The organism is Micromonospora sp. WMMD956, from assembly GCF_029626125.1.
GTDB classification, from domain to species: Bacteria; Actinomycetota; Actinomycetes; order Mycobacteriales; family Micromonosporaceae; genus Micromonospora; species Micromonospora carbonacea.
The window spans coordinates 77,501-132,361 of sequence record NZ_JARUBI010000005.1 but is presented as its reverse complement, the minus strand read 5'-3'; the positions used below and the strand labels follow the sequence as shown (position 1 = coordinate 132,361).

At 74.5% G+C, this 54,861-nt stretch carries 59 protein-coding genes and 1 rRNA gene (2 of these 60 only partly in view); 36 read left to right on the top strand and 24 right to left on the bottom strand.

The window, feature by feature from the left end:
* The 5 genes in view from ribD to ribH are tightly spaced (at most 4 nt apart) and all read left to right on the top strand, a layout consistent with a single transcriptional unit that may run on beyond the window.
* Positions 1-382: the 3' portion of a bifunctional diaminohydroxyphosphoribosylaminopyrimidine deaminase/5-amino-6-(5-phosphoribosylamino)uracil reductase RibD gene (gene ribD / locus O7628_RS00905; protein ID WP_178065555.1), read on the top strand. It extends 680 nt beyond the left edge of the window; 382 of the gene's 1,062 nt are visible here — the last part of the coding sequence; its start codon lies off the left edge, out of view; it ends in the stop codon at positions 380-382.
* A gap of 1 nt (position 383) precedes the next feature.
* A complete protein-coding gene (locus tag O7628_RS00900) occupies positions 384-1,061 on the top strand; it encodes a riboflavin synthase (protein ID WP_278127611.1) in 678 nt (225 codons plus the stop codon).
* The gene (pnuC, locus tag O7628_RS00895) at positions 1,058-1,759 is read left to right on the top strand and encodes a nicotinamide riboside transporter PnuC (protein ID WP_278127610.1); all 702 of its coding nucleotides are present in this window, start codon (positions 1,058-1,060) and stop codon (positions 1,757-1,759) included. Before O7628_RS00900 ends, pnuC begins: the two co-directional genes overlap by 4 nt.
* A complete protein-coding gene (locus tag O7628_RS00890; RefSeq protein ID WP_278127608.1) occupies positions 1,756-3,021 on the top strand; it encodes a bifunctional 3,4-dihydroxy-2-butanone-4-phosphate synthase/GTP cyclohydrolase II in 1,266 nt (421 codons plus the stop codon). Before pnuC ends, O7628_RS00890 begins: the two co-directional genes overlap by 4 nt.
* A gap of 4 nt (positions 3,022-3,025) precedes the next feature.
* Complete coding sequence (gene ribH, locus O7628_RS00885) at positions 3,026-3,526, top strand: 6,7-dimethyl-8-ribityllumazine synthase (protein ID WP_229406723.1); 501 nt, start codon at positions 3,026-3,028, stop codon at positions 3,524-3,526.
* 270 nt (positions 3,527-3,796) lie between these two features.
* Here the strand turns inward: ribH and O7628_RS00880 are convergent, their stop codons facing one another.
* Positions 3,797-4,036 (bottom strand): hypothetical protein, encoded by a 240-nt coding sequence (locus O7628_RS00880; RefSeq protein ID WP_278127606.1) that lies wholly within the window; start codon positions 4,034-4,036, stop codon positions 3,797-3,799.
* Positions 4,036-5,127, bottom strand: coding sequence for an XRE family transcriptional regulator (locus O7628_RS00875; RefSeq protein WP_278127605.1), 1,092 nt, complete (start codon positions 5,125-5,127; stop codon positions 4,036-4,038). The genes O7628_RS00880 and O7628_RS00875 overlap by 1 nt, the downstream gene beginning before the upstream one ends.
* Before the next feature lie 401 nt (positions 5,128-5,528).
* Here O7628_RS00875 and O7628_RS00870 point away from each other — a divergent pair, with 401 nt between their 5' ends.
* Positions 5,529-6,287: an XRE family transcriptional regulator gene (locus O7628_RS00870; RefSeq protein ID WP_278127604.1), complete on the top strand. Its 759-nt coding sequence runs from the start codon at positions 5,529-5,531 to the stop codon at positions 6,285-6,287.
* A 155-nt stretch (positions 6,288-6,442) separates the two neighbouring features.
* Here O7628_RS00870 and O7628_RS00865 read toward each other — a convergent pair whose 3' ends face one another.
* Positions 6,443-7,126, bottom strand: coding sequence for an alpha/beta hydrolase (locus O7628_RS00865; RefSeq protein WP_278127603.1), 684 nt, complete (start codon positions 7,124-7,126; stop codon positions 6,443-6,445).
* A 53-nt stretch (positions 7,127-7,179) separates the two neighbouring features.
* On the opposite strand from O7628_RS00865, the gene O7628_RS00860 reads away from it, so the two are divergent.
* Positions 7,180-8,190: a WYL domain-containing protein gene (locus tag O7628_RS00860; protein ID WP_278127602.1), complete on the top strand. Its 1,011-nt coding sequence runs from the start codon at positions 7,180-7,182 to the stop codon at positions 8,188-8,190.
* On the opposite strand, the gene O7628_RS00855 is transcribed toward O7628_RS00860, so the two are convergent.
* Genes O7628_RS00855 through O7628_RS00845 form a run of 3 tightly spaced genes read right to left on the bottom strand, consistent with a single transcriptional unit; the run spans position 8,168 to position 10,633 of the window.
* Entirely contained in the window at positions 8,168-8,911 is a 744-nt protein-coding gene (locus O7628_RS00855) for an amino acid ABC transporter ATP-binding protein (RefSeq protein WP_278127601.1), read from the bottom strand. The two genes, O7628_RS00860 and O7628_RS00855, sit on opposite strands and share 23 nt — an antisense overlap.
* A gap of 4 nt (positions 8,912-8,915) precedes the next feature.
* On the bottom strand, positions 8,916-9,761 hold the full coding sequence (locus O7628_RS00850) for an amino acid ABC transporter permease (protein WP_278127600.1): 846 nt from the start codon (positions 9,759-9,761) through the stop codon (positions 8,916-8,918).
* Positions 9,758-10,633, bottom strand: a complete 876-nt coding sequence (locus O7628_RS00845) for an ABC transporter substrate-binding protein (protein ID WP_278127599.1) — start codon at positions 10,631-10,633, stop codon at positions 9,758-9,760. Before O7628_RS00845 ends, O7628_RS00850 begins: the two co-directional genes overlap by 4 nt.
* Positions 10,634-10,764: 131 nt before the next feature.
* On the opposite strand from O7628_RS00845, the gene O7628_RS00840 reads away from it, so the two are divergent.
* The 10 genes from O7628_RS00840 (at position 10,765) to pheT (ending at position 19,808) form a co-directional block, all read left to right on the top strand.
* Entirely contained in the window at positions 10,765-11,028 is a 264-nt protein-coding gene (locus O7628_RS00840) for a phosphoribosyl-ATP diphosphatase (RefSeq protein WP_036375234.1), read from the top strand.
* Positions 11,029-11,075: 47 nt separating this feature from the next.
* Positions 11,076-11,921, top strand: a complete 846-nt coding sequence (gene hisG / locus O7628_RS00835; RefSeq protein WP_074478626.1) for an ATP phosphoribosyltransferase — start codon at positions 11,076-11,078, stop codon at positions 11,919-11,921.
* On the top strand, positions 11,918-12,895 hold the full coding sequence (locus tag O7628_RS00830; RefSeq protein WP_178065545.1) for a DMT family transporter: 978 nt from the start codon (positions 11,918-11,920) through the stop codon (positions 12,893-12,895). The genes hisG and O7628_RS00830 overlap by 4 nt, the downstream gene beginning before the upstream one ends.
* Positions 12,892-13,365 carry a PH domain-containing protein gene (locus O7628_RS00825; RefSeq protein ID WP_074478623.1) on the top strand — a complete coding sequence of 158 codons (474 nt, stop codon included), beginning with the start codon at positions 12,892-12,894 and terminating at the stop codon, positions 13,363-13,365. Before O7628_RS00830 ends, O7628_RS00825 begins: the two co-directional genes overlap by 4 nt.
* A 382-nt stretch (positions 13,366-13,747) precedes the next feature.
* Positions 13,748-14,398, top strand: a complete 651-nt coding sequence (infC, locus tag O7628_RS00820) for a translation initiation factor IF-3 (RefSeq protein WP_178065543.1) — start codon at positions 13,748-13,750, stop codon at positions 14,396-14,398.
* A 19-nt stretch (positions 14,399-14,417) separates the two neighbouring features.
* A complete protein-coding gene (gene rpmI, locus O7628_RS00815) occupies positions 14,418-14,612 on the top strand; it encodes a 50S ribosomal protein L35 (protein WP_074478619.1) in 195 nt (64 codons plus the stop codon).
* Between the two features lie 32 nt (positions 14,613-14,644).
* Complete coding sequence (gene rplT, locus O7628_RS00810; protein ID WP_007075852.1) at positions 14,645-15,037, top strand: 50S ribosomal protein L20; 393 nt, start codon at positions 14,645-14,647, stop codon at positions 15,035-15,037.
* Between the two features lie 83 nt (positions 15,038-15,120).
* Positions 15,121-15,927: an RNA methyltransferase gene (locus O7628_RS00805; protein WP_278127598.1), complete on the top strand. Its 807-nt coding sequence runs from the start codon at positions 15,121-15,123 to the stop codon at positions 15,925-15,927.
* A 213-nt stretch (positions 15,928-16,140) separates the two neighbouring features.
* A complete protein-coding gene (gene pheS / locus O7628_RS00800) occupies positions 16,141-17,220 on the top strand; it encodes a phenylalanine--tRNA ligase subunit alpha (RefSeq protein WP_178065541.1) in 1,080 nt (359 codons plus the stop codon).
* A gap of 41 nt (positions 17,221-17,261) precedes the next feature.
* Positions 17,262-19,808, top strand: a complete 2,547-nt coding sequence (pheT, locus tag O7628_RS00795; protein ID WP_278127597.1) for a phenylalanine--tRNA ligase subunit beta — start codon at positions 17,262-17,264, stop codon at positions 19,806-19,808.
* 116 nt (positions 19,809-19,924) lie between these two features.
* Here the strand turns inward: pheT and O7628_RS00790 are convergent, their stop codons facing one another.
* Complete coding sequence (locus O7628_RS00790; protein WP_278127596.1) at positions 19,925-20,344, bottom strand: hypothetical protein; 420 nt, start codon at positions 20,342-20,344, stop codon at positions 19,925-19,927.
* Between the two features lie 8 nt (positions 20,345-20,352).
* Positions 20,353-21,096, bottom strand: a complete 744-nt coding sequence (locus O7628_RS00785) for a hypothetical protein (RefSeq protein WP_278127595.1) — start codon at positions 21,094-21,096, stop codon at positions 20,353-20,355.
* A gap of 170 nt (positions 21,097-21,266) precedes the next feature.
* Here O7628_RS00785 and argC point away from each other — a divergent pair, with 170 nt between their 5' ends.
* The 7 genes from argC to argH are packed head-to-tail and all read left to right on the top strand — an operon-like array spanning position 21,267 to position 28,444.
* Positions 21,267-22,268: an N-acetyl-gamma-glutamyl-phosphate reductase gene (argC, locus tag O7628_RS00780; protein ID WP_278127594.1), complete on the top strand. Its 1,002-nt coding sequence runs from the start codon at positions 21,267-21,269 to the stop codon at positions 22,266-22,268.
* Positions 22,265-23,437 (top strand): bifunctional glutamate N-acetyltransferase/amino-acid acetyltransferase ArgJ, encoded by a 1,173-nt coding sequence (argJ, locus tag O7628_RS00775; RefSeq protein WP_278127593.1) that lies wholly within the window; start codon positions 22,265-22,267, stop codon positions 23,435-23,437. The genes argC and argJ overlap by 4 nt, the downstream gene beginning before the upstream one ends.
* Positions 23,434-24,321 carry an acetylglutamate kinase gene (argB, locus tag O7628_RS00770; RefSeq protein WP_278127592.1) on the top strand — a complete coding sequence of 296 codons (888 nt, stop codon included), beginning with the start codon at positions 23,434-23,436 and terminating at the stop codon, positions 24,319-24,321. Before argJ ends, argB begins: the two co-directional genes overlap by 4 nt.
* Positions 24,318-25,499, top strand: a complete 1,182-nt coding sequence (locus O7628_RS00765) for an acetylornithine transaminase (RefSeq protein ID WP_278127591.1) — start codon at positions 24,318-24,320, stop codon at positions 25,497-25,499. Before argB ends, O7628_RS00765 begins: the two co-directional genes overlap by 4 nt.
* Positions 25,496-26,422, top strand: a complete 927-nt coding sequence (argF, locus tag O7628_RS00760) for an ornithine carbamoyltransferase (protein WP_278127590.1) — start codon at positions 25,496-25,498, stop codon at positions 26,420-26,422. The genes O7628_RS00765 and argF overlap by 4 nt, the downstream gene beginning before the upstream one ends.
* Entirely contained in the window at positions 26,419-26,934 is a 516-nt protein-coding gene (locus O7628_RS00755) for an arginine repressor (RefSeq protein WP_178065532.1), read from the top strand. Before argF ends, O7628_RS00755 begins: the two co-directional genes overlap by 4 nt.
* 46 nt (positions 26,935-26,980) lie before the next feature.
* The gene (argH, locus tag O7628_RS00750) at positions 26,981-28,444 is read left to right on the top strand and encodes an argininosuccinate lyase (protein ID WP_074478597.1); all 1,464 of its coding nucleotides are present in this window, start codon (positions 26,981-26,983) and stop codon (positions 28,442-28,444) included.
* A gap of 420 nt (positions 28,445-28,864) precedes the next feature.
* Here the strand turns inward: argH and O7628_RS00745 are convergent, their stop codons facing one another.
* The 4 genes from O7628_RS00745 to O7628_RS00730 form a co-directional block, all read right to left on the bottom strand.
* Positions 28,865-29,224, bottom strand: a complete 360-nt coding sequence (locus tag O7628_RS00745) for an MmcQ/YjbR family DNA-binding protein (RefSeq protein ID WP_278127589.1) — start codon at positions 29,222-29,224, stop codon at positions 28,865-28,867.
* Complete coding sequence (locus O7628_RS00740; protein ID WP_278127588.1) at positions 29,224-29,682, bottom strand: DNA-binding protein; 459 nt, start codon at positions 29,680-29,682, stop codon at positions 29,224-29,226. The genes O7628_RS00745 and O7628_RS00740 overlap by 1 nt, the downstream gene beginning before the upstream one ends.
* A gap of 211 nt (positions 29,683-29,893) precedes the next feature.
* On the bottom strand, positions 29,894-30,523 hold the full coding sequence (locus tag O7628_RS00735; RefSeq protein WP_278127587.1) for a DNA-3-methyladenine glycosylase: 630 nt from the start codon (positions 30,521-30,523) through the stop codon (positions 29,894-29,896).
* Positions 30,524-30,666: 143 nt separating this feature from the next.
* Positions 30,667-31,323, bottom strand: coding sequence for a TetR/AcrR family transcriptional regulator (locus O7628_RS00730; RefSeq protein ID WP_278127586.1), 657 nt, complete (start codon positions 31,321-31,323; stop codon positions 30,667-30,669).
* A 58-nt stretch (positions 31,324-31,381) separates the two neighbouring features.
* Here O7628_RS00730 and O7628_RS00725 point away from each other — a divergent pair, with 58 nt between their 5' ends.
* The 6 genes from O7628_RS00725 (at position 31,382) to O7628_RS00700 (ending at position 36,300) form a co-directional block, all read left to right on the top strand.
* Positions 31,382-32,212, top strand: a complete 831-nt coding sequence (locus O7628_RS00725; RefSeq protein WP_278127585.1) for an oxidoreductase — start codon at positions 31,382-31,384, stop codon at positions 32,210-32,212.
* Between the two features lie 117 nt (positions 32,213-32,329).
* Positions 32,330-32,653, top strand: coding sequence for a nuclear transport factor 2 family protein (locus O7628_RS00720; RefSeq protein ID WP_278127584.1), 324 nt, complete (start codon positions 32,330-32,332; stop codon positions 32,651-32,653).
* A gap of 188 nt (positions 32,654-32,841) precedes the next feature.
* Entirely contained in the window at positions 32,842-33,927 is a 1,086-nt protein-coding gene (locus tag O7628_RS00715; RefSeq protein WP_278127583.1) for an exo-alpha-sialidase, read from the top strand.
* The gene (locus O7628_RS00710; protein WP_178065525.1) at positions 33,928-34,203 is read left to right on the top strand and encodes a ubiquitin-like small modifier protein 1; all 276 of its coding nucleotides are present in this window, start codon (positions 33,928-33,930) and stop codon (positions 34,201-34,203) included.
* A 307-nt stretch (positions 34,204-34,510) separates the two neighbouring features.
* The gene (locus tag O7628_RS00705) at positions 34,511-35,680 is read left to right on the top strand and encodes an LLM class flavin-dependent oxidoreductase (RefSeq protein WP_178065524.1); all 1,170 of its coding nucleotides are present in this window, start codon (positions 34,511-34,513) and stop codon (positions 35,678-35,680) included.
* Complete coding sequence (locus O7628_RS00700; RefSeq protein ID WP_178065523.1) at positions 35,677-36,300, top strand: CE1759 family FMN reductase; 624 nt, start codon at positions 35,677-35,679, stop codon at positions 36,298-36,300. Before O7628_RS00705 ends, O7628_RS00700 begins: the two co-directional genes overlap by 4 nt.
* Before the next feature lie 55 nt (positions 36,301-36,355).
* On the opposite strand, the gene O7628_RS00695 is transcribed toward O7628_RS00700, so the two are convergent.
* From O7628_RS00695 to O7628_RS00685, 3 genes are all read right to left on the bottom strand, one after another.
* Positions 36,356-37,240: a universal stress protein gene (locus tag O7628_RS00695; protein ID WP_278127582.1), complete on the bottom strand. Its 885-nt coding sequence runs from the start codon at positions 37,238-37,240 to the stop codon at positions 36,356-36,358.
* Positions 37,241-37,436: 196 nt separating this feature from the next.
* Complete coding sequence (locus O7628_RS00690; RefSeq protein ID WP_278127581.1) at positions 37,437-38,318, bottom strand: universal stress protein; 882 nt, start codon at positions 38,316-38,318, stop codon at positions 37,437-37,439.
* Positions 38,319-38,367: 49 nt separating this feature from the next.
* The gene (locus O7628_RS00685) at positions 38,368-41,031 is read right to left on the bottom strand and encodes a cation-transporting P-type ATPase (RefSeq protein WP_278127580.1); all 2,664 of its coding nucleotides are present in this window, start codon (positions 41,029-41,031) and stop codon (positions 38,368-38,370) included.
* A 240-nt stretch (positions 41,032-41,271) separates the two neighbouring features.
* Between O7628_RS00685 and O7628_RS00680 the strand changes: the two genes are divergently transcribed.
* Entirely contained in the window at positions 41,272-41,748 is a 477-nt protein-coding gene (locus tag O7628_RS00680) for a cyclic nucleotide-binding domain-containing protein (RefSeq protein WP_074478570.1), read from the top strand.
* A 269-nt stretch (positions 41,749-42,017) separates the two neighbouring features.
* On the opposite strand, the gene O7628_RS00675 is transcribed toward O7628_RS00680, so the two are convergent.
* From O7628_RS00675 to O7628_RS00655, 5 genes are all read right to left on the bottom strand, one after another.
* The gene (locus O7628_RS00675; protein ID WP_278127579.1) at positions 42,018-42,323 is read right to left on the bottom strand and encodes a hypothetical protein; all 306 of its coding nucleotides are present in this window, start codon (positions 42,321-42,323) and stop codon (positions 42,018-42,020) included.
* Positions 42,324-42,385: 62 nt separating this feature from the next.
* Positions 42,386-43,159, bottom strand: coding sequence for a pyruvate formate-lyase-activating protein (gene pflA, locus O7628_RS00670; protein WP_278136169.1), 774 nt, complete (start codon positions 43,157-43,159; stop codon positions 42,386-42,388).
* A gap of 62 nt (positions 43,160-43,221) precedes the next feature.
* The gene (gene pflB / locus O7628_RS00665; protein WP_278127578.1) at positions 43,222-45,471 is read right to left on the bottom strand and encodes a formate C-acetyltransferase; all 2,250 of its coding nucleotides are present in this window, start codon (positions 45,469-45,471) and stop codon (positions 43,222-43,224) included.
* 32 nt (positions 45,472-45,503) lie between these two features.
* Entirely contained in the window at positions 45,504-46,514 is a 1,011-nt protein-coding gene (locus O7628_RS00660; RefSeq protein WP_278127577.1) for a zinc-dependent alcohol dehydrogenase, read from the bottom strand.
* Between the two features lie 197 nt (positions 46,515-46,711).
* Entirely contained in the window at positions 46,712-47,164 is a 453-nt protein-coding gene (locus O7628_RS00655) for a hypothetical protein (protein ID WP_278127576.1), read from the bottom strand.
* A gap of 197 nt (positions 47,165-47,361) precedes the next feature.
* Here O7628_RS00655 and O7628_RS00650 point away from each other — a divergent pair, with 197 nt between their 5' ends.
* The 3 genes from O7628_RS00650 (at position 47,362) to O7628_RS00640 (ending at position 50,086) form a co-directional block, all read left to right on the top strand.
* Positions 47,362-47,874, top strand: a complete 513-nt coding sequence (locus O7628_RS00650; protein ID WP_074478562.1) for a GNAT family N-acetyltransferase — start codon at positions 47,362-47,364, stop codon at positions 47,872-47,874.
* 64 nt (positions 47,875-47,938) lie between these two features.
* Entirely contained in the window at positions 47,939-48,571 is a 633-nt protein-coding gene (locus tag O7628_RS00645) for a hypothetical protein (protein WP_278127575.1), read from the top strand.
* A 177-nt stretch (positions 48,572-48,748) separates the two neighbouring features.
* Positions 48,749-50,086 carry a hemolysin family protein gene (locus O7628_RS00640; protein WP_278127574.1) on the top strand — a complete coding sequence of 446 codons (1,338 nt, stop codon included), beginning with the start codon at positions 48,749-48,751 and terminating at the stop codon, positions 50,084-50,086.
* A 3-nt stretch (positions 50,087-50,089) separates the two neighbouring features.
* Here O7628_RS00640 and O7628_RS00635 read toward each other — a convergent pair whose 3' ends face one another.
* The 4 genes from O7628_RS00635 to O7628_RS00620 all read right to left on the bottom strand — a co-directional run bounded on the left by O7628_RS00635 (position 50,090) and on the right by O7628_RS00620 (position 52,637).
* Positions 50,090-50,542, bottom strand: a complete 453-nt coding sequence (locus O7628_RS00635) for a PRC-barrel domain containing protein (RefSeq protein WP_278127573.1) — start codon at positions 50,540-50,542, stop codon at positions 50,090-50,092.
* Positions 50,529-50,903: a hypothetical protein gene (locus O7628_RS00630; RefSeq protein WP_278136168.1), complete on the bottom strand. Its 375-nt coding sequence runs from the start codon at positions 50,901-50,903 to the stop codon at positions 50,529-50,531. Before O7628_RS00630 ends, O7628_RS00635 begins: the two co-directional genes overlap by 14 nt.
* 2 nt (positions 50,904-50,905) lie before the next feature.
* Entirely contained in the window at positions 50,906-52,132 is a 1,227-nt protein-coding gene (locus O7628_RS00625; protein ID WP_278127572.1) for a divalent metal cation transporter, read from the bottom strand.
* Positions 52,133-52,247: 115 nt separating this feature from the next.
* A complete protein-coding gene (locus O7628_RS00620; protein ID WP_278127571.1) occupies positions 52,248-52,637 on the bottom strand; it encodes a PaaI family thioesterase in 390 nt (129 codons plus the stop codon).
* Between the two features lie 99 nt (positions 52,638-52,736).
* Between O7628_RS00620 and tyrS the strand changes: the two genes are divergently transcribed.
* Positions 52,737-54,023: a tyrosine--tRNA ligase gene (tyrS, locus tag O7628_RS00615; RefSeq protein WP_278136167.1), complete on the top strand. Its 1,287-nt coding sequence runs from the start codon at positions 52,737-52,739 to the stop codon at positions 54,021-54,023.
* Between the two features lie 645 nt (positions 54,024-54,668).
* Positions 54,669-54,861 (top strand): 16S ribosomal RNA (locus O7628_RS00610) (it continues 1,322 nt past the right edge of the window).

Sequence of the window (54,861 nt, the reverse complement as noted above, 5' to 3'; positions counted from 1 at the left end):
GGACACCTCCGGACGTACCCCCGCCGACGCCCGGGTCCGCGACGGCGCCGCCCGCACGTGGGTGGCCACCGCCGCCGAGGTCGGCGTCGGCCCGGACGGCCGGGTCGACCTGCCGGCCCTGCTCGCGGAGCTGCACCACCGGGGGGTCCGGGCCGCGCTGCTGGAGGGCGGCCCGAAGCTGGCCGGCGCGTTCCTCGCCGCCGGCCTGGTCGACCGGGTCGTCGCCTACGTCGCGCCGAAGCTGCTCGGCGCCGGGCCGACCGCGCTGGCCGACGCCGGCGTGACCACCATCGCCGACGCCATCGACCTGGAGATCACCGACGTCACGCAGGTCGGTCCGGACCTGCGCATCACCGCGCTGCCCCGGAAGAGGGAGGGCTGACATGTTCACCGGCATCGTCGAGGAGCTGGGCGAGGTCGTCCGCACGGCCGAGACCGGCGACGACTCCGCGCTGGTCGCCATCCGGGGGCCGCTGGTCACCAGCGACGCCCGGCACGGCGACTCCATCGCCGTCAACGGGGTCTGCCTGACCGTGGTCGACGTCGACGGCGACGTCTTCACCGCCGACGTGATGGGCGAGACGCTGCGTCGCTCCGCCCTCGGCGCGCTGCGCCCCGGCGTCGGCGTCAACCTGGAACGCGCCGCCGCCCTGAACAGCCGTCTCGGCGGGCACCTCGTGCAGGGCCACGTCGACGGCGTCGGCGCGGTGCTGTCCCGCCAGCCGGCGCAGCAGTGGGAGACGGTCCGCTTCCGGCTCCCCGCCGGCCTGTCCCGGTACGTGGTGGAGAAGGGCTCGATCACCGTCGACGGGGTGTCGCTCACCGTGGCCGACGTCGGGCCCGACTGGTTCACCGTCGGGCTGATCCCCACCACCCTCAAGCTGACCACCCTCGGCGACCGCGCCGTCGGCGACCCGGTCAACCTGGAGGTCGACGTGCTCGCCAAGTACGTCGAGCGGCTCCTCGGCGACCGCGCGGTCGGCGGCGGCGACCGGCTGCCCGACGGGATCGGGCAGCCCCCCGGCGCGGCGGGGCAGGCTCCCGGCGGGGGCCGACGGTGACCGGCCCGCTCGGCTGGCTGCTCGACGCCCAGGTGCACGTCGCCGGCTCGCCCGTGCTGGTCCGCGAGATCGTCGGCAACGCCTTCGGCCTCGTCTCCGCCCTGCTCGGGCTGCGCCGGCTGGTCTGGGCCTGGCCCGTCGGCATGGTCGGCAACGCGCTGCTGCTCACCGTCTTCCTCGGCGGGGCGTTCGCCACCCCGCAGGCCCACGACCTCTACGGCCAGGCCGGCCGGCAGGTCTTCTTCTTCGCCGTGAGCTGCTACGGCTGGTGGCGCTGGGCGCGCAACCGCCGCTCGGGCCCCGGCGGGGACGCCGGGGCGGTCGCCCCGCGCTGGGCCACCCGGCGGGAGCGCCTCGGCCTGCTGCTGGCCGCCGCGGCGGGCACCGCCGCCGCGTACCCGGTGCTGGCCGCGCTCGGCTCCTGGGGGCCGCTGCCCGACGCGTGGATCCTCACCGGCAGCCTGCTCGCCACCTACGGCATGGCCCGCGGCTGGGTCGAGTTCTGGCTGGTCTGGATCGCCGTGGACGCCGTCGGCGTGCCCCTGCTGCTGCGCGGCGGGTTCTACCCGTCGGCGGCCATGTACCTCGTCTACGGGGCGCTCTGCGTCTGGGGCTTCGTCTCCTGGTGGCGCACCTCGCGCGCCGCCCGCCCGGCCCCCGCCACCCTGTCACCCACCTACTCGGAGGTCGTGGCATGACCACCTTCGCCAGCATCGAGCAGGCCGTCGCGGACATCGCCGCCGGCCGGCCCGTCGTCGTGGTCGACGACGCCGACCGGGAGAACGAGGGGGACCTGATCTTCGCGGCCGAGCTGGCCACCCCGGAGCTGGTCGCGTTCATGGTCCGCTACACCTCCGGCTACGTCTGCGTGCCGCTGACCGAGGACGAGTGCGACCGGCTGGACCTGCCGCCCATGCACCACACCAACCAGGACCGCCGGGGCACCGCGTACACGGTGACGGTGGACGCCCGGGAGGGCGTCGACACCGGCATCTCGGCGGCCGACCGGGCGCACACCATCCGGCTGCTCGCCGCCGCCTCCACCGACCCGACCGACCTGGCCCGGCCGGGGCACGTGGTGCCGCTGCGCGCCCGCGCCGGCGGGGTGCTGCGCCGCCCCGGGCACACCGAGGCGGCCGTCGACCTGACCCGGCTGGCCGGCCTGCGCCCGGCCGGCGTGCTCTGCGAGCTGGTCAACGACGACGGCACCATGATGCGCCTGCCGGACCTGGAGAAGTTCTGCGCCGAGCACGGCCTGACCCTGGTCACCATCGCCGACCTGATCACCTACCGCCGGCGCACCGAGAAGCAGGTCGAGCAGGTCGCGGCGGCCCGGATGCCCACCCCGCACGGGGTGTTCACGGCCTTCGGCTACCGCGCCGAGCACGACCCGGCCGAGCACGTCGCCCTGGTCATGGGCGACCTCGGCGACGGGCGGGACGTGCTGGTGCGGGTGCACTCCGAGTGCCTCACCGGCGACACGTTCGGCTCGCTGCGCTGCGACTGCGGCCCGCAGTTGCAGGCCGCGCTGGCCCGCGTCGCCGCGGAGGGGCGCGGGGTGGTGCTCTACGTGCGCGGGCACGAGGGGCGGGGGATCGGCCTGCTGCACAAGCTGCGGGCGTACCAGTTGCAGGACCTCGGCCGCGACACCGTCGACGCGAACCTCGACCTGGGGCTGCCGGCCGACGCCCGCGACTACGGCACCGGGGCGCAGATCCTGCACGACCTGGGCGTGCGGTCGATGCGGCTGCTGACGAACAACCCGGCCAAGCGGGCCGGGCTGGAGGGGTACGGCCTGACCGTCACCGGCCGCGAGTCGCTGCCGATCCGGCCGCACCCGGAGAACGTGCGCTACCTGCGCACCAAGCGGGACCGCATGGGTCACCTGCTGGGCGAGTTGGACGAGACGACCGAGGGGCCGCTGGGCCGTCCGGTGGCGAACGACGAGATCGGAGCGTAGGGCGATGGCGGGTTTCGGTGAGCCGGGAGTGGCGGCGGTCGACGCCGCCGGGATGACGGTCGGCGTCGTCGCCGCCCGCTGGCACGGTGAGCTGACCGACCACATGCTCGACCGGGCGGTGGCCGCCGCGCAGGCGTGCGGGGCACGGGCCGTGGTGGCCCGGGTCGCCGGCTCGGTGGAGCTGCCGGTGGTGGCGCAGGCGATGGCCCGCCGCTTCGACGTGGTGGTCGCCCTCGGCGTGGTGGTGCGCGGGGCCACGGCCCACTTCGACTACGTGTGCAAGTCGGTCACGGAGGGGCTCACCCGGGTCGCCCTCGACGAGGGCAAGCCGGTGGCGCACGGTGTGCTCACGGTGGACACGATCGAGCAGGCCCGGGACCGGGCCGGGCTGCCCGGCTCCGCCGAGGACAAGGGCTGGTCGGCGACGGTGGCGGCGCTGGACGCGGCGCTGGCGGTCCGCGGCCTGGACGCGGCGGCGGCCCACCGGGTCGGCTTCGGCCGCTGACCTGTCCGGGTCGGCTGGGCTGCCTGCCCGGCTGGGCTGGGCGGCCTGGCTGGGCGGGACGGGGGCAGCCTGGCTGGGCGGGCGTCGGGCGGGGCGGTCGTTTGGGCGTCGCCATGTCGGCGACATCGCGGTATCCCGGGCCGGTTGATACCGCCATGTCGCCGACACGACGCGGGCGTCGGGCGGCACGGGGCGGCCCGACGGGTGGCCGGGGGCGTTGGGCCGGCTGGCGGCCCCGAGATGTGCCGCCCGAGTCGGGTAGACCCGGGATCATCCGGTCTGCCACGGCTCTTCGTGGTCGGGTTCGGTGGGTTGGGCTGCCGGACGCCACAGTTGTCGTTCCGTGGCGGCGCACAGGACATCGCGGGCGGCGGCGGCCACCGGGCAGTCCGCCGTCCGGCAGGTCGGGCAGCGGCTGTCGGGCCCAGGCTGGTGATCGCGCAGGACCCAGCGGGCGGTGAGGACGAGCCGGTTGCGGATCTGCGCCAGGGACAGGAACGGGGCGGTCATCAGCCGATCCCGAGGGTGACGGCGAGCTGGACGAGCATCGTCGGGGCGGTCGGGTCGCGGGCGACCCGGGCGAGGACGTCGCGGCCGGCGGGTCGGTGGCGGATCTCGGCGGGCGCGATCCGATCGGCCTCCAGCAGGACCCGGCCGGCGTCGATCGGATCGCCGGCCTGGAGGTACGCGCGGGCGGCGTCGAGCAGGTGTGCAGCCCGATGCTCGGCGGGCAGCCACCGCCACCCGTCCCGCGCGGTCGCCTTCTCGTGCCGGGCCACCGCGTCCGCGCTATCGCCTCCCTCTGCGGCGGCGGCGACGCGGGCCAGTTCCACCGCCGTCGGCCCGAACCCGGTGTGGTGGTGGTCGTGCCCGTCACCGACCCGGGCGGCCATGGCTGCGGCCTCGTCCAGCAGTTCGGCCGCCGCCGTGACATCGCCGTCCCCTGCGGCGGCCAGCGCCGCCTGGACGAGCAGCGTCCCGCACAGCGACAGCTCCGGGGGCAGGCCGAACTCGACCACCGGTGGGGCGATCCGGTAGGCGGCGGCCAGCATCGCCGACCTCGCCTCCCGACCCTGCCCTGACGCACGCAGCGCCTGACCGAGTTGCACCGCTGCGGCGGCCACCAGCGCCCGGTCGCCCGTGGCAGCGGTCATCGCCCGGTCGACGGCCAGCCACGCCAGGTCCGGGGCGCCCAGCTTCACCAGCAGCGATGCCGCGAGCCGGTATGCCTCCACCAACGACACCCGACCCGCCACCGGGTGAGCGGCGTGGGCGCGTTCCACGTCGGCCAGCAGCTCCGGCAACAGCTCGGCCACCCGTGGGTAGCGGGCGTGCTGAAAGGTGACCCAGGTATGCGTCACCTGCCGGGCCACCTGCCCGGCCGGCAACACCGGCCGGCTGCCCGCCGAGCGGCCGAGGGGAACTTCGTAGCGGGACAGTGCCGACCGGATCCGCTCGACCCCCGCGTCCCGCTCGATCACCTGCGCGGGCTGGACGTCACGGCCGAGCAGCACCGCCGCGTCGATCCGCAGGACCGCGGCGACCTCCTGGAGCGTCGACACCCGGTCCAGCGCGCGGACACCCCGCTCGACCTTGTCCACTCAACTCTTCGACTTGCCCAACCGGTCGGCGAACACCTGCTGCGACAGCCTCCGCCGCCCCCGCCAGTACGCCACCCGCCGCCCGACCGGCAGCCGATCACCGTCCACGCCGCCACCTCCGGTCCGGCACCGCCCGGTTCGTCTCCTCGACCGGTATCCGATCCGCCTCGGCCCGGACGAGGATCCGCCGCCTCGCCGCCTCCCGATCGACGGCGTCCGCCTGTTCTCCTCGGCTCACTGCCGGCTCCTCGCCGTGACTGCGCATCGCCACCTCCATCGGCGCGGCGGCAACATGCCAGCGCGCGCCTCAACGATGACGCCGTAACGTCGCTGGACGCGACGGCACACGACGCGACAATGCAGACACATGTGAGGCGACATTCCGGCGACATGCCGCTATCGTGGCGGGCATGACCGCCCCGAACACCGCGCTCCGCGCCGTCCGCACCGGGATGCGCATGAGCCAGGACGACTTCGCCCGCGCGCTCCAAGCCGCCGGCCACCGCGTCGGCGAGCCCAACGACGCCAACAAGCGACTCGTCCAACGCTGGGAATCCGGTGCGATAGCCGCACCACGCCCCGTCTACGCCCGCGCGCTGGAGGTCGTCACCGGCCTACCCATCTCGCTGCTCGGCTTTGCCGCGGTGCCCGGCGAACATGTCGCCCAGGACCAGCACGGCGGCCACGACCTGACCTCCCCCATGTCCAGCCTGGCCACGCCGACACCGAAGCCCAGCTCGGCCCCAGCCCACAGGTCGTACGAGGGCGTGTGGCTCAGCCGCTACCAGTACCACTCCAGTGGTCGTTGCGACTCCTTCGCCGGGCAGCACTTCGTCGTGGTCCTCCAGCACGGCGACCGACTGACCGCGCGCAGCCTGCCCGGCTCGGCGGCATCGTCGCTCTCCCTGGACCTCACCGTGGACGGTGCCGTCGTCACCGGCACGTGGGTGGAGCAGACCGACCCGACGGGCTACTACCGGGGCGCCCGATACCACGGCGCGATCCAACTGCTGGCCGAGCCCACCGGTCGACGGATGGCTGGCAAGTGGGTCGGGTTCGGCAAGGACATGGACGTCAACACCGGACCATGGGAACTCGTCTTCCGCGACGCCTCCACATCCAAGGCGACCCTCGATCGCTACAACACGTCACCGGCGTAGCTGACTCTCTCCGCCTCTCTCCGCGCCGAATCAGCCAGCAACGGCCGCCGATCTCGTCCGGTCTGGCTCCTGGCTGCCTGCGGTCCGCAGCGCAGAGTCCACGTTGTGGAGCCGGCAGCAGGCCACGACGCCGCGCGCACGCTCTCCGTGTCCCGTCAGAGCGCGGCGAGGATCTGCGCCAGTTCGGTGGGCCGCGTCAACATCGGCCAGTGTCCGGAGTCGATGTCGGCCAGCTCGACGTGCCTGGCCCGGGCCAGCTCCGGCACGTCTCCCGCGGCGATCAGCTCCTGCGCCTCGGCAGGCGTGAACTCCGGGCACACCACCAGGACCGGGACGTCGAACCGCCGCTCGTCTGTCAGCCGTACGATGCCCCTGGCCACGCCCTCGGGAACCGGGATCGCGGCCGCCGCGAAGGCCTGCCGGGCCTCCTCGTCCAGGTCGGCTGCGTCCGCCCCGTCGAACGGTTTCCAGCCGGGGAACGGCATGACACCGTCGCTGATCTCGAAGAAGTCGGCGTACGGCTGCCCGTCGTCCGAGGGGAACCCGCCGATCAGCACGACCTTGGCCACGCGCCCGGGCCGGGCGTCGGCCGCCATCCAGGCCAGGGTGCAGGCTGCGGAGTGCCCCACCACCACCGACCTGCCGGGACCCGCGTCCACGGCGGCGAGCACCGCGGTCAGCTGGTCGGCCAGCGTCGCCGACGTGTTCCCGTCGCCCTGCCCCGGCAGGGTCACCGGCACCGCGTGGCGGCCCCTCGTCGCCAGCTCGCCCGCGACGCCGGTCCACACCGACCCGTCGAGCCACAGGCCACCCAGGAGCACGATCCGTTCTGTAGTCATGGGATCAACCTAGAGGCGATTCCGGACGTTCTGCTTCCGGTACTCTCTCCGCTGTGCGAAGCGGTCCGAGCCCCACCGCCCGGGCTCTGCGCGCGCTCGAGATCCTGCAGGCGCGTCCCGGGGTGACTGCCGACCAGCTCGCCGCTGGCCTGGGCGTGACGGAGCGGGCCGCGCGACGCTACGTCGGCATCCTTCGCGAGGCCGGCATCCCGGTCGAGTCGGCCCGCGGGCCGCACGGGGGCTACCGGCTGGGCCGCGGGGTCCGGCTGCCGCCGGTCGTCTTCACCCAGGAGCAGGCGCTCGGCCTGGTCATGGCCGTGCTGGACGGGCAGCCGGCCGCCATCGACGCCGACGACCTGGTCGGCTCGGCGCTCAGCAAGGTCATCCGGGCTCTCCCCGATAGCGTCGGACGGCAGGCGGCGGCGCTGCGGGCGTACGCCTCGGCCGCCCCGGACCGACGTTCGGCCCGCCCCGACCCTGCCACCACGAGCGCCCTGGTCGCCGCCGTCGCCGACCGGCGTCGCGTCCTGGTCACCTATCGAGGCGACGGCGGCGAGGAGTGGGACGCCGAGGTCGACCCGTGGGCAGTCGTGGTGCGGCACGGGCGCTGGTACCTGCTGTGCCACTCGCACCGCGCGGGCGCGATCCGCACGTACCGGGTCGACCGGGTGCGGGCCGTGCGGCAGCTGCCGCACGGCTTCACCCCACCCGACGACCTGGACCCTGTCGCCGCGCTCGAGGAGAATCTCGGCACGGGCTGGAAGTACCCCACCCGCGTGGTGTTCCACGCGCCGTGGGAAGAGGTGACGCCGTGGATCCGGCCGCCGATGGGCCGTCTGGAGCCGGACGGCGACCGGTGCGTGCTGGTCGGCAGCACCCGGAACCCCACGATGTACGCCCAGGAGTGGCTGGCCGTCGTCCCCTTCGACTTCTCAGTGGTGGAAGGCCCGGAACTCCGTGCCGCCGTGGCCACGGTCGCGGCCCGCTTCAGCGCGGCGCTCTCGCCCTCGCCGCCCGAGACCCGGCCCGGCAGTCGGCCCGTCAGAGGCGGCCCGCCTCGATGATGCGGCGCAGGAACTGACGGGTGCGGGGCTCGGTGGGGTCGCCGAGCACCCGTTCCGGCGGGCCGGACTCGACGACCCGCCCGCCGTCGAGGAAGCACACCTGGTCGGCGACCTCGCGGGCGAAGCCCATCTCGTGGGTGGCCAGCACCATCGTCATCCCGTCGGCCTTCAGCTCGCGGATCAGGGCCAGCACCTCGCCGACCAGCTCCGGGTCCAGCGCCGAGGTGACCTCGTCGAGCAGCATCAGCCGGGGCGAGTTGGCCAGCGCCCGGACGATCGCCACCCGCTGCTGCTGGCCGCCGGAGAGCCGGTCGGGGTAGGCGCCGGCCTTCGCCCCCAGCCCGACCCGGTCGAGCAGCTCCCGGGCCTGCGCCTCCGCCTCGGCGCGGGGCCGCCGGTGCACCCGCACCGGGGCGAGGGTGACGTTGTCCAGCACGCTCAGGTGCGGGAACAGGTTGTACGCCTGGAAGACCATCCCGATGCGCCGGCGCACCCGGTCGGGGTCGACCCGGGGGTCGGAGATGTCCCGGCCGTCCAGCTCGATGGTGCCGTCGTCCAGCTCTTCGAGGAGGTTGACGCAGCGCAGCAGCGTCGACTTGCCCGACCCGGACGCGCCGATCAGCGCCACCACGCGGTGCTCGTCGACGGCGAGGTCGAGCCCGTCGAGCACCACGTGACCGCCGAAGGTCTTGCGCAGCCCCCGGCACCGCAGCAGCGCCATCTGGTCAGCCCCTTCCCTGCCGGCGGGCCGCGCGCAGCGTCACCCAGTCGGTGACGGCGATCAGCGGGATCGCGAGCAGCACGAACAGCGCCCCGGCCACGATGTACGGGGTGTAGTTGAACGTCTCGGCGGTGGCGATCTGCGCGGCGCGTACCGCGTCGATCGGCCCGGCGAGGGAGACCAGCCCGACGTCCTTCTGCAACGCGACCACGTCGTTGAGCAGGGGCGGGGCCACCCGGCGGACGGCCTGCGGCAGCACCACGTGCCGCATCGTCTGCCGGTAGGTCAGCCCGAGCGAGCGGGCCGCCGCGAGCTGGCTGGGGTGCACGGACTCGATGCCGGCCCGGAACACCTCGGCCAGGTAGCCGCCGTAGGTGAGCACCAGCGCCAGCCCGCCGAGCACCAGCACCGGCGGCATGCCCTGCAACCGCAGGCCGGGCACGCCGAGGGTGAGCACGTACAGCACGATGATCAGCGGCAGGCCCCGGAACGTGTACGTGTAGCCGGCCGCGAGGGCCCGGACCGGGAAGAAGACCGGGCCCCGCAGCGTGCGCAGGATCGCCACGAGCAGGCCGAGCAGCAGCGCGCCGGCCGCGCAGCAGACCAGCAGCCGCACGTTGAGCCAGAGCCCGTCGAGCACCTCGGGCAGCGCGTCGCGGGCGATCGCCGGGTCGGCGAAGGAGGCGCGGACCCGGTCCCAGCCGGGCGCGCCGGTGACCGCGACGACGAGCAGCGTGCCGAGCGCCGCCGTGGAGGCGGCGGCGACCAGCACGCTGGTGACGGTCTGGCGGCGGCGGTGGGCCAGCCGCCGCCGCTGCGCCGCGGAGGGTTCGTGCGGTGCGAGGATCACTTCAGCTCGTACGCCCCCGCGACCTGGGTCAGCCACTTCTGCTCCAGCTTCTTGAGCGTGCCGTCGGCGGTGAGCTGGCCGACCGCGCCGCTGAGGCAGGGGGTGAGGGGCGAGTTGTGGTCCAGCAGCAGCCCGAACACCTCGGGCGTGCCGACCTGCGGCAGCTGCCCGACGACCGTCGCGTCGGTGATCTCCGCGCCGGTGATGTAGAACGCGGTCGGCAGGTCCACCACGAGGCCGTCGATCTGCCCGTTCTGGAGCGCCTTCTTGGCGTCGTCGTTGCTGTTGTAGACCTGCGGCTTGGTCTTCGGCTTGATGACGTCGGTGATCGCCTGGTAGCTGGTGGTGCCGACCTGCGCGCCCAGCTTGGCGTCCCGCAGGTCGGCCAGCGTCGTCTTGCCGGCGATCTTCGCGGACTTCCGCGCGATCACGGCCTGCCGGACCAGGTAGTAGGGCCCGGTGAAGTCGACCGCCTTCTTGCGCTCCTCGGTGATGGAGAACTGGTTGATGTCGAAGTCGAACTCCTTGGGGCCGGGGGCGACGGCGACGTCGAACTTCACCCGGGTCCAGGTGACGTCGGCGCGGTCGTACCCGAGCTTCTCGGCCACCGCGTAGGCCACCGCGGCCTCGAAGCCCTCGCCGGTCTCCGGCTTGTTGCCGACGAACCACGGCTCGTACGCCGGCTCGTCGGTGGCGATGGTGAGCTTGCCCGGGGTCCGGGTGGGCAGCTTGTCCTTCAGGCAGTCCGGGCCGGCGGTGGCGGCGGGGGTGGGGGCGGTGACGGGGGTGTCGTCGTCCTGGGGCGCGCAGGCGGCCACCGCGAGGAGGACGGTGCCGGCGGCGGCGAGCGCGACGGTGCGGGAGCTGAGCATGGCGGACAGCGTAGAGCCATCGACGGCCGTCGCGCAGGTGCGTCCCGCCGCCGTGGCGGGGGATCCGGGCCGGTGGGACCGGCGGACCCGCCGCGCGCCGGGCCGGGCGGGTGCTGGAAGAATCGCACCCCGTGAAGACGTTCGAGGAGTTGTTCGCCGAGCTGCAGGCCAAGGCCGCTGCCGGCACCCCCGGCTCGGGCACGGTGGCCGCGCTGGAGAAGGGGGTGCACTTCATCGGCAAGAAGGTCGTCGAGGAGGCGGCCGAGTCGTGGATGGCGGCCGAGCACGAGGGCCCGGAGCGGGCGGCCGAGGAGATCTCCCAGCTGCTCTACCAGGCGCAGGTGCTGATGCTGGCCACCGGGCTGGAGCTGAAGGACGTCTACCGACATCTGTGAGTGCGCCGTCCGCTGATCATCTCCACCGATCGAGGGAGCACTCCGTCATGCTGCGTGTCGCCGTACCCAACAAGGGCGCCCTGGCCGAGAAGGCCGCCGAGATGCTGCGCGAGGCGGGCTACCGCCAGCGCGCCGACCCCAAGGACCTGGTCTGCCCGGACGAGGCCAACGACATCGAGTTCTTCTACCTGCGGCCGAAGGACATCGCCACCTACGTCGGCTCGGGTGACCTCGACGTCGGCATCACCGGCCGGGACCTGCTGATCGACTCCGGCGCGCCCGCCGAGGAGGTGGTCGACCTGGCCTTCGGCCGGGCCACCTTCCGCTTCGCCGCCCGTCCGCAGGACGTCACGGGCGTCCAGGAGCTGGGCGGGCGGCGGATCGCCACCGCGTACCCGGGGCTCGTCGAGCGGTACCTCGCCGAACTCGGCATCAAGGCCGACGTGATCCGGCTCGACGGCGCGGTGGAGAACGCCATCCGGCTCGGCGTCGCCGACGTCGTCGCCGACGTGGTGGAGACCGGCGCGACGCTGCGCCAGGCCGGGCTGGTCGTCTTCGGCGACCCGCTGCTGCGCTCCTCGGCGGTGCTGGTGCGCCGGGTCGACGCCCCCGAGCACCCGCAGGCCGCGCAGCTGCTGCGCCGGCTGCACGGGGTGCTGGTCGCCCGCCGCTACGTGATGCTCGCCTACGACGTGCCGGCCGGGCTGCTGGACCGGGCCAGCTCGCTGACCCCCGGCATCGAGTCGCCGACCGTCTCGCCCCTGCACCGCGAGGGCTGGGTGGCGGTGCAGGCGATGGTGCAGCGCGACGACGTGCACCGGATCATGGACGAGCTGTACGAGCTGGGCGCCCGCGCCATCCTGGTCACCAACATCCACGCCTGTCGGCTGTGAGGCCGCTGCCGCCGGCCGCCGCCCTCGCCACCGTGGTGCTGGGCGGAGTGGCGTCGGCGGCGCAGGCGGCGGGCAACGCGGTGCTGGGGGAGCGGGCCGGCGACCCGATCCTCGGCGCGCTGGCGAACAACCTCGGCGGCTGCCTGGTGGTCCTCGTCGGCCTGCTGGGCCTGCCGTCGACCCGGGCCGGGCTGGACGCGCTGCGCCGGGCCCGGCTGCCGTGGTGGTCGTACCTGGGCGGGCTCGGCGGGGCGGCGATCGTCACCGTCGCCACGTACGTCGTGCCGGTGCTCGGGATCGCGGTCTTCACCATCGCCCAGGTGGCCGGGGGCAGCCTCGGCGGGCTCGCGGCGGACCGGGCGGGGCTGGCCCCGCTCGGCCGGCTGCGGCTGACCGGGCCCCGGGTGGCCGGCGCGCTGCTCGGCGTCCTCGCCGTGGCCCTGGCCCAGCTCGGCCGGCCGGTCGGCGGGGTCGCGGTCGGCGGGGTCCTGATCGCCGTCGCGGGCGGGGCGGGGGTGGCGGTGCAGTCGGCCCTCAACGGGCGGGTGTCGGCGGCGGGCACCACGACCGCCGCGATCGCGGTCAACTTCGCCGTCGGCACCCCCGTCGTCGTGCTGGTGGCCGCGCTGGTCGGGGCCCTCACCGGCCCGACGCCGACCTGGCCGCACGACTGGTTCCTCTACCTCGGCGGCCTGTACGGCGTCGGCATCGTGCTCGCCCTGATGCTGGGCGTGCGCGCCGTGGGGGTGCTGCGCACCGGGCTGGCCCTGGTCGCCGGTCAGCTCGGCGGCGCCCTGCTGCTGGACGTCGTGCTGCCCGGCGGGGCCGGGCTGCGCTGGCCGGTGCTGGCCGGCGCGCTGCTGACCCTGCTGGCCGTGGTGGTCGCCGGCCGGGGTCCCGCGGCCCGGCGGGCCGGCGACACGACGGGACCACGCACCGGGGCCGAACCGGTGGGTGGCAGACTGGGCGGGTGAGCGAAACCGCACCGGTGACCCTGCGTCCCCGCCGCATCCGGCTGGTCTGCTGGGCGTCGGCCGCCACGCTGCTTGTCGTGTTCAGCCTGGTGGCCACGTCGCTGACCGGCCCCACCGGCAACGGCTACGGCACCTTCCAGCGTGGCGACCAGCTCGCCATGATCGGCCTGGGCGTCCTCGGGGCGCTCGGCCTGCTGCTGTTGACCCGGCCCCGCGTCGAGGCCGACGCGCTGGGCGTGCGGGTGCGCAACGTGTTCGGCTCCTATGCGCTGCCCTGGGAGGTCGTGCGGGGGGTGCGCTTCGACCGGGGCGCGCCGTGGGCGAGCCTGGAGCTGCACGACGACGACCTGGTGCCGATGGTGGCCCTCCAGGCGGCCGACAAGGAGCTGGCGGTCGAGGGCGTGCGCGCCCTGCGCCGGCTGCACCGGGCCCACCTCGCGGCGCTGGCCGGCGGCGCGGCCGGGCGCTGACCCGCCGCGTCGGGTCCGGTGCCGTGCCCGCCGGCACCGCGCTCCTGCTCACCCTCGCGTGTCCGGTTTGGGGGCCGGGCCGGCGAGGGTGTAGTGTTGCTGAGTCGACCAGACTGCCCCCGTGTCCCACGGGCGGGTGGTCCTGAAGCGGAGCGCCTGCTCCCACCCGAGTCGCCCCAGTCGGTGGCCGGGTCCCGGTCACCGGTTCCGGGCACACCCCGGTCCCGGATGCGCGATCCTGTGATCGTGCCGACCGGTCGAGCGGGCCCTGGCATGCGCCGGGGCCTTCTGCTTTCCGGGTCGGCCCCCACCACGGGGGCCGCGGGAGTCGGCCACCGCAGAGCATTCGACTCGAGGAGGCCCCATCAGCGTCGAACCACGCGTGAACGAGCAGATCCGGGCACGTGAGGTCCGACTGGTCGGTCCCGAGGGTGAGCAGGTGGGCATCGTCCCACTGGAGCGCGCCCTTCAGCTGGCCGCGGACGTCGACCTGGACCTGGTCGAGGTTGCGCCGATGGCGCGCCCGCCGGTGTGCAAGCTCATGGACTTCGGCAAGTTCAAGTACGAGAGCGCACTCAAGGCGCGCGAAGCGCGGCGTAACCAGCAGCAGACCGTCATCAAGGAGATGAAGCTCCGGCCGAAGATCGACCCGCACGACTACGAGACCAAGAAGGGTCACGTGGTGCGGTTCCTCAAGGCCGGCGACAAGGTCAAGGTAACGATCATGTTCCGCGGTCGGGAGCAGAGCCGCCCGGAGCTGGGTTACCGGCTCCTGCGTCGCCTCGAGTCCGAGATCACGGAGCTGGGCTACGTGGAGGCCGCCCCCAAGCAGGACGGCCGAAACATGATCATGGTTCTCGCTCCGCACCGGGCCGTCAAGGCTTCCGCGGTCGCCGCCACGGCGTCCCGCGGCGCCGGCCGGGAGCGGCCCGCGGAGGAGTCCGCGGCCCCGGCGGCCAGCGGGACCCCGGCGGCCGGCGAGACCGCAGCAGCCGGTGAGACCGGCGTGACCGCCGACACCAGCGGTCAGTAACAGGGGAGAGACGTTCCACATGCCGAAGATGAAGAGCCACACGGGTATGGGCAAGCGGGTCAAGCTGACCGGCAAGGGCAAGGTCGTTGCCCAGCAGGCCGGGCTGCGCCACAACCTGGAGAAGAAGCCCTCCACCCAGACCCGTCGGCTGACCGGCACGGTCGAGCTGGCCAAGGCCGACACCAAGCGCATCAAGAAGCTGCTCGGCCGCTGACGCGCGCCACCTGAACCGAAGAAGGAGTTGAGATGGCACGCGTCAAGCGGGCTGTGAACGCCCAGAAGAAGCGTCGTACCCTGCTGGAGACCGCGAGCGGCTACCGCGGTCAGCGCTCCCGCCTCTACCGCAAGGCCAAGGAGCAGGTGCTGCACTCGATGCAGTACGCCTACCGGGACCGTCGCGACCGCAAGGGCGACTTCCGGCAGCTGTGGATCACCCGGATCAACGCGGGCGCCCGCGCCAACGGGATGACCTACAACCGGCTGATCCAGGGCCTGCGCCTGGCCGGCGTCGAGGTCGACCGCAAGATCCTCGCCGACCTGGCCGTCAACGACGCGGCGGCCTTCGCCGCGATCGTCGAGGTCGCCCGCGCCGCCGTGGCGGCCGAGGGCACCGGTGGCGCGGCGGCCCAGGCCGCCTGATCCGCCAGCACCCGACCGAGGCGCCCGCCGTGTCGTCACCGACGCACGGTGGGCGCCTCGGTCGCGCTGCGGAGCCGCACACCATGCCCTTCACCCCGCGTACGCCCCGGGTCGTCGCCGCCCGCCGGCTGCACCGCCGCCGCGACCGCGATGCCACCGGCCGGTTCCTCGCCGAGGGCCCGCAGGCCGTCCGGGAGGCCCTGGCCCGCCCCGGCACGGTCGCCGAGCTGTTCGGCACCCCGGCCGCCCTCGACCGGCACGCCGACCTGGCCGCCCGCGCCGCCGCCGCCGACGTGCCGGTCTCCGACGTCACCGACGAGGCCCTCGCCGCGCTCGCCGAGACCGTCGCCCCGCAGGGTCTCGTCGCCGTCTGCCGGCACCTCGACGTGTCGCTGTCCGAGGCCCTCGCCGCCGGTCCGCGCCTCGTGGCGGTGCTCGCCGAGATCCGCGACCCGGGCAACGCCGGCACGGTGCTGCGCACCGCCGACGCCGCCGGGGCCGGCGCGGTCGTCTTCGCCGGCGACGCCGTCGACCCGTACAACGGCAAGTGCGTGCGGGCCTCCGCCGGCAGCCTCTTCCACGTCGACGTGGTCCGGGCCGGCGACCCCCTCGCGGTCGTCGCCGCGTTGCGCGCCGCCGGGCTGGCGGTCCTCGCCACCACCGGGTACGGCGACCGCGACCTCGACGACCTCGCCGACGCCGGCACCCTCGCGACGCCGACCGCCTGGCTGTTCGGCTCGGAGGCGCACGGGCTGCCCGACGGGCTGACCGCCGTCGCCGACGCCCGGGTCCGGGTGCCCCTGCACGGGCGCGCCGAGAGCCTCAACCTGGCTGCGGCCGCCGCCGTGTGCCTGTACGCTTCAGCCAGAGCACTGCGCCGCCGCCCCTGACGGGTGCGGCGCGGCCATCCAGCAGGGAGTCGCCCGAGATGATGAACGCGCCACGGCGTTCGTTTAGCCAGCCCGCCGGTGTCGGCGGGCGGCGGGCCTGACCCTTCCCCTGCGCGAACTCCCCACCGGCGGGCTGCGGCGAAGCCGCGCGTCCGTAGACTCGCCTCGCCGCCCGCGCAGGGCCGGCGCCGCCGTGAGGAGTGCCCGTACGCCATGACCTACCGCAACGATCCGTACGACCCGAAGCAGGTCGCCCTGCTCGACCCGGACGCCCTGGCCGGTGCCGTGGCCGACGCCGAGCAGGCGTTCGCCGCCGCCGCCGACCCGGACGCGCTGACCGCGCTGCGCCCCGCGCACCTCGGCGACCGGTCCCCGGTCGCCCTGGCCCGCCGGGAGATCGGCGCCCTGCCGCCGGCCGCGAAGGCCGACGCCGGCAAGCGGGTCAACGAGGCCCGCCGCGCGATCGAGGCCGCCTACGCCGCCCGCGCCGAGATCCTCGACCGCGAGCAGGCGCAGCGGGTGCTGGCCACCGAGCGGGTCGACGTCACCCTGCCCTACGACCGCCGCCCGCGCGGGGCCCGGCACCCGCTGAGCACCCTGATGGAGCAGATCAGCGACCTGTTCGTCGGGATGGGCTACGAGGTGGCCGAGGGGCCCGAGGTCGAGCTGGAGTGGACCAACTTCGACGCCCTCAACATCCCCGCCGACCACCCGGCGCGGGGCCTGATGGACACCTTCCACATCGCCCCGCCCGCCGGCGCGGACAGCTCCGGGCTGGTGCTGCGCACCCACACCTCCCCGGTGCAGGCGCGCACCATGCTGGCCCGCAAGCCGCCGATCTACGTGGTCGTGCCCGGCCGGGTCTACCGCACCGACGAGCTCGACGCCACCCACGCGCCCGTCTTCCACCAGGTCGAGGGCCTGGTGGTCGACAAGGGCATCACCATGGCCCACCTGCGCGGAACCCTCGACCACTTCGCCCGCGCCATGTTCGGCGAGGGCGCGAAGACCCGCTGGCGGCCGCACTACTTCCCGTTCACCGAGCCGTCGGCCGAGTTCGACGTGTGGTTCCCCGAGCACCGCGACGGGCCGCGCTGGGTCGAGTGGGGCGGCTGCGGCATGGTCAACCCCCGGGTGCTGCGCGCCTGCGGGATCGACCCGGAGGTCTACTCCGGATTCGCGTTCGGGATGGGCATCGACCGCACCGTGATGTTCCGCCACGGGGTCAGCGACATGCGGGACATGGCCGAGGGCGACGTGCGGTTCACCCGCGCGTTCGGGGCCGGGGCGTAGACGGTGCGGGCACGAGACAACGAGACGGTGGTCTGAGAGTCATGCGAGTTTCTGTCAGCTGGCTGCGGGAGTACCTCGACCTCCCCGCCGACCTGCCCGCCGCCGACCTGGAGCAGGCGCTGGTCGACCTCGGCATCGAGGTCGAGTCCATCGTGGACCTGCGGTCGACGGTCACCGGCGCGCTGGTCGTCGGCGAGGTCCTCGACATCGAGGAACTGACCGGCTTCAAGAAGCCGATCCGGTTCTGCCGGGTCGACGTGGGCGCCGCCAACGGCACCGGCGAGCCGCAGGAGATCGTCTGCGGGGCGCGCAACTTCGCCCCCGGCGACCGGGTCGTGGTGATCCTCCCCGGCGGCGTCCTGCCCGGCGGCTTCGCCATCGGCGCGCGCAAGACGTACGGGCGCAACTCCCACGGCATGATCTGCTCCGCCAAGGAGCTGGGCCTGGGCGACGACCACTCGGGCATCATCGTGCTGCCCGAGGACACCCCCGCCAAGCCCGGCGACGACGCCCGCCCGGTCGTCGGCCTCGACGACGTGGTCGTCGAGGTGGAGATCACCCCCGACCGGGGGTACGCGCTCAGCGTCCGGGGCATCGCCCGGGAGCTGGCCCACGCCCTCGGCGTGCCGTTCCGCGACCCGGGGCTGGCCCCCGCCCCCGGCGCGACGGCCGAGCCGGCGTACCCGGTCCAGGTCCACGACACCGTCGGCTGCGACCGGTTCGCCGCCCGGCTGGTGCGCGGCGTCGACCCGACCGCGCAGACCCCCGGCTGGATGCGGCAGCGGCTCACCGTCGCCGGGGTGCGCAGCATCTCGCTGCCGGTCGACATCACCAACTACGTGATGCTCGAACTGGGCCAGCCGATGCACGCCTTCGACGCCGACCGGATCACCGGCCCGCTCGTGGTGCGCCGCGCCGCGGCGGGGGAGAAGGTCACCACCCTGGACGGGGTGGCCCGCACCCTCACCGCCGAGGACATGGTGATCTGCGACGACACCGGCCCGGTCTCGCTCGCCGCCGTGATGGGCGGCGAGACCAGCGAGGTCGTCGCGTCCACCACCGACGTGCTCTTCGAGGCCGCCCACTGGGACCCGGTGATGGTGGGCCGCACCGCCCGCCGGCACAAGCTGTTCAGCGAGGCGGCGAAGCGCTGGGAGCGGGGCGTCGACCCCGCCCTGCCGCTGGTCGCCATCGAGCGGGCCGTCGGGCTGCTCACCGCCCACGCGGGCGGCACCGCAGGGGCCGAGATCCTCGACCTCGACCATGTCCGGCCGCCCGCCCCGGTCGCCCTGCCGGTGGACCTGCCGGGCCGGCGGGTCGGCGTCGCCTACTCCCCGGAGCGGGTGGTCTCCCTGCTGGAACAGGTCGGCTGCCACGTCACCCGGGGCGTCGACCGGCTCGGCGAGGACCCGGGCAGCGCCGGCGTGCCGGCCGGCGGCGCGGACGTGCTCACCGTCGTCCCGCCGAGCTGGCGTCCGGACCTCACCGACCCGGCCGACCTGGTCGAGGAGGTGGTCCGCCTCGACGGGTACGACCGGGTGCCGTCGGTGCTGCCCACCGCGCCCCCCGGGCGGGGCCTGACCTGGCAGCAGCGCCGCCGCCGGGCGGTGGCCCGCTCGCTGGCCGAACGCGGGTACGTGGAGGTGCTGGCCCACCCGTTCGTCGCCGGTTCGCTGGCCGACCTGCTCGGGTTGCCCGCCGACGACCCGCGCCGGGCGGCGGTGCGGGTGGCCAACCCGCTGTCGGAGGAGGAGCCGCTGCTGCGCACCACGCTGCTCGGCCCGCTGCTCGGCATCCTCAGGCGCAACCTCGGCCGGGGCCACCGCGACCTGGCCCTCTACGAGATCGGGGCGGTCTTCCACCCGCGCCCGGGCGTCGGCGCCCCGCCCGCCATGGGCGTGGACCGGCGGCCCACCGACGCCGAGTTCGCCGCCGCCGACGCGGTCGTGCCCGACCAGCCCCGGCACGTCGCCGTGGTGCTGACCGGGGACATCGACCCGGCCGGCTGGTGGGGCGCGGGCCGCCCGGCCGGCTGGGCCGACGCGATCGAGGCCGGCCGGGCGGTGCTCGCCGCGGCCGACCTGCCCGCCGACCGGGTCGAGGTGCGCGCGGCCGAACACGCCCCGTGGCACCCCGGCCGCTGCGCCGAGCTGCTCGTCGACGGGGTCGTGGTCGGGCACGCCGGCGAGCTGCACCCGGCGGTGCTGGCCGCGCTGGAGCTGCCGAAGCGCACCAGCGCCATGGAGCTGGACCTCGACGCGCTCCCGGCGGCCCCGGTCGCCCCGGCCCCGACGATCTCCGGTTTCCCGCCGGCCCTGATCGACGTGGCGCTCGTGGTCGACGAGCGGGTGCCGGCGGCGCAGGTGCAGCAGGCCCTCGTCGAGGGCGCGGGCGAGCTGCTGGAGGGCGTGCGGCTGTTCGACGTCTACGCCTCCGAGCAGCTCGGGGCGGGGCGGCGGTCGCTGGCGTACAAGCTGACGTTCCGCGCCCCCGACCGCACGCTGACCGTCGAGGAGGCGGTGGCCGCCCGCGACGCGGCGGTGGCCCGCGCGGCGGAGCGCTTCGGCGCCACCCTCCGCGGCGCCTGAGGTGTAAGCAGGGGCCCCCTCTTAACGCTTTCTGTATAGGAAGGGGCCCCTGCTAACCGCCGCGGGCTGGTGAAGGGTACGGAGGTATCACGCTGGGCGGCCCGGAGTGGGGTTGCTCACGTATGGCAGCCGTGTGCCGCCATGATCGCTAAATGCTCCAGATCCCTCGGTCGATGGAGCATCCTCTTGGTGGCGGCAACGACGGCGAGTCGGACGAAGCGGATCCCGTGGATCACATCGGCCTCGTCGATCAGTTCATCCGTGGGCCAGAGCTCCGGAAACCAGCCGTCCAGGACCTCCACGTGCCCGCCGAAGAGCTGCAACCGCTGCACCGAGGAGTAGGGTGCGTCCGTTGGTTGGCCGTGTGCGCAAGCGAGACGCCATGCGGAGCCTCTCGCGACGACGTCGATGTCACCCGGGTCGCTGATCCAACCTCGTGCCAGCAGCGGTCCGCTTCCCGCTATCACGTAGTCCGCGCTTGGTAGGCCGAGGGACAGCAGGTCCTGCACGTACGGGTGGTCGAGGATCGTGGTCATGAGAGTCCCTAGAGTGCTGGTAGGCCCAAGGCGATGCGCACCACTATCCCAGCGCCGACGGCAACCAGAAGACTGCTCATCGCTCCCACGATGACGTACTGGCCGAAACGTGGGTCGTCGTTGCCCTGAACCCTGACCAAGGACTTGACGGTGATCGCCAGCGCTGCGGCCTCGGGTTGCCCCGCGGCGATGAAGACAAAGACCAGGGCCCGCTCGATCCAGCCGAGGCGGGTGCCCAGGTGCAGCAGCCCGCCGTTCCGCTGCTCCGGGGAAAGGCCGTCGAAGTAGGGTCGAACGATCCGCACGACGACGAGATTCCCTGCGAACACCGCGAGCAGGAATCCTGAGAGGATCACGCTGAAGCTGTCCTCGCGCCACAGGGACGCCGCGACCGTTAGGCTGCGCGTGCCGTAGTACACCCCGACGGTCAGCGCCAGCAGGGCTGCGAGGATCACTATTCTGCGCCGCGTGCTGTCGCTGAACCAGGTCGACGGCCGTCTAAGGTTCTTCTGCCCTGTCAGGTTCCGCCAGGTCTCCTTCCAGATCGCACCTGACGTTCTGGCCAGGCCGGCTGTTGCGGCCATGATCCATACCGCCAGTCCCTTCCAGCCGGGCAGCGCCGGGAAGGCGGCATACGCGCTGTAGAGCACGATGAAGGCCCAGGCCGCCAGCGGACGGCGGCGGAAGAACTCCAGGCTGGAAGGCAGTAGCGCGGCGACGAGGAGACCGAGTACCAGACGGGCTAGGTCCAAGATCCTTCCCTTGGCATCGATGAGAGTGGCGTGATGCCGTCACGATATCCAGATCCGTCAACGTTGCAGGAGCGCCTACATCTCCTCATGCCCATGCAGCGGGAGGCATGACCTTGCGGCCCGGCGTGACATGCCGGTAACCTTCTCTGCATAGTCATGCGGAGGTTAGAATGGGTATCCGAGTTGCGGTCGCCGGGGCGAGCGGCTACGCCGGGGGCGAGCTGCTGCGCCTGATCGCCGGCCACCCCGAGTTCGACCTGGTCACCGCCACGGCGCACAGCCAGGCCGGCGCGCCGGTCACCGCCGTACACCCGCAGCTCGCCGGGCTGGACCTGGTGTTCGCGGCGACCGAACCTGCGGCCCTGGCCGACGCGGACCTGGTCTTCCTGGCCCTGCCGCACGGCGAGTCGGCGGCCCTGGCCGCCGCCCTGCCGGAGTCGGTCCGGGTGGTCGACCTGGGCGCGGACCACCGGCTGCGCGACGCCGCCGCCTGGTCACGGTACTACGGCGGCGACCACGCGGGGGCCTGGGTCTACGGCCTGCCCGAGCTGCCCGGCCAGCGCGCGCGCATCGCCGCCGCGACCCGGGTGGCCAACACCGGCTGCTACGCGGTGGCCGTCACGCTCGCGCTCGCCCCGCTGGTCGCCGCCGGCGCGGTGGCCCCCGCCGACGTGGTCGTGGTCGCCGCCTCCGGCACCTCCGGCGCGGGTCGGGCGGCCAAGGCGCACCTGCTCGGCAGCGAGGTGATGGGCGACCTGTCGCCGTACAAGGTCGGCGCGCACCAGCACGTGCCGGAGATCAAGCAGGCCACCGGCGCGACCAGCCTGTCGCTCACCCCCGTGCTCGCGCCGATGCCGCGCGGCATCCTCGCCACGGTCACCGCCGTGCCGGCCGGCGACGCCGACCCCCGGGCGGTCCTCGCGCAGGCGTACGCGGACTCGGCCTTCGTGCACGTGCTGCCCGAGGGGAGGTGGCCGCACACCGCCGCCACCCTCGGCGCCAACTCCTGCCACCTCCAGGCCACCGTCGACGTCGACTCCGGCCGGGTGATCGTGGTCAGCGCCATCGACAACCTCGGCAAGGGCGCCGCCGGCCAGGCCGTGCAGTGCGCCAACCTGATGCTCGGGCTCCCCGAGACCACGGGCCTGTCCACCTACGGAGTAACCCCATGACCGTCACCACACCCCGGGGGTTCCGGGCGGCCGGCGTGGCCGCCGGCCTCAAGAGCGGCGGCGCCGCCGACGTCGCCCTCGTCGTCAACGACGGCCCCGACGCCGGGATCGCCGGCGTCTTCACCGCCAACCGGGTCAAGGCCGCCCCCGTGCTCTGGACCCGGCAGGTCGTCCGGGGCGGGGTGGCCCGGGCGGTGATCCTCAACTCCGGCGGCGCGAACGCGTGCACCGGCCCGGCCGGCTTCCAGGACACCCACACCACCGCCGAGCACACCGCCGCCGCGCTCACCTCGGCCAGCTCCCGGCTGCGGCTCGGGGCCGGCGACGTGGCGGTCTGCTCCACCGGCCTGATCGGCGAGCGGCTGCCGATGGACAAGCTGCTGCCCGGCGTACGCGCGGCGATCCGCGCCCTGTCCCGCGACGGCGGCGCGGCGGCGGCCCAGGCGATCATGACCACCGACACCCGGCCGAAGACCACCGTGGCGGCCGGCAGCGGCTGGACCGTCGGCGGGATGGCCAAGGGCGCCGGGATGCTGGCCCCGGCCATGGCGACCATGCTGTGCGTGCTCACCACCGACGCCGTGGCCGGGCCGGCGGCGCTCGACGCCGCGCTGCGCGCCGCCTGCCGGGTCACCTTCGACCGGGTCGACTCCGACGGCTGCATGTCCACCAACGACACGGTGCTGCTGCTGGCCAGCGGCGCGTCCGGCGTCGAGCCCACCGAGGCCGAGCTGACGGCGGCGGTCACCGCCGCCTGTCACGACCTGGCCCAGCAGTTGATCGCCGACGCGGAGGGCGCGACCAAGCAGATCGCCATCGAGGTCGTCGGCGCGGCCGACGAGGACGACGCGGTCGAGGTGGGCCGCTCGGTGGCCCGCAACAACCTGGTCAAGACGGCGCTGTTCGGCAACGACCCGAACTGGGGCCGCATCCTCGCCGCCGTCGGCACCACCGCCGCCGCGTTCGAGCCGGATGCCCTCGACGTCGCCGTCAACGGCGTCTGGGTGTGCCGCTCCGGCGCCGCCGCCGAGGACCGGTCCAAGGTGGACCTCACCGGCCGCGACGTCGCCATCCGCATCGACCTGCACGCCGGGGACGCCCAGGCCACCGTGTGGACCAACGACCTGTCCCACGCGTACGTGCACGAGAACTCGGCGTACTCGACGTGACCGCCGCCGACGACCTCGCCCGGGCCCAGGCCAGGGCCGAGACGCTGATCGAGGCGCTGCCCTGGCTGGCCCGCCTGTCCGGGGCCACCCTCGTGGTCAAGTACGGCGGCAACGCCATGATCGACCCCGAGCTCCAGCGGGCCTTCGCCGCCGACATGGTCTTCCTGCGCTACGTCGGCATCAAGCCGGTCGTCGTGCACGGCGGCGGCCCGCAGATCTCGGCCATGCTCGGCCGGCTCGGCATCGACAGCGAGTTCCGCGGCGGCCTGCGCGTCACCACCCCCGAGGCGATGGACGTCGTCCGGATGGTGCTGGTCGGCCAGGTCGGCCGGGAACTGGTCGGGCTGATCAACGCGCACGGCCCGTTCGCCGTCGGCCTCTCCGGCGAGGACGCCGGCCTGTTCACCGCCGTGCGCCGCCCCGCGTACGTGGACGGGGAGCCCGTCGACGTCGGGCAGGTCGGCGACGTCGAGTCGGTGAACACGTCGGCGGTGACCGACCTGATCGCGGCCGGCCGGATCCCGGTGATCTCGACCGTCGCGCCGGACGCCGACGGGGTGCTGCACAACCTCAACGCCGACACGGCCGCCGCCGCCCTGGCGATCGCACTCGGGGCCCGCAAGCTGGTCGTCCTCACCGACGTGCCGGGCCTCTACGCCAACTGGCCGGACGCCGACAGCCTGGTCAGCGAGATCACCGCCGACGAACTGGCGGAGCTGCTGCCGTCCCTGCAGTCGGGGATGGTCCCCAAGATGGAGGCGTGCCTGCGGGCGGTGCGCGGCGGGGTGCCCGCCGCGCACGTCGTCGACGGCCGGGTCGCCCACTCCACACTGCTTGAGGTCTTCACCTCGGAAGGATTCGGCACAATGGTGATCCCGTCGTGAGCACGCTGGTGGAGCGCTGGCAGCAGTCGCTGATGGACAACTACGGCACGCCGCCGCTGGCGCTGGTCTCCGGCTCCGGCGCCGTCGTGGTCGACGACGCCGGCCGCGAGTACGTCGACCTGCTCGGCGGCATCGCCGTCAACGCCCTCGGCCACGCCCACCCGGCCGTGGTGGCCGCCGTCTCCAGGCAGGTCGCCACCCTCGGGCACGTGTCCAACCTGTTCGTCGCCGAGCCGCCGGTGGCGCTCGCCGAGCTGCTGCTGGCCCTCGCCGGCCGCCCCGGCCGGGTGTTGTTCGCCAACTCCGGCGCGGAGGCCAACGAGGCCGCGTTCAAGCTGTCCCGGCTCACCGGCCGCTCGCACGTGGTCGCCACGGTCGGCGGCTTCCACGGCCGCACCATGGGCGCGCTCGCGCTCACCGGGCAGCCCGCCAAGGCCGACCCGTTCCGCCCGCTGCCCGGCGACGTCACCCACGTCCCGTACGGCGACGCCGCCGCCCTCGCCGACGCGGTGACCGACGCGACGGCCATGGTCATCCTGGAGCCGGTGCAGGGCGAGAACGGCGTCGTCGTACCGCCCCCCGGCTACCTGGCCGAGGCCCGGCGGATCACCGCCCGGCACGGCGCGCTGCTGGTGCTCGACGAGGTGCAGACCGGCGTCGGCCGCACCGGGCACTGGTTCGCCCACCAGGCCGAGGGCGTCGAACCCGACATCGTCACCCTCGCCAAGGGCCTCGGCGGCGGCCTGCCGATCAGCGCCTGCCTGGCCTTCGGCCCCGCCGCCGACCTGCTGCGCCCCGGCTCCCACGGCAGCACCTTCGGCGGCAACCCGGTGAGCTGCGCGGCCGCCCTCGCGGTGGTGTCCACCATCGCCAGCGAAGGGCTGCTCGACCACGTCAAGCGGGTCGGCGAGCGGCTGCGCCGGGGCGTCGAGGCCCTCGGTCACCCCCTCGTCGCGCAGGTGCGCGGCGCGGGCCTGCTGCTCGGCATCGTGCTCACCGCCGACGCCGCCGGCCCGCTCGCGGCGGCCCTGCGCGACGCCGGGTTCCTGGTCAACCCGGTGCAGCCGGGCGTGATCCGGCTCGCCCCGCCGCTGATCCTCACCGTCGAGCAGGCCGACGCGTTCCTGGCCGCCCTCCCCGCCGCCCTCGACACCGCCACCCCGGAGGCCACCCCATGATCCGCCACCTGCTGCGCGACGACGACCTCTCGCCCGCCGAGCAGGCCACCGTGCTCGACCTCGCCGCCCGGATGAAGGCCGAACGGTTCGCCCACCGGCCGCTGGCCGGGCCGAGGTCGGTGGCCGTGCTGTTCGACAAGCAGAGCCTGCGCACCCGGATCTCCTTCGACGCCGGCATCGCCGAGCTGGGCGGCCACCCCCTCGTGGTGGACACCCAGGTCACCCACTTCGGCCGGGGCGAGACCCTCGCCGACGCCGGCCGGGTGCTGTCCCGCTACGTGGCGGCGATCGTGCTGCGCACCCACGGCGACGACCGGATCGCCGAGGTCGCCGCCGGGGCCAGCGTTCCGGTGATCAACGCGCTCACCGACGGCTTCCACCCCTGCCAGCTCCTCGCCGACCTGCTCACCGTCCGCGAGCGGTGCGGTGGCACCCACGGCCGGACCCTGGCGTACGTGGGGGACGCGGCGAACAACATGGCCCAGTCGTACCTGCTGGCCGGGGCGACCGCCGGCATGCACGTGCGGATCGCCGGCCCCGACGGGTTCGACCCCGACCCCGACGTGGTGGCCCGCGCGGAGAAGATCGCCGCCGGCACGGGCGGGTCGGTGCGCGTGCTGCGCGACCCCGTCGCCGCCGTCCGCGACGCCGACGTGCTGGCCACCGACACGTGGACCTCGATGGGGCAGGAGGACGACGGGCTGGACCGGATCACCCCGTTCCTGCCGTACCAGGTCAACGCGGAGCTGCTCGCGCACGCCGCGCCGGGCGCGATCGTGCTGCACTGCCTGCCGGCGCACCGGGGCGAGGAGATCACCGACGAGGTGCTCGACGGCCCGGCCAGCGCCGTGTTCGACCAGGCGGAGAACCGGCTGCACGCGCAGAAGGCCGTGCTGACCTACCTGCTGGAGCAGTCGGTATGACCGCCCCGTTGACCCGCGCCGCCCGGCACGCCCGCATCGTCGAGCTGATCCGCGACAAGGCGGTCCGCTCGCAGACCGAGCTGGCCGACCTGCTCGCCGGCGACGGCGTCGCCGTCACCCAGGCCACCCTGTCGCGGGACCTCAAGGAACTCGGCGCGGTCACCGCCCGCGGCGGCGACGGCCGTCCCGTGTACGTCATCCCGGAGGACGGCCACCGGCCCCTGCGTGACGCCGAGGCCGCCCCGGCGCGGCTGATCCGGCTGCTGCGGGAGCTGCTCAACGAGGTCGACTCCAGCGGCAACATCGCCGTGCTGCGCACCCCGCCGGGCGCGGCCCACTACCTGGCCAGCGCGTTGGACCGGGCGGGCCTGCCCGAGGTCGTCGGCACCATCGCCGGCGACGACACCATCCTCGTGGTGGCCCGCGAGGCCGTCGGCGGGGCCGCGCTGGGCGAGAAGCTCGCCGCGTGGTCCCGCCGCGAGGAGAGCGCGGAAGGGAACACCACACCATGACCGAGCGGGACGCCCGGTGGGGAGGCTGCTGACCGTGGCAACGACAATGGGCGGCGTGGACGACAAGAGCCTCACCGAGAACAGCGCCGCGACCAACCGTACGAGCCTGTGGGGTGGCCGCTTCGCCGGCGGCCCCTCCGAGGCGCTGGCCCGGCTGTCCGTCAGCGTGCAGTTCGACTGGCGCCTCGCCCCGTACGACATCGCCGGGTCCCGCGCGCACGCCCGGGTCCTCGCGGGCGCGGGCCTGCTCGACCCGGAGGAGCTGGGCAGGATGCTGGCGGCCCTGGACGACCTGGAGGCCGCCTGCGCCTCCGGCGCGTTCCGGCCCACCGTCGACGACGAGGACGTGCACACCGCCCTGGAGCGGGGGCTGCTGGAGCGCCTCGGCAGCCTCGGCGGCAAGCTGCGCGCCGGCCGGTCCCGCAACGACCAGGTCGCCACCGACCTGCGCCTCTACCTGCGCGACCACGCCCGGGGTGTGGCGGCCCGCCTCGTCGAGCTGGCCGAGGCCCTGGTCGAGCAGGCCGCCCGGCACGTGGACACGGCCGCGCCGGGGATGACCCACCTCCAGCACGCCCAGCCGGTCACCTTCGGGCACTGGCTGCTGGCCCACGTGCAGCCGCTGCTGCGCGACCTGGAGCGGATGCGCGACTGGGACCACCGCACGGCGGTCAGCCCGCTCGGCGCGGGCGCGCTCGCCGGCTCCGGCCTGCCGCTGGACCCGGTGGCCGTCTCCAAGGAGCTGGGCTTCCGCACGTCCTTCGCCAACTCGATGGACGCCGTCGCCGACCGCGACTTCGTCGCCGAGTTCCTCTTCGTCACCGCGCTGATCGGGGTGCACCTGTCCCGCCTCGGCGAGGAGGTGGTGCTCTGGACGTCGCAGGAGTTCGGCTGGGTCGAGCTGGACGACGCGTTCGCCACCGGGTCGTCGATCATGCCGCAGAAGAAGAACGCCGACATCGCCGAGCTGGCCCGGGGCAAGTCCGGCCGGCTCGTCGGCGGGCTGATGGCCGTGCTCACCATGCTCAAGGGCCTGCCCATGACCTACGACCGGGACATGCAGGAGGACAAGGAGCCGGCCTTCGACGCGGTCGACACCCTGGAGCTGCTGCTGCCGGCCCTCGCGGGGATGATCTCCACGATGACGGTACGCGTCGACCGCCTCGCCGCCGCCGCCCCCGTCGGCTTCTCCCTGGCCACCGAGGTCGCCGACTGGCTGGTCCGGCGCAACGTGCCGTTCCGCGACGCGCACGAGATCACCGGCAGGCTGGTGGCGCTCTGCGCCGTCCGCGAGTGCGCCCTCGACGAGGTCTCCGACGCCGACCTGGCGGCGGTCAGCGAGCACCTCGACCCGTCGGTGCGCGACGTGCTGTCGGTGCGGTCGGCCCTGGCCGCCCGGACCACCCCCGGCTCCACCGGCCCGGGGCCGGTCGCCGACCAGCTCGCCATCGCCGCCGACAAGCTGACGGGCTGGCGGGAGTGGGCCGCCGAGACCGTCGTGCCCCGCTGACCTCCCCGTCACCCCGAAGGCCCTCCGGCGCGCTGCCGGAGGGCCTTCGGGATTCTCCCCACCGACCCCCTCACCCCCCGCACCCCACCCCTGCTGCCCGCCCCGCCGCTACCCCGCCCCTCCCCGCGGCGATCTTGCACTTTGGGCCCGGGCAAAAGGGGTGAAACGCCCGTCCGTGGGGCCGTAAGTGCAAGATCGCCGCGCGGTGGGGGACGGGATGGGCCGGGGTGCGGCGGGGCGGGTGTGGTGCGGGTGTCCGGGGGAGCGCGCTCGGTCAGGGGAAGCGTGGCGTCGGCGCGATGCCGATGCCACTCTTCGCGGGACTGGGCACGATCTTGGGCGCCAGCCTTGGGCCCTTCGTGCGGAGACGTGCCCGTGGCGGTGGCCGAGGCAGTGTCCCCGCTGGCCCAGTCGTCGGGATCAGGCGGTCGGGGGCGTCGGGCGCTCGCGGCGCGGCAGCTTCGCCACCACCGCCTCGTAGGAGGTGTCCACCGCCTCGCGCAGCTCGTCGTCGTCGATCGCCCCGGCCAGCCGCAGGCTGTTCCAGCCGAACCGGCCGACGTGCGAGGACGCGACCGCGTCGCCGGGGAACCGGTGCAGCCACTCGTCGGCCAGCTCCCGGGTCGGGGCGCACTTGAGGCCCACCCGGTCGTCGGACTCCGGGCCGAGAAAGGCGAAGATCTTGTTCCCGACCTTGACCACCACCTCGGCGTCCCACGGCTGGTCGAGCCACGCGCCGGGCTTGCCCAGGCAGTACGCCATCAGCTCCGCGCGGTCCATCACGCCTCCCCGTTGTCGTGGTCGCCGGTGTGCGGGTCGGAGCCGACCCGGCCGGTGAGTCGTTCGTGGCGCTGCCGGGCGGCCTGTGCCGAGCCGAGTCCCAGCCCGTGCCCGATCGCCTGCCAGGTGAGCCCCCGGTCGCGGGCGAGCCGCAGCAGGCCGGCCTCCAGCGCGTCCACCTCGGCGCGCAGGTGCGGCACGAGGGTGAGTGCGGCGACCAGGTCGGCCTGGTCGACCGGCTCCTCGCCGTCGGCCAGCTCCGCGCCACCGGCGGCGAGTGCGGTCACCAGGGCCACCGCCTCGTACGGGTCCAGCACGTGCGGGTGCGCGTAGCGGCGGCGGCGGGCGTCGTCGGCCGCGTGCCGCCAGGCGATCCGGGTCAACGCGGCGTGGGTGCGGTGCGCCCGCGCCCGCCCCGGATCGGGCGCGACGAACGGTTCCTGCTGCTCGGCGGTCATGCCCCGATCTCAGCACCATAAACGATCCGTTGTCAACGGTTTGTTTATAGATGGCGCGGTGATCGACTTCAGGTCGGGTGGCATGGGGGGTCCGGCTCGGGGAAGCCCCCGCGTCGCCGACCTGGCGACGCCCATCCCCGCCCGTCCGTCGCGGGCGTGCCTTACTCATGTCCGGCCCGGCCGGGCGCCCACCTGCGGCGTGCAGGTCAGGTCAGGGCGTACGGCCAAGACCCCGTCGGCTGCTGCGGGGCACGTGCCGACGGTAGGCGCTGACGGTCGGGTCGTCGGCGATCCAGAATCGCCAGGCCAGATCGTGCGCAGCGGTTACACCGACCCGGGGGCCAGCCAGGACGCGTTCGTCCGGCACCGGCTCGGCCGGAGGATGCAGGGTCAGCGGGCCGGTGCCGTCGACGACCGACGTCCCGTAGGCGGTCAGCTGCACGTCGAGCGCCGCGACGAAGCGGGCCGGCCCCGAGGCGAGGTCGACGTCGCGCCTGGTCGCCGGCCGCCGGGAGCGGGCCAGGTCGACGCCGTGCACGACCTGCCCGGCCCGCAGGAGAACCGCCGCAGGCTCACCGGCCGGTCCGCAGGTCACGTTCGCGCAGGTGTGCAGCCCGTAGATGCGGTAGAGATAGAGGTGGCCCGCTGCGCCGAACATGGCGGCGTTACGCGCGGTGCGGCCGCGGTGGGCGTGGCTGGCGGGGTCCTGCCCCAAGCCCAGATACGCCTCGGTCTCGGTGATCCGGATGGTGACGCCGTTGGCGACAGCCAGCCAGCCGAGGAGGGTGCGTGCCGTTTCGGCGACGGCAGCCGCGGGCGCACCGAGCCAGGCATAGGTCATGCTCCCAGGAAAGCAGACGGTGGGATCACCTGGTTTGCGGGCATCGAGCCCCGGCGGACCACGTGACGCGATGGCACATCCGGGCGGGGCTGCGCGTCAGGGGTGACGAGGGCGGGTGGCCCCGCGGAGGGGCCTCGCGTGCTTCAGCGGGCCAGGCGGTCCAGCAGCTCGCCGAGCAGTCCGCGTTCGCCGGGGGTGAGGTCGCCCGGGTCGTCGTCGGCCAGCGCGCGCAGCGTCAGGGCCGCGCTTGCGCGGGTGGTGGGGGTGTCGGCGGACGGTGCGTGCAGGACGCCGGCCAGCGCGGCCTCGCGGACGCGTCCGGACAGCCCGAAGTCCGGCTCCGGCTGGCTGATCAGGGTGAGCGTGACGCCGACGTTGGCGGCGAGCACCTGTTCGGCGGCGTCGTCCGCCGGCACCCTGAGCATGCCCCGGGCGGCGGCGGCGGTGAGTCGCTCCCGCAACGCGGCGTGCGCGGGAGCGGTGATGGCGCAGGGCTTTCCCGGCTCGACGCGGCCGTAGAGCAGTCCGTAGAACGACGGGTGCTCCAGCCCGAACCGCACGTGCCTGTCCCAGCCCTCGCGCAGGTCGGCCAGCGGGTCACCGGAGCTCTCGACCGCCGTGTACTGGGTGAATCCGTGGTTCGCCACGGCGTCGATCAGGCCCTGCTTGCTGCCGAAGTGGTGGTACAGCGTCGGGGCCTGCACCCCGGCGCGGTCGCACACCGCCCGCGTGGACACCGTGCCGCCAGCCTGCAGCAGTTCCGCTGCGGCGAGCAGGAGTCGATCTCGTGCGTTTGGCATGGTTGCTATAGTAGCTTACATAGCGCTACATTGCTTGCTATAGCGAGAGGGGAAGTCCATGAGGACTTGGTTCATCACGGGCGGGACGCCCGGAGGGTTCGGCCTGGCCTACGCCGAGGCCGCGCTGGCCCGGGGCGATCAGGTCGTGGTGACCGCGCGCCGGCCGTCTGAACTGCAGGAATGGGCCGAGAAGCACGGCGGCCGGGTGCAGGTTCTCCCGCTCGACGTCACCGACCCCGCGCAGGTACGAGCGGCGGTCGACGCGGCCGAGGAGCGGTTCGGCGGGATCGACGTGCTCGTCAACAACGCGGGCCGGGGCTGGTTCGGCTCGGTCGAGGGATCCCCGGACGAGACGATCCGCCGCACCTTCGACCTCAACCTGTTCGGCGTGGCCGACGTGGTCCGCGCGGTCCTGCCCGGCATGCGGGCGCGCGGCGAGGGCTGGATCGTGAACATGTCGTCGGTGGCGGGCCTCGTCGGCGCGCAGGGCTTCGGCTACTACTCGGCGGCGAAGTTCGCGCTCGAAGGGCTGTCGGAGACACTGCGCCAGGAAGTGGAGCCGTTCGGGGTGCGCGTGCTCGTCGTGGAGCCGGGAGCGTTCCGCACCAAGGCGTACGCCGGCTTCCAGAGCGAGCCCGTCGACGAGACCGTCGACGCCTACGTGCCGATGGTCGAGGGCGTCAAGGCGGCGTTCGTGGACCAGGACGGCAAGCAGGCGGGCGACCCTGAACGCGGGGTGCAGGCCGTGATCACCGCGATGGACGCAGCCGTTCCGCCACACCGGCTCGTGCTCGGCAACTCCGGCTACGACGTCGTCGTCGCGATGCACGAGAACGCACTCGCCGAGTTGCGCGCGAACGAGAAGCTCTCCCGCAGCGCGGACTTCTGAGCCCGTCGCTCTGCCACGCGGCGTCGCTGCCCGCATCGTCACCGTGCTGCTCAGGGGCGGCAAAGGTCCGCCGGGACGTGTCCGCACCCCGGCGCCTGAAAGAACCGGAGAACAGACATGAACGACATCACCCTGCCCCAGGCCGTCGAGAACTTCATCGCGGCCAACAACGCGCACGACGCGACCGCGCTGGCCGCGGTCTTCGGCGACGGTGCCACCGTGCGGGACGACGGGAGAACCTGGGCCGGCGAGGCCGAGATCCGCGCGTGGATCCAGTCGCACCTGATCGACCCCAAGGTCGTGATCACGCCGATATCGTTCGCGGGTGACCGGTTGGTGGCCTCCGGGGATGGTGACTTCCCCGGCGGGCCGCTGTCCTTCGCGTTCGTTTTCGGCATCGAGGACGACCACGTAACCGAGCTCGCGATCGACCCCGTCTGACGGAACACCGGCCGGGGCGGCCCTCGGGGTCGCCCCGGCCGGGCTCGGGCAGAGACCGGCGTGGTCGAGCGGTCTGCTGCCGCTGACCTGCGGCTGGACCCCGGTGCTGCCGGTGCGTCGCCCGGTTTCTGTCGGACCCGGTGGTGATAATCACGCCATCCGGCTCCCGGCTCCGCGAAGGACGTGCCATGACGACCCTGCTCGCGATCGGCACCGGCAAGGGCCTCTTCCTCGCCACCAGCACCGACGGCCGCCGCACCTGGGAGCTCAACGGCCCCCACCACCCCATGACCGGGGTATACGCGGTGGCGGTCGACACCCGGCGCGACGTGCCCCGGGTGCTCGCCGGGGTGACCAGCTCCCACTTCGGGCCGAGCGTGGCCACCAGCGACGACCTGGGCGCGTCCTGGCAGGAGCCCGAGCAGGCCCCGGTCGCGTTCCCGCCCGACACCGGGGCGAGCCTCGGCCGGGTCTGGCAGCTCACGCCCGCCGGGCCGGCGGAGCCGGACGTGGTCTGGGCCGGCACCGAGCCGTCGGCGCTGTTCCGCTCGACCGACGCGGGGCGCACTTTCGAGCTGGTCCGCGCGCTGTGGGAGCACCCGCACCGGGAGCAGTGGGGCGCGGGCTTCGGTGGCCAGGCGGTGCACACCGTGCTGCCGCACCCGCACGACCCGACCCGGCTCGCGGTGGCCATGTCGACCGGCGGGGTCTACCACTCCGCCGACGCGGGCGCGAGCTGGACGCCGGGCAACACGGGCATCCGGGCCTACTTCCTGCCCGACGAGTGGCCCGAGTTCGGCCAGTGCGTGCACAAGGTCGCCCGGGACGCCGGCGACCCGGAGCGGCTCTACGCGCAGAACCACCACGGCGTCTACCGTTCCGACGACGGGGGCCACACCTGGGTGTCGATCGCCGCCGGCCTGCCCAGCGACTTCGGCTTCCCGATGGTGGCCCACCCCCGCCGCCCCGGGGTGATCTGGTCGTTCCCGCTCGCGGCCGACTCCCGGCGCTTCCCGGTCGACGAGCGCTGCCGGGTCTACCGTTCGATTGACGCGGGCGGGACGTGGGAGGCGCTCTCGGCGGGCCTGCCCGCCGGACCGTTCTACCCGGCGGTGCTGCGCGACGCGATGTGCGCCGACGACGCCGACCCCACCGGCGTCTACTTCGGCACCCGCTCCGGCGAGGTCTACGCCAGCCGCGACGAGGGCGACTCCTGGTCCCTGGTCGCCGCCCACCTGCCCGACGTGCTCTGCGTCCGCGCCGTGGAGGTCTGAGTGGTCACCGTCCTGGTCCCGGGGCCGCTGCGCGGCGAGGTCGGGGGCGCGACGCGGCTCACCGTCACGGCGGCGGGCACGCTGCGCGACGTCCTCGACGAGCTGGCGCAGCGGTGGCCCCGGCTGGCCCGGCGGCTGCGCGACGAGCGCGGCGAGGTGCGCCGGCACGTCAACGTCTACGTCGACGGCGAGGACTGCCGCCACCTGGGCGGGCTGGCCGCGCCGGTCCCGCCGGGCGCGGAGGTGCAGGTGCTGCCGTCGGTGGCCGGGGGCTGACACCCGCGTTCCCGCCCCACCTGGCCGCTCCGCCCCACTTGGCCATTCCGCCCCACCTGGCCGGCCCGCCCCACCTGGCCCCGCCCACGGCCGCCGGCCCGCCCCACCTGGCCCCGCCCACGGCCGCCGGCCCGGCGTCCGCCGTCGGCCAGGCCCCACGGGCGCCCCGGTTCCACCACCGGCGCGGCCCCGTCGCGCCCGGTCAGCGGGACCGGGAGCCCCCGACCGGCGGAATAGTTGACTCGTCAAATATGTTGTGCGCTGCGTCCGGGGCCGGAACGGTCCGGCAGCCACACGAGGAGTCGTCATGCAATTCGGGGTCTTCACCGTCGGAGACGTCACCGTCGACCCGACCACCGGGCGGGAGCCGTCGGAGCACGAGCGGATCAAGGCGATGGTGACCATCGCGCGCAAGGTCGAGGAGGTCGGCCTCGACGTCTTCGCCACCGGCGAGCACCACAACCCGCCGTTCGTGCCGTCGTCGCCCACCACCATGCTGGGCTGGATCGCGGCCCGCACCGAGCGGCTGCTGCTCTCCACCGCCACCACCCTGATCACCACCAACGACCCGGTGAAGATCGCCGAGGACTACGCGATGCTCCAGCATCTCGCCGACGGCCGGGTCGACCTGATGCTCGGCCGGGGCAACACCGGCCCGGTCTACCCGTGGTTCGGCAAGGACATCCGGGCCGGCATCCCGCTGACCATCGAGAACTACGACCTGCTGCGCCGGCTCTGGCGCGAGGACGTGGTCGACTGGTCGGGCAAGTACCGCACCCCGTTGCAGTCGTTCACCTCGACGCCGCGCCCCCTGGACGGGGTGCCTCCGTTCGTGTGGCACGGCTCGATCCGCAGCCCTGAGATCGCCGAGCAGGCCGCCTACTACGGCGACGGCTTCTTCGCCAACCACATCTTCTGGCCCAAGGAGCACACCCAGCGGATGGTCGGCCTCTACCGGGAGCGCTTCGCCCACTACGGGCACGGCTCGCCGGACCAGGCGATCGTCGGCCTCGGCGGCCAGGTGTTCATGCGGCGCAACTCGCAGGACGCGGTGCGGGAGTTCCGCCCGTACTTCGACAACGCCCCCGTCTACGGCCACGGGCCGGCGCTGGAGGACTTCATGGCGCAGACCCCGCTGACCGTCGGCAGCCCGCAGCAGGTGATCGACCGCACCCTCGGCTTCCGCGACTACGTCGGCGACTACCAGCGGCAGCTCTTCCTGATCGACCACGCCGGCCTGCCGCTGAAGACCGTGCTGGAGCAGCTCGACCTCCTCGGCGAGGAGGTGGTCCCCGTGCTGCGCCGGGAGTTCGCCGCGCTGCGCCCCGCGCACGTGCCCGACGCCCCGACGCACGCGTCGCTGAAGGCCGCCCGGGACGCCGCCGCGGTGGCCGACGCCGCCGCCGACGGGACTGCCGACCCGGCCGCCGACGACCACGCCGACCCCGTGGGTGCCGGCGCGGAGGCGGGGCGATGAGCCGCCGTACCCTCGCCGTGGTCTCCGCGGGGCTCTCCCAGCCCTCGTCGACCCGGCTGCTCGCCGACCAGCTCGCCGCGGCCACCCGCGACGGGCTGGCCCGGCACGGCGTCGAGGTGGAGCTGCGCCCGATCGACCTGCGCGACCACGCGCACGACGTGGTCAACCACCTGCTCACCGGCTTTCCGCCGCCCGCCCTGCGCGACGCGCTGGACACGCTCGCCGCAGCCGACGGCGTCGTGGCGGTAACGCCGATCTTCAACGCGTCCTACAGCGGCCTGTTCAAGTCGTTCTTCGACCTGATCGACGCCACGACGCTGGCGGACCGGCCCGTGCTGATCGCCGCCACCGGCGGCACCGCCCGGCACTCCCTCGCCCTGGAGCACGCCGTCCGGCCGATGTTCGCGTACCTCAAGGCGGTGGTCGTGCCCACCGCGGTCTTCGCCGCCACGGAGGACTGGGCGGCCGCGGCGGCCGAGGGCGCCCTGCGCTCCCGCATCGTGCGCGCGGCCGGCGAACTGGCCGACCAGGTGGCGCGCCGGCCCCCGGCCGCGCCGCCCGACCCGTTCGCGCTCACCGCCGGCTTCGACGAGCTGCTCGCCGGCCGCGACCCCGCCTGACCGCCGTAGGCGACGTCGGCGGCCGGCCGGGGCGCGGCGTCGGCGGCCGTCCAGGTCACGCCTCGTCGGCCGGCTGCGGGCGGGCGACCAGCACCGGACAGTGCGCATGCTGTACGAGCGCCTGGCTGACCGAGCCGAGCACGAGGCCGACGAAGCCGCCGCGCCCGCGCGAGCCGACCACCACCAGGGCCGCGTCCCCGCTCAACTCGATCAGGGCGCGCTCGGGCTTGGCCGCCCGCACCGGCCGCCGCTCGACGGCCAGGCCCGGGTGGGCGGCCGTCACCTCGGCGGCGGTGGCGTCGAGCAGGTCCGCCGACTCCGCCCTTGCCGCCGTCCCGGACTCCGCCACCTCGTCCGGCACCGGGCCGGCGTCGTCGGTCGTCGTCACGTGCACCAGCACCAGGCCGGCGCCCCGGCGGGCCGCCTCGTCGGCGGCGAGCACCGCGGCGAGCCGCCCCGGCTCCGACCCGTCCACCCCGGCGACCACGGGCCCACCGACCGGGATCGGCTGCTCCTCGGGCCGCACCACGAGCACCGGGCAGTGCCCGTGCCCGGCCACCTGCGCGCCGACCGAGCCGAGCAGCAGGCCGGCGAAGCCGCCGAGGCCCCGGCTGCCGACCACCACCAGCTCCGCCCGCCGGGACTCCGCCACCAGGGTCGCGGCCGAACCCCCGGCCACCTGCCGCGCCTCCACGGCGACGCCGGGCCAGCGCCCGCGCAGCTCCTCCGCCGTCCGGTCCAGCATCCGCCGGGCCTCCTCGGTGGGCGCGGGCAACCCCATGTCGTACGGGTTGAGCGGCACGCCGTAGCCGAGCGGGTGCAGGTAGCCGTGCACCAGCAGCAGCGGCCGGGACCGCCAGGCGGCCTGCTGCGCCGCGTGCTCGGCGGCGACCAGGCTCGACGGGGATCCGTCCACCCCCACCACGACAGGTCGGTTCATCAGCGCTCCCGGTGCTCGATCACAGGTCATTGTCGGCGCGGCCCCCGCCCGGCACCGGCATTTGCCCGCACACGCCGCGCCGCGTGTGCGGCCCGGGGGTGCAGCGCCGCGGGTGCAGCGCCGCGTCGCGGGCGCGGGCGTTAGGAAGGGCCCCTTCCTATGCAGAATGCGTTAGGAAGGGGCCCTTCCTTGCACCTCAGCGGTGGTGGCGGACGATCGCCAGCGGGGAGGCGGCGTGGTGCAGCACGGCGTGGCTGACCGAGCCGAGCAGCAGCCCGCCCCACGCGCCCCGGCCGTGCGCGCCGACGACCGTGAGCTGCGCCGTCCGGGACGCCTCGACCAGCACCCGGGCCGGCGTGCCCCGGACCAGGCGCCGGTGCACCGTCACCTCCGGGTACCGCTGCGACCAGCCGGCGACGGACTCGGCGAGCACCCGCTCCTCCTCCTCGGCGATCGCGTCGAGGTCGTACGCCAGGGGCAGCACCGCGCCGGGGGCGGCCGGGGTGGGAAAGAGCCACGCGTGCACGACCACCAGGTCGGTGTCGCGGCGCGCCGCCTCCTCGAAGGCGAACCCGATCGCCTCGTCGGACAGCGCCGAGCCGTCGACGCCCACCACCACGGGACCGTCGGCGCGGGCCTCGCCGCGCACCACGAGCACCGGGCAGTCGGCGCGCGCCGACACCCCGATCGCCGCCGAGCCGACCAGCAGCTCGCCGAAGCCGCCCAGACCCCGCGAGCCCAGCACCACCAGGGCCGCGTCGCGGGACTCCCGCAGCAGCACCGGGACGGGGGAGCCGTCGACGAGCTCGCCGGTCACGTCCACCTCGGTGGAGACCTTCCTCGCCTCGGCGACGGCGTCGGCGACGACCTGCTCCGCGTAGTTGCGCAGCCCGGCGTCGGGCGGGCCGCCGGGGGCCGGCCCGAGCGGGGTGCCGAGCAGCGGCCAGATGAAGGCGTGCACCACCCGCAGCGGGCGGTGCCGCGCCTCGGCCTCCCGGGTCGCCACCCGCACCGCGTTCAGCGCGGAGTCGGAACCGTCCACGCCCACCACGACGGGGGCACCGGATCTGATGGTCATCACGTCCTCCTTCTTCCGCTTCCAGCCTGCCCCGACCCGGCCGCGCCGGTCAGGGCCGCCGGACCCGCTCGCCGGGCCGTTGGTCCCGGTCCGGGCGCCCCAGCCCGTCGGGCGTCGCCTCGGGCGGGCCGCCCGAGGCGCTGCGGGGCCGCAGCAGGCGCAGCACCAGCCCGGGGAGGACGGCCACGGCCGCGCAGGCGAGCAGGTCCGTCGCGCCGAGCGGGTCGGTGCCGAGCAGCACCCGCAGCGGCTCGACCAGCACGCCGGCCACCTGCAACAGCGCCGAGACGGCCACCGCGACCAGCAGCGCCGGGTTGCCCACCCGCCCGGCCTCGATGCCGGCGTCCCGCCGCGCCGGCCGGGGGGACCGCACCGCCAGCGCCACCCCGAGCTGGGCCAGCCCCAGGACCACGAAGACCACCGACTGCCAGGGCCGGTCCCACCGGGCGGCGAGCACCCCGGCGCCGAGCGCCACGGCCGCGATCAGCGCCCCGGTGAGCAGCACGTCGCGTCCCAGGCCCGCGCCCAGCACCGACTCCTGGGGCGAGCGGGGCGCGCGGCGCAGGGTGCCCGGCTCGGCCGGCTCCGCGCCGAGCGCCACCCCCGGCACCCCGTGGGTGAGCAGGTTGATCCAGAGGATCTGCGCCGGCAGCAGCGGCACGGCCAGCCCGCACAGCGGGCCGAGCAGCATCACCGCGATCTCGGCGACCCCGCCGGAGAGGGCGTAGCGCAGGAAGCGGCGGACGTTGTCGTAGCTGCGCCGCCCCTCGCCGATCGCGGCGGCGACCGTGGACAGGTCGTCGTCGACCAGCACCAGGTCGGCGGCCTGGCGGGCCACCTCCGTGCCGCCGCCCATCGCCACCCCGATGTCCGCGCGGCGCAGCGCGGGCGCGTCGTTGACGCCGTCGCCGGTCATCGCCACCACGTGCCCCTGCGCCTGCAACCCGGCGATGATGTCGAGCTTCTGCTCCGGCTGGGTCCGCGCGTACACCCGGGCCGCCGGGTGCGCGCCGGTCACGTCGCCGTCGTCGCCCCGCACCACCGGGTCGCCGTGGCGCCACAGCCCGAGCTGCCCGCCGATCGCGGTGGCCGTCGCCGGGTGGTCGCCGGTGACCAGCAGCAGCCGTACGCCGGCGGCGTCGAACCGGCGCGCGATCTCGGCGGCCCCGGCCCGCAGCGGGTCGCCGACCGCGACCAGCCCCACCGGGCGCAGCCCGGTCGGCGCGGCCGGGTCGGGGACCGTGTCCACCAGCGCCGCCGCGACCGCGAGCACCCGCAGCCCGGCCCCGGCCAGGTCGTGCGCCCGCGCGGTCAGCGCCGCGATCTCCCCGTCGTCCGCGTCGAGCAGGGGCGCGGCGAGCACGTTCTCCGGCGCGCCCTTGCACACCACCAGCCAGCGGCCGTCGCAGGACCGGTGCACCGTCGTCATCCGCCGGTTCGCCTGGTCGAACGGGTGCTCGGCGACCCGGGGCCACGCGGCCCGGGTCAGCGCCGGGTCCAGCCCGCACCGGGCGGCGAAGGCCACCAGCGCCGCCTCCAGCGGGTCGCCGACCGCCGCCCACCCCGGCCGCTCGCCGGTGGGCGGGGCCAGCGCGGCGTCGTTGCAGAGCAGCCCGGCCCGCGCCAGGCGGCGCAGCCCGTCGGGTACGCCCACCGCCCCGCCCTCGCGGCGCACCGTCCCGCGCGGCTCGTAGCCGGAGCCGGTCACCTCGTAGCCGGCGCCGTCGGCGGTCACCGCCCGCTGCACCGCCATCCGCCCCTCGGTGAGGGTGCCCGTCTTGTCGGACGCGATGACGGTCACCGAGCCCAGCGTCTCCACCGCGTGCAGCCGCCGGGGGATCGCGCGCGCCGTGGCCATCCGCCGCGCCCCCAGCGCCAGGGCCAGGGTCACCACGGCCGGCAGCGACTCCGGCACCGCCGCGACGACCAGGCTCACCGCCGTGATCGCCATGTCGACCACGGGCCGGCCGCCGAGCACGCCGATGCCGAAGACCAGCGCGGACAGCCCGACCGCGAGCAGGCCCAGCAGCCGGCCCAGGCCGGCCAGCCGGCGCTGCATCGGGGTGGCGCCGGGGCGGGTGGCCGACACCAGCGCGCTGATCCGGCCCAGGGCGCTGGCCGCGCCGGTGCGGACCACCGTGCCGGCGCCCCGGCCCACGGTCACCACCGTGCCGGCGGCGACCTCCTCGCCGACGTCCCGGCTCACCGGCACCGACTCGCCGGTCAGCGCCGACTCGTCCAGGTGCAGCCGGCTGGCCCGCTCCAGCCGCAGGTCGGCCGGGACGACGTCGCCGGCCTCGACGCGTACCAGATCGCCACGGACCACGACGGAGGCCGGCACGATCAGGTCCGCGCCGTCGCGGACGACCCGGGCGGTCGGCGCGGCGAGCTGGTCCAGCGCGGCGATCGCGCGGTCCGCGCGGACCTCCTGCACCACCCCGATCGCGGTGTTCACCAGCACCACCAGCGCGATGACGGCGGTGTCCGGCCAGTCGCCGAGCACGCCGGTGACCACGGCCGCGGCCAGCAGGAGCGCCACCAGCGGGTCGGCGAGCTGACGCAGGACGCGGGTCGCCAGGTGCCGGCGCCGCGGCCGGGCGACGCTGTTGGGGCCCTCGGCGGCCAGCCGCGCGGCGGCCTCGGCGGCCCCCAGGCCCGTCGGCTCGGCGGGGACGTCCGGCGTGGCCACGCGGGGCCGGGTGTCAGCGAGCATCGCTCCGCTCCCGTCCGACGGGTACTGCCACCACTGACCTCCCTGTCCGCGCGGCGCGTCACCGGGCACGCCGTCCCCCTCCACCGTCGCGCCGGAGGCCGGCGCGGCGGCAGAGGCGTTTCTCCCAGGTGGCCCGGGACCAACGGCCCTGATGCCGCGGGCCGCACAGGAGTCGGATGGGAGGCGGTGACCCCGGCCCGGCCGCGCGCCGGGCCCCTCCCACGACGAGGAGACCCGCCGATGACCCCGCTGGACATGCTCCGCGAACACCCGTTCCTGACCGGCGTGCCCGAGGAGTGGCTGCCCCGGCTCACCGGGTACGCCCGCCCCGTCGTCTGGCACCCCGGGCACCGGCTGTTCCGGGCCGGTCAGCCCGCCGAGCGGTTCTGGCTGGTCCGGGGCGGTGAGGTGGCCCTGGACTTCCCGGTCCCCGGGCGCGGAGACGTGGGCATCGACACGATCGGCCCGGGCGGGGTGCTCGGCTGGTCCTGGCTGTTCCCGCCGTACCGGTGGCAGTTCGGCGCGGTCGCCGTGCGCCGCACCCCGGCCGTGGAGTTCACCGCCGCCGGGGTGCGCCGGATGATGGAGTTCGACGACGCGTTCGGCCGGCAGCTCACCACCCGGTTCATGAGCGTGGTGGTGGACCGGCTCCAGTCGGCCCGCATCCGCCTGCTCGACCTCTACGGCTACCCGGCGGCCCTGCCCCCGACGGGCTGACCGGACCGGGGCGGGGTTCTGGCCCACTTCGCCCCCTCCGGGCGCGCCGTCCGGTGGGAGGGCGGCTCCTGCCGGCGCATAGGGAGCTGAGTCGAAAACGACATCACGCACTCACGCCGCCCGCCGGGTTGACCTCGGCGACGACGCAGACCTCTTGATCACCGTGCGACGGGACGGGACGGAGGGGCGGGGCAGAGGGGTTGCCCTGTCCCACGGTCTCGCCCCGGCTGCGGACCGTGGCCACGGCCGCCCATCCCCGCGACCGGACGTCACCCGTCTTCGGTGGTGCCCCGGACGGCGTCGCCGTCAACGCGGCGGTGCACGATCAGCTCGTCGACCTCCAGCCGACCGATGCGCAGCTCCCGGATCACCGCCCGGCGGACCACCAGCCGCCCGATCGCGACGACGGCCAGGGCGCTCGCCCCCACCGCCAGCGCCCCGACGGCCATCGCCCCGGCGGAGAGCGCGCCCACCGCCCGCGCCCCCGTCGCCTGGGCGCCGGTGGCCGCCGCGCCCGTCGCCCGCGCCGGGGCCAGCCGGCCCAGGACCCGATGAGACGTCCGTGATTCCCTCATGGCAACCGATCCTGTCATGATCCCGCGACCCGGCGGGCCGCCGTCCCGGGACTGCCGGGCGCTCAGTTGACGGTCAGGCCCCGGGCGGCGAACTGGCCGCGTACCCGCTCCAGCAGCTCCGGCGTGGGCGGCTCGGTGCCGGCGAGGGGGAACGTCAGGCCCAGCTCCGCGTACTTGTGCGCGCCGAGCCGGTGGAACGGCAGCACCTCCACCCGTTGCAGGCTGGGCAGCTCGGCGGCGAAGTCGGCGACCCCGGCCACGTTGTCGGGCGCGTCGGTGAGGCCGGGCACCAGCACGAACCGGATCCAGATCGGGGTGCCCCGGGCCGCGAGCCGGCGGCCGAAGCGCAGGGTCGGCCCGATCTCCCCGGTGCGGGTCACCCGCCGGTACGTCGCCGGGTCGCGCGACTTGACGTCCAGCAGCACCAGGTCGGTGGCGCCGAGCAGGGCGTCGTCGGCGCGCGCGCCGAGGAAGCCGGAGGTGTCCAGGGCGGTGTGCAGGCCCAGCGCGTGACAGCGGCGCAGCACCTCGCCGGTGAACCGGGGCTGCATCAGCGGCTCGCCGCCGCTGATCGTCACCCCGCCGCCGGCCACCGAGATGAACCGCCGGTACCGCTCGACCTGGGCCATCAGCTCGTCGACCGTGCGGTGCCGGCCGCTGCGCCGGTACCAGGTGTCCGGGCTGTGGCAGAACCGGCAGCGCAGCGGGCAGCCGGCCAGGAACGCCACGAACCGGGTGCCGGGGCCGTCCACCCCGATCGACAGGTCCCACGAGTGCACGGCCCCGGTCAGCTCCCGCCCGGCTGCGGCGGGCCCCCGCCCGACCCGCGCCGGCAGCGGCGCGGCCCCGGCCGGCGGGGCGTCTGCCCCGCCGGCCCGGCCGGTCGCCAGCGGCCCGGTCACAGCGAACCGTGGAAGGTGCGGGACACCACGTCGCGCTGCTGCTCCGGGGTGAGCCGGACGAAGTTCACCGCGTACCCGGAGACCCGGACGGTGAGCTGCGGGTAGCGCTCCGGGTGGGCCATCGCGTCGAGCAGGGTGGCCCGGTCCAGCACGTTGACGTTGAGGTGGAACCCGCCCGCGTCGGCGTACCCGTCGAGCACCCCGGCCAGGTTGGCGATCCGCTCGTCGCGGGTGTGCCCCAGCCCGTCGGGGGTGACCGTGCCGGTCAGCGAGATCCCGTCGCGCGCCGCGGCGTACGGCAGCTTCGCCACCGACAGCGCCGCCGCGACGAGGCCGTGGGTGTCCCGCCCGTTCATCGGGTTCGCGCCCGGGGCGAACGGCTCGCCGGCCCGCCGCCCGTCGGGGGTGTTGCCGGTGTGCTTGCCGTACACCACGTTCGAGGTGATGGTGAGCACCGACATGGTCAGCTCCGCGTCGCGGTAGGTGCGCTGCCGGCGCAGCTTCTCCGCGAACGTCTCCACCAGCCACACCGCGATCTCGTCGGCCCGGTCGTCGTCGTTGCCGTAGGTGGGCGGCTCGCCCTCCACGGCGTAGTCGACGGCCAGGCCGGTGGCGTCGCGCAGCACCTTCACCCGGCCGTACCGGATGGCGGCGAGGCTGTCCACCGCCACCGACAGGCCGGCGACCCCGGTGGCCATGAACCGGTGCACCGGGTGGTCGTGCAGCGCCATCTCCAGCCGCTCGTAGGCGTACCGGTCGTGCATGTGGTGGATGACGTTGAGCGCGTCCACGTACGTCTCGGCCAGCCAGTCCAGCGTCCGGTCGTACGCGGCGAGCACCTCGTCGTAGTCGAGCGTCTCGCCGCCGACCGGCGGGGCGGGCGGGGCGACCTGGTCGCCGGTCAGCTCGTCCCGGCCGCCGTTGATGGCGTACAGCAGCGCCTTGGCCAGGTTCGCCCGCGCCCCGAAGAACTGCATGTCCTTGCCGACCCGCATGGCCGACACGCAGCAGGCAATCGCCGTGTCGTCGTCGTACGCGGGCCGGATCAGCTCGTCGTTCTCGTACTGGATGGCGCTGGTGTCCAGCGACACCTGGGCGCAGAACCGCTTGAACCCCTCGGGGAGCCGGGGCGACCACAGCACGGTCAGGTTCGGCTCCGGCGCCGGCCCGAGGTTGTAGAGGGTCTGCAGGTAGCGGAAGCTGGTGCGGGTCACCAGCGGCCGGCCGTCGGCGCCGATCCCGCCGAGGGACTCGGTGACCCACGTCGGGTCGCCGGAGAAGAGCTGGTCGTACTCGGGGGTGCGCAGGAACCGCACGATCCGCAGCTTGATCACGAAGTCGTCGACGAGCTCCTGCGCGCCGGCCTCGTCCAGTCGCCCCTCGGCGAGGTCCCGCCGCAGGTAGGCGTCCACGAAGTTCGCGGTCCGCCCGAGCGACATCGCCGCGCCGTTCTGCTCCTTCGTGGCGGCCAGGTACGCGAAGTACAGCCACTGGATCGCCTCGCGGCCGGTCGTGGCCGGGCCGGAGATGTCGTAGCCGTAGGCGGCGGCCATCTCGGTCAGCTCGCCGAGGGCGCGGATCTGCTCGGCCAGCTCCTCCCGCTCGCGGATCACGTCGTCGGTCGACGGCCGGTCGTCCAGGGCCGCCTTCAGCGCCCGGCGCTCGGCGACGAGCCGGTCCACCCCGTACAGGGCCACCCGCCGGTAGTCGCCGATGATCCGGCCCCGCCCGTACGCGTCGGGCAGGCCGGTGATGACGTGCGAGCGCCGCGCCGCGAGGACGTCCGCCGGGTACGCGTCGAACACCGCGTCGTTGTGCGTCCTGCGGTAGCGGGTGTAGACGCGGTGCACCGCCGGGTCCGGCTCGTAGCCGTACGCCCGCAGCGCGGTCTCGACCATCCGCAGCCCGCCGGCCGGCATGATCGCCCGGCGCAGCGGCGCGTCGGTCTGCAACCCGACGATCAGCTCCCGGTCGGCGTCGATGTACCCGGGGGCGTGGGCGGTGATCGTGGACGGGGTGGCCGCGTCGACGTCGTACACGCCGCGGCGGCGCTCCTCGCCGAACATGTCGGTGAGCCGTCCCCAGACCGCCAGGGTCCGCTCGGTCGGGCCGGCGAGGAACCCGGCGTCGCCGGTGTACGGCTCGTGGTTGCGGCGCACGAAGTCCGCCACGTCGATCGTGGTGCGCCACGCCCCGTCGGCGAAGCCCCGCCACGGGTCGCGGACGATGCGCTCGGTGCCGGTCATGATCTGTCCTTCCGGTCGGAAGCGGCGGGTGGTCACGGCTGGAGCACGAGGCGGGCGGCGACCCGGCCGGCCAGCACGTCCTCGATCGCCTCGTTGATCTCGTCGAGCTTGCGCACCTCGTACGCGACGTGGGTGCGGCCGGCGGCGTGCAGCCGGAACACCTCCGCCAGGTCGGCGCGGGTGCCCACGATCGAGCCGATGACGGTGATGCCCTTGAGCACGGTCTCGAAGACCGGCAGGGTGATCTCGTTGTCCTTCGGCAGCGACACCAGCACCAGCCGGCCGCCGCGGCGCAGGCAACGGTGCGCCTGCTCGACGACGCGCGGGTCGGCGGCCAGCACGATCGCCACGTCCGCCCCGCCGAGCGCGGTGACCGCCTCGACCGGGTCGACGTCGGCGGCGTTCACGGTGTGCGTCGCGCCGAGCGAGGCGGCGAGCGCCAGCTTCTCGGCGGTGACGTCGACGGCGACCGTCTCGCCGCCGAACAGCTGCGCGTACTGCTGCGCGAGGTGGCCCAGGCCGCCGATGCCGAAGACCGCCACCCGGTCGCCGGGCCGCACCCCGGCGACCTTCACCGCCTTGTACGTGGTGACGCCCGCGCAGGTCAGCGGGGCCGCCTCGGCCGGGTCCACCCCGGCGGGGACGGCCACGGCGTAGCGGGCCGACGCGACCGCGTACTCGGCGTGCGCGCCGTCGACGGTGTATCCGGTGTTGCGCTGCGCCTCGCACAGCGTCTCCCACCCGGTCACGCAGTACCCGCAGGTCCCGCACGCCCAGCCGAGCCAGGGCAGGGCCACCCGGTCGCCGACGGCGTGCTCGGTCACCCCCGCGCCGATCCGCTCGACGATGCCGACGCCCTCGTGCCCGGGGACGAACGGCGGGTTCGGCTTGACCGGCCAGTCGCCGCGCGCGGCGTGGATGTCGGTGTGGCACAGGCCGCTGGCCTCGATCCGGACGAGGATCTCGTCCGGGCCCGGCTCCGGCACGGGCAGGTCGAACATCTCCAGTGGACGGTCGAACGCGGTGACGACACTCGCACGCATCGGGGGCCTCCCAGCTCCGTTGTCGCTTCCACCCTCAATCTGCTCCGTCCACCCCGCCGGAGGCAGGGTCCCCGGACCGCACCACCCGGGACCTTCGCCCCACCCACCCCACCCCCGCCCCCGTCCGGTGATCAAGAGGTTTGCGTCATGGCCGGGGCGAAACCTGACGCAAACCTCTTGATCACCGAACCAGGGGGTCACCGGCTCACCCATCCGCCCGGTCCCATCCGCACCGTGCCGATGGCCGGCGGGCGACGCCGGCTGGCGACCACCGCCACCGCGGCGGTGACCAGCCCGACGGCCAGCGCGCCGGTCGCGGCGGCGAGCACCCGGTCCGGGTCGGCCAGCGTGCGGTAGCGCACCCGGCCACCGGCGAGCACGAACGCCCCGACCGGCCGGCCGTCGCGGGCCACCGGCACCACCGCGGCCGGCGCGGCGCCGGGTAGGACGAGCACGGGGCCGACCTGCCCGGCGGACCGGTGCCCGGCCTCCGGGCACGACTGCGCCGAGGACGGCAGCACCGCCGGAGCCTGCGCCGGCTGTGCCTGCGGTGCCGGTTCCTGCGCCGCCGGTTGCTGCGGCGAGGGCGCGGGCGGGCGCGCGGGCGGGGACAGTGGGGCGGGTCCGGTGGCGTTCAGGATCGCGGTCATGGCGCGACCTCCGTTCGGTTGTCGGGTCGGCGGCTGTCGGACGGCGCGCCGGTCGGGCGCACCGCGGCCCGTCCGGCGTGCGGGAACGTCGTCCCCCTCCTTGGTAGCGGGCCGCCGCGGGCCGTCGACAGGGCCGGATGGGACCACCGCCGGGCCGGAGGTCCCGGCCTGTCGGAGCCCGCCGGTACCCTGCCTGGGTGACCGCCGAGGATCTCCGCCCGCCCGCCGCGACCGGCGAGGCCGTGCGCCTGCGCCCGGTGCGCGACGACGACCTGCCCCACTTCTTCGCCTTCGAGCAGGACGCGCAGGCCAACTGGGTGGCGGCGTTCGGCCCCGTCGACCCGGCCGACCGGGCGGCGTTCGAGGCGCACTGGCGGCGCATCCGCGCCGACCCGGCGATCGTCACCCGCACCGTCACCGTCGACGACGCGGTCGTCGGCCACGTGGCCGCCTTCCCCGTCGACGACCAGACCGAGGTCAGCTACTGGATCGACCGGGCCCGCTGGGGGCGCGGCCACGCCACCGGCGCCCTCGCCGCCCTGCTGGCCGAGCTGCCGCGCCGCCCGGTGCGCGCCCGCGCCGCCAAGGACAACGCCGCCTCCCTCGCGGTGCTGCGCAAGTGCGGCTTCGTCGTCGTCGGCGAGGACTCGGGCTACGCCAACGGCCGCCGCGCCGTCGTCGAGGAGTGGGTCCTCGAGCTGGCCGCCTGAGCGCCGGCACCCGCCGGCAGCGCCCCACAGCCGGCCTGAGCTGGGCGGGCACTAGTCTCGCGGGGTGAACTGGCTGGACTTGATCGGCTGGACCGGCTCCGCGCTGCTGGTCTGGTCCCTGCTACAGGCGCGCATCCTCCGCCTGCGCGCCCTCAACCTCGTCGGCTGCGTCGTGCTGATCGGCTACAACGCCGCCCTCGCCGTGTGGCCGATGGTCGGGCTGAACGTCGTGCTCGCCGTCATCAACGTGTGGTACCTGCGCAGGATGCTCGCCACCCGGCACGACGAGCAGACGTACCAGGTGGTCGAGGTGGGCGTCGACGATCAGTTCCTGGCACATACCCTGCGCGTGCACGCCACCGACATCGCCCGGTTCAACCCCGGCTTCCACTGGGGCGAGCACACCGCCCGCCGCTCCGCGTTCCTTGTCGTCCGCGCCGACGAGGTGGTCGGGGTGGTCCTCTCGCACGCCGAGGGCGACGACACCGCCCAGGTCGATCTGGACTACGTCACCCCACCGTTTCGCGACTTCACCCCCGGCGAGTTCGTCTACCGGCGCAGCAGCCTCTTCACCGACCGGGGATTCCGCCGGGTGGTCAGCCCGCCGGGCATGGTCGCCCCCTACTACCACCGGCTCGGCTTCCGCGCCGAGGACGACGCGTACGTGCTCGACCTGCCCGCCGCCGACCGGGCCTGACCGGCCCCGACGGGGCGGGCGACCGGCCGACACGCCGGCACCGACCCGGCCGTCGGCGGGCGGAGGATTCGCCGGGGCCCCGACGGGGCACAGAGGGGCCTACGCCGTCCCGGGCCCGCCGGGCGGCGCCGCCGGCCGTCGCGGCCGGGGCCGTCGGAGCGAGGGAGAGAACCGGGCGTGCAGAGCTACTGGAGCCAACTGGCCCTGGTCGGAGTCCTGGTCGTCCTCAACGCGATCTTCGCCGGCAGCGAGATGGCGCTGGTCTCGCTGCGTGACAGCCAGGTCCAACGGTTGGAACGCAGCGGCCGGGCCGGCCGGGTGCTGGCCCGCCTCGCCCGGGACCCGAACCGCTTCCTCGCCACCATCCAGATCGGCATCACCCTCGCCGGTTTCCTCGCCTCGGCCGCCGCGGCCGTCTCCCTGGCCAAACCCCTCGTGCCGCTGCTCGGCGTGTTCGGCTCCGCCGCCGAGACGGTCGCCATCGTCGTGGTCACCCTGGCGCTGACGTTCGTCACCCTCGTCTTCGGCGAGCTGGCCCCGAAGCGGATCGCCATGCAGGCCGCCGAGCGCTGGGCGCTGCTGGTGGCCCGCCCGCTGGACCTGCTCGCCAGCTTCACCCGCCCCGCCGTCTGGGCGCTCGGCGCGACCAGCGACCTGGTGGTCCGCCTCGTCGGGCTCGACCCCAGACACGAGCCGGACGAGATCGGCCCCGACGAGCTGCGCGACATCGTCGCCGGCAACCACGGCTTCACCAAGGAACAGCGGACCATCATCGCCGGGGCGGTCGAGATCGCCGACCGGCGGCTGCGCGCGGTGCTCGTACCCCGGTTGCAGGTCTTCACGCTCGACAGCGGCACCACCGCGGAGGCCGCGCGGCTGGTCCTGGCCGCGACCGGGCACTCCCGCGCGCCGGTGGTGCGCCACGGCGGCCTCGACGACGCGGTCGGCGTGATCCACCTGCGCGACCTGGTCGGGGTGCCCGACGACCGGCCCGTCGACGAGTGCGCCCGCCCGCCCATGCTGTTGCCCGACTCGCTGCCCGTGGTCGACGCGCTGCGCCAGTTCAAGGCGGAACGGCAGCACATCGCCCTCGTCGTCGACGAGCGCGGCGCCGTCGACGGCATCGTCACGCTGGAGGACATCCTCGAGGAGATCGTCGGCGAGATCTACGACGAGACGGACCGGGACGTGCGCGCGGTGCGCACCGAGGCCGACGGCGCGATGCTGCTGCCCGGCACCTTCCCCGTGCACGACCTCGTCGACGTCGGCGTGGAGCTGCCCGGCCGCCCCGCCGGCGACTACACGACCGTCGCCGGCCTGGTCCTGACCCTGCTGGGACACATCCCCACCGTGCCGGGGGAGGACGTCACCATCGACGGCTGGGCACTGGAGGTCGCCGACATCGACCAGCGGGCCATCACGTCCGTACGGCTGCGCCGCGTCGCCGCCCCGACCGAGCCCGACGCCGACGCGGAGCCGGACGCCGAGCCCGCCCTCGACCCGGCCCGGAGCTGACCCTCAGCCGGGCCCCGCCGGTCCCGCCGGCCGCCCGGGCGGATCCTCCGGCGGCGGCCGGTCCTGCGGTCCCGGTGGCCGGTCCTGCGACTGCGGCGGCTGGTCCTGGGGTCCCGGCGGCCGGTCCTGGGGTCCCGGCGGTTGGCGCGGGTGCGCCGCGCCGAACGGGAAGCCGGGCACCGGCGGCACCAACCGGACCGCGTCGGCCGGCACCTGGCGGCTGCTGCCGCGCAGCGCCCGCGCGACCAGGCGGACCAGCCAGGGCCCCGACGGGTGCCGCTCCGCGCCGATCAGCCGCCCGCTGACCCGGGCGTACCAGCGCCCGGCGACGACCAGGTCGGTCAGCCGCAGCCGCCCGTCGGGAACCACCCCGCGCACCACCACGTCCACCACCCGGCCCAGCCGCCGGCCGTGCAGGTCGTACGCGGTGCGGCCGAGCAGCTCACCCGCTCGCACGGTCGGCCCCCGGGATCCGGTCGATCAGGTGCCGGCGCAGCCACCGCTCCACCGGCGCGGGCGGCAGGTCGTCGAGGCAGGCCCGCAGCCGCACCGCGCTGTCCACCCGCGCCACCAGCCGGTACGGGATGCGCAGCGGCGTCACCGCCCGGTCCTCGGTGAACCGGACGGCCACCGCGACGAGGAGCCGGCCGATCCGGCCCCCGATCCGCTGCCCGAGCGCCGCCTGCCCGGTGAGCAGGGCGGCCACGTACGGCACCCCGTCCGCGTCGACGGCGAACTCCACGTCGTCGACCTTGCCGACCAGCCGGCCGTCGCGGTCGACGATCTGCCGGTCGAGCAGCCGCCGGCCGAGCTGCATCCTCACCGGCCCATCCCCGTCGCCACCGCCAGCGGGACCGCCGCCACCGACGCGACGACGATGACCAGCAGGAACACCATCCCCAGCAGGTTCGCCAGCGGCCCGTTGACCCGGTCGCCCAGGTAGGTCCGGTCGTTGGCCACGATCAGGATCGGCAGGTACGTCAGCGGCAGCACCACCGCGCTGAGCACCAGCATGTACTCCGTCAGCGTCACCGGGTCGACAGTCGTCAGCAGCACCAGCACCCCGAGCAGGACGCTGACCAGCAGCACGCTGTGGAACCGGGCCGCCTCGCGGGGACTCACCCGCTTGCCCCACTGCCAGCCGAAGTACTGCGCGGCGGCGTACGCGGCGGACAGCCCCGTCTCCAGCGCGGCCCCGAACGTCACGGCGAAGAACGCCAGCGCCGCCACCACCAGCCCCGCCGCCCCGAACGCGAGGACCGCCGGATGCGCCACCTGGGCGAGCGAGCCCGGCGACGTCCCGCCCGGGTGGTACACCACCGCCGCCGTGGCCATCAGCGACAGGGCGAGGAAACCGCCGACCGGGAACCCGATCAGCACGCTGGACCGGGCGTCGGCCAGGTCGGCGGCGCTCCACCGCTCCTCCACCGCGCCGGAGGAGAAGAAGAACACCTCGTACGGGCTGACCGTGGAGGCGAACAGCGCCACCGCCACGAACCAGTACGCCCCCCAGCCCTGCCCCGCCGCCCCGCCGTGCACCGCCGACCGACCGAGCTCCGCCCAGTCGGTCGGCAGCCGGAACAGCGCCACCGCGAACCCCACCAGGGCCAGCCCGGCCAGGCCGAACACCCGCTCCATCAGTTGGAAGCGCATCCGCCACAGCACCAGCCAGACCGCCACCGCGGCCACCGGCACCCAGAGCAGGTAGCTCAGCCCGGAGGCCAGTTGCAGCGCCAGCCCCACGCCACCCAGCTCGGCGGCGAGGGTCAGCACGGTCACCAGGTAGGACGCCACCAGGTTCAGCAGCGCCACCCGGGGCCCCAGCCGCTCCCGGACCAGGTCGAACACCGCCCGGCCGCTCACGGCCGCGACCCGGCCGGCCATCTCGGCGTACGCGCAGATGCCCACCACCCCGAGCAGCAGCACCCAGGCGTGCGCCATGCCGAAACGCGCCCCCGCCTGGCTCGCCGCCACCAGGTCCCCGATGTCCACGAACCCGCCGACGGCGGAGAGCACGCCGAGCGTCGCGGCGAGGAGCTTCCTCACCTCGGGCGCGGGTCGACAGGTGCCATCGCCGCGACGATATCGGGACGTAACGCGCCTCAGGCCCCGAACCGCACCTCAGGCCCGAATCGGGCAGCGGCAGCGCGGGAGGCCGGGGTCAGCCGCCCACGAGGTTCTGCAGGCGCACCTGACCCCGGGAGACCAGCCGCCCCGCGTCGTCGGAGATCTCCACCTGCCAGAGCTGCTGGCTGCGGCCCCGGTGCACCGGAGTGCCCACGGCCGTCAGCTCGCCCTCGCGGACCGCCCGCAGGAAGTCCGTCTGGTTCGACACCCCGACCACCCGGCCCTGCCCGCCCAGCCACAGCGCGCCGCCGACGCTCGCGGCGGTCTCCACCACCGCGCAGTAGACCCCGCCGTGCTGAATGCCGTACGGCTGGTGCAGGTCCGGACGGACCAGCCAGCGGATGACGACCCGGTCGGCGCTCGCCTCGTCGAACTTCAGGCCGAGCAGGGCGACGAAGCCCCCGGTCAGCTCAGGTATCTCCACGACGGCTCCTCCTCGCCTCGGGAGGGCCAGCCTAGCCAACCGTGATCAGCGGCAAACCCGGTACCAGCCGGTTCCGGCGATGGGGGAGAATCGGTGACCGTGACCGACAGCAGCCTCCCGCCGACCGGGCGGGACTCTCTGACCGAAGACCTGCGGTGGCGGGGCCTCATCCAGGACTCGACCGGCCCCGACGAGCTGGCCGCGCTGCTCGACGGCGGGAGCGCCACCTTCTATGTGGGCTTCGACCCGACGGCGGCCAGCCTGCACGTCGGCCACCTCATGCAGGTCACCACGGCCCGCCGCCTCCAGCTCGGCGGGCACCGGCCGCTGCTGCTCGTCGGCGGGGCCACCGGGCAGATCGGCGACCCGAAGGAGAGCGCCGAGCGCACGCTGAACCCGCCCGAGGTGGTGGCCGGCTGGGTCGACCGCATCCGCGACCAGCTCTCGCCCTTCGTGTCCTACACCGGCGAGAACGCGGCGCGGCTGGTCAACAACCTGGACTGGACCGGCGAGATGTCGGTGGTCGAGTTCCTCCGCGACGTCGGCAAGCACTTCCCGGTCAACAAGATGCTGGCCCGGGAGGTGGTGAAGGCCCGGCTGGAGACCGGCATCAGCTTCACCGAGTTCAGCTACCAGCTGCTCCAGTCCCACGACTTCTACGAGCTGCACCGCCGGCACGGCTGCCAGCTCCAGTTCGGCGGCTCCGACCAGTGGGGCAACATCACCGCCGGGGTCGACTACGTCCGGCGGCGGGGGGCCGGCCCCGTGCAGGCGTTCGTGACGCCGCTGGTGACCAAGGCCGACGGCACGAAGTTCGGCAAGACCGAGGGCGGCGCCGTCTGGCTCGACCCGCAACTCACCAGCCCGTACGCGTTCTACCAGTTCTGGCTCAACGCCGACGACCGTGACGTGGTCCGCTACCTGCGCTACTTCAGCTTCCGCTCGCGGGACGAGATCGAGCAGTTGGAGAAGGAGACCGCGGAGCGGCCCTCGGCGCGGCTGGCCCAGCGGGCCCTCGCCGAGGAGCTGACCACCCTCGTGCACGGCGAACGGGAGACGGCCCAGGCCGTCGCCGCCAGCCAGGCCCTCTTCGGCCGGGGTTCGCTGGACGACCTGACCCCGGAGACGCTGCGGGCGGCCCTGACCGAGGCCGGGCTGGTGGGCGTCGACGAGCTGCCCGACGTCGCCGGGCTGCTGCGGGAGTCGGGTCTGGTGCCGAGCGCCAAGGAGGCGCGTCGGGTGATCGCCGAGGGCGGCGCGTACGTCAACAACACCCGGATCACCGAGGTGGACGCACGGCCGACCACGGAGGACCTGCTGCACGGCCGGTACCTGGTCCTCCGGCGCGGAAAGAAGTCGTTCGCCGGCGTGGAGCTGCGCGGATAGCGGTGCCTGCGAAGTGTGACGCGGGACGCCCCCGACGGATTTGACGATCAATCCGTCGGGGGCGTAACTTTCTCTCTGCCAGCGCGGAACGGGCGAAACGGGGCGAAAAGCCTCCAAGGCCGGAGCGCGGCAACGAACATCGGGTCACGCGGGGAACGCCCTTCGTGATCCTCTCCGGGCGGTGCCCCGGATCCGCCGCAGGGCGGATTTGGTGAGGCGAGACCGACCGGGTAAGGTTCACCGCCGGTAGGGAACCGGGCGAGCGTGCGGGAGACCGCAGCGGCCGGCCTGCCGGAAGCCACGGGTCGAGCCGGCGTCAGTCGGTGAGTGAGTGGTGCCTGCAATTCGGGTGGAAGCGGGTCGGATCGGGATTCTCCGGTTTGACAGTGCGGAAACCGGAGGGTAACGTAGTAAAAGTGCCCGGCGCGGAAGCGGGGGGCGCGGATGAGCGGAATGCCCCGGATGGGGCCCCCGGGTTTGGGGGTTTCGGATGGTGTGTGGTTGTTCTTTGAGAACTCAACAGGGTGCTTGATAAGCCAGTGCCAAGTAGTTTGATACCCCGTGCTGGGTCGGCCTTCGGGTTGGTCTGGTGGGGATTCCTTTGGCAACACATTTTGTTGTCGGGATGGATTGTTCAACAGGTTTTTGTTGGAGAGTTTGATCCTGGCTCAGGACGAACGCTGGCGGCGTGCTTAACACATGCAAGTCGAGCGGAAAGGCCCTTCGGGGTACTCGAGCGGCGAACGGGTGAGTAACACGTGAGCAACCTGCCCTAGGCTTTGGGATAACCCTCGGAAACGGGGGCTAATACCGGATACAACCTTTGGTCGCATGACTG

What these genes read in the sequence shown, in the direction of transcription:
- O7628_RS00900 (WP_278127611.1), top strand. Translation starts at nt 384, where the DNA reads ATGTTCACCGGCATCGTCGAGGAGCTGGGCGAGGTCGTCCGCACGGCC.
- O7628_RS00890 (WP_278127608.1), top strand. Translation starts at nt 1,756, where the DNA reads ATGACCACCTTCGCCAGCATCGAGCAGGCCGTCGCGGACATCGCCGCC.
- ribH (WP_229406723.1), top strand. Translation starts at nt 3,026, where the DNA reads ATGGCGGGTTTCGGTGAGCCGGGAGTGGCGGCGGTCGACGCCGCCGGG.
- O7628_RS00880 (WP_278127606.1), bottom strand. Translation starts at nt 4,036, where the DNA reads ATGACCGCCCCGTTCCTGTCCCTGGCGCAGATCCGCAACCGGCTCGTC.
- O7628_RS00865 (WP_278127603.1), bottom strand. Translation starts at nt 7,126, where the DNA reads ATGACTACAGAACGGATCGTGCTCCTGGGTGGCCTGTGGCTCGACGGG.
- O7628_RS00855 (WP_278127601.1), bottom strand. Translation starts at nt 8,911, where the DNA reads ATGGCGCTGCTGCGGTGCCGGGGGCTGCGCAAGACCTTCGGCGGTCAC.
- O7628_RS00845 (WP_278127599.1), bottom strand. Translation starts at nt 10,633, where the DNA reads ATGCTCAGCTCCCGCACCGTCGCGCTCGCCGCCGCCGGCACCGTCCTC.
- hisG (WP_074478626.1), top strand. Translation starts at nt 11,076, where the DNA reads ATGCTGCGTGTCGCCGTACCCAACAAGGGCGCCCTGGCCGAGAAGGCC.
- rpmI (WP_074478619.1), top strand. Translation starts at nt 14,418, where the DNA reads ATGCCGAAGATGAAGAGCCACACGGGTATGGGCAAGCGGGTCAAGCTG.
- rplT (WP_007075852.1), top strand. Translation starts at nt 14,645, where the DNA reads ATGGCACGCGTCAAGCGGGCTGTGAACGCCCAGAAGAAGCGTCGTACC.
- O7628_RS00805 (WP_278127598.1), top strand. Translation starts at nt 15,121, where the DNA reads ATGCCCTTCACCCCGCGTACGCCCCGGGTCGTCGCCGCCCGCCGGCTG.
- pheS (WP_178065541.1), top strand. Translation starts at nt 16,141, where the DNA reads ATGACCTACCGCAACGATCCGTACGACCCGAAGCAGGTCGCCCTGCTC.
- pheT (WP_278127597.1), top strand. Translation starts at nt 17,262, where the DNA reads ATGCGAGTTTCTGTCAGCTGGCTGCGGGAGTACCTCGACCTCCCCGCC.
- O7628_RS00790 (WP_278127596.1), bottom strand. Translation starts at nt 20,344, where the DNA reads ATGACCACGATCCTCGACCACCCGTACGTGCAGGACCTGCTGTCCCTC.
- argC (WP_278127594.1), top strand. Translation starts at nt 21,267, where the DNA reads ATGGGTATCCGAGTTGCGGTCGCCGGGGCGAGCGGCTACGCCGGGGGC.
- argJ (WP_278127593.1), top strand. Translation starts at nt 22,265, where the DNA reads ATGACCGTCACCACACCCCGGGGGTTCCGGGCGGCCGGCGTGGCCGCC.
- argF (WP_278127590.1), top strand. Translation starts at nt 25,496, where the DNA reads ATGATCCGCCACCTGCTGCGCGACGACGACCTCTCGCCCGCCGAGCAG.
- O7628_RS00755 (WP_178065532.1), top strand. Translation starts at nt 26,419, where the DNA reads ATGACCGCCCCGTTGACCCGCGCCGCCCGGCACGCCCGCATCGTCGAG.
- argH (WP_074478597.1), top strand. Translation starts at nt 26,981, where the DNA reads ATGGGCGGCGTGGACGACAAGAGCCTCACCGAGAACAGCGCCGCGACC.
- O7628_RS00745 (WP_278127589.1), bottom strand. Translation starts at nt 29,224, where the DNA reads ATGGACCGCGCGGAGCTGATGGCGTACTGCCTGGGCAAGCCCGGCGCG.
- O7628_RS00740 (WP_278127588.1), bottom strand. Translation starts at nt 29,682, where the DNA reads ATGACCGCCGAGCAGCAGGAACCGTTCGTCGCGCCCGATCCGGGGCGG.
- O7628_RS00735 (WP_278127587.1), bottom strand. Translation starts at nt 30,523, where the DNA reads ATGACCTATGCCTGGCTCGGTGCGCCCGCGGCTGCCGTCGCCGAAACG.
- O7628_RS00730 (WP_278127586.1), bottom strand. Translation starts at nt 31,323, where the DNA reads ATGCCAAACGCACGAGATCGACTCCTGCTCGCCGCAGCGGAACTGCTG.
- O7628_RS00725 (WP_278127585.1), top strand. Translation starts at nt 31,382, where the DNA reads ATGAGGACTTGGTTCATCACGGGCGGGACGCCCGGAGGGTTCGGCCTG.
- O7628_RS00720 (WP_278127584.1), top strand. Translation starts at nt 32,330, where the DNA reads ATGAACGACATCACCCTGCCCCAGGCCGTCGAGAACTTCATCGCGGCC.
- O7628_RS00715 (WP_278127583.1), top strand. Translation starts at nt 32,842, where the DNA reads ATGACGACCCTGCTCGCGATCGGCACCGGCAAGGGCCTCTTCCTCGCC.
- O7628_RS00705 (WP_178065524.1), top strand. Translation starts at nt 34,511, where the DNA reads ATGCAATTCGGGGTCTTCACCGTCGGAGACGTCACCGTCGACCCGACC.
- O7628_RS00700 (WP_178065523.1), top strand. Translation starts at nt 35,677, where the DNA reads ATGAGCCGCCGTACCCTCGCCGTGGTCTCCGCGGGGCTCTCCCAGCCC.
- O7628_RS00695 (WP_278127582.1), bottom strand. Translation starts at nt 37,240, where the DNA reads ATGAACCGACCTGTCGTGGTGGGGGTGGACGGATCCCCGTCGAGCCTG.
- O7628_RS00690 (WP_278127581.1), bottom strand. Translation starts at nt 38,318, where the DNA reads ATGACCATCAGATCCGGTGCCCCCGTCGTGGTGGGCGTGGACGGTTCC.
- O7628_RS00685 (WP_278127580.1), bottom strand. Translation starts at nt 41,031, where the DNA reads ATGCTCGCTGACACCCGGCCCCGCGTGGCCACGCCGGACGTCCCCGCC.
- O7628_RS00680 (WP_074478570.1), top strand. Translation starts at nt 41,272, where the DNA reads ATGACCCCGCTGGACATGCTCCGCGAACACCCGTTCCTGACCGGCGTG.
- O7628_RS00675 (WP_278127579.1), bottom strand. Translation starts at nt 42,323, where the DNA reads ATGAGGGAATCACGGACGTCTCATCGGGTCCTGGGCCGGCTGGCCCCG.
- pflB (WP_278127578.1), bottom strand. Translation starts at nt 45,471, where the DNA reads ATGACCGGCACCGAGCGCATCGTCCGCGACCCGTGGCGGGGCTTCGCC.
- O7628_RS00660 (WP_278127577.1), bottom strand. Translation starts at nt 46,514, where the DNA reads ATGCGTGCGAGTGTCGTCACCGCGTTCGACCGTCCACTGGAGATGTTC.
- O7628_RS00655 (WP_278127576.1), bottom strand. Translation starts at nt 47,164, where the DNA reads ATGACCGCGATCCTGAACGCCACCGGACCCGCCCCACTGTCCCCGCCC.
- O7628_RS00630 (WP_278136168.1), bottom strand. Translation starts at nt 50,903, where the DNA reads ATGCAGCTCGGCCGGCGGCTGCTCGACCGGCAGATCGTCGACCGCGAC.